Origin of the sequence: Campylobacter ureolyticus (genome assembly GCF_027277485.1) — a bacterium.
Taxonomy (GTDB): domain Bacteria; phylum Campylobacterota; class Campylobacteria; order Campylobacterales; family Campylobacteraceae; genus Campylobacter_B; species Campylobacter_B ureolyticus_B.
Genome location: NZ_JAPXGQ010000001.1, coordinates 115344 through 172225 on the forward strand (window position 1 = coordinate 115344; position 56882 = coordinate 172225).

Annotated in this window: 63 protein-coding genes and 1 pseudogene (1 of these 64 only partly in view); 21 read left to right on the top strand and 43 right to left on the bottom strand. The window is 30.7% G+C overall.

All coding sequences use genetic code 11. The annotated features are described in order from the left end of the window. The 21 genes from secY to rpsJ all read right to left on the bottom strand — a co-directional run. Window positions 1–708 carry the 5' portion of a preprotein translocase subunit SecY gene (secY, locus tag O6B72_RS00620; protein ID WP_244078117.1) on the bottom strand. The gene continues 543 nt to the left of window position 1, outside the view, so the window shows 708 of its 1251 coding nt (coding positions 1–708); its start codon is at window positions 706–708; the stop codon falls past the left edge of the window. Further along, the gene (rplO, locus tag O6B72_RS00625; protein ID WP_018713504.1) at window positions 708–1109 is read right to left on the bottom strand and encodes a 50S ribosomal protein L15; all 402 of its coding nucleotides are present in this window, start codon (window positions 1107–1109) and stop codon (window positions 708–710) included. The genes secY and rplO overlap by 1 nt, the downstream gene beginning before the upstream one ends. Before the next feature lie 3 nt (window positions 1110–1112). After that, window positions 1113–1556: a 30S ribosomal protein S5 gene (gene rpsE / locus O6B72_RS00630; protein WP_018713505.1), complete on the bottom strand. Its 444-nt coding sequence runs from the start codon at window positions 1554–1556 to the stop codon at window positions 1113–1115. Window positions 1557–1571: 15 nt separating this feature from the next. Continuing rightward, on the bottom strand, window positions 1572–1928 hold the full coding sequence (gene rplR / locus O6B72_RS00635) for a 50S ribosomal protein L18 (protein WP_018713506.1): 357 nt from the start codon (window positions 1926–1928) through the stop codon (window positions 1572–1574). A 9-nt stretch (window positions 1929–1937) separates the two neighbouring features. Next, the gene (gene rplF / locus O6B72_RS00640) at window positions 1938–2474 is read right to left on the bottom strand and encodes a 50S ribosomal protein L6 (protein WP_244078114.1); all 537 of its coding nucleotides are present in this window, start codon (window positions 2472–2474) and stop codon (window positions 1938–1940) included. A gap of 83 nt (window positions 2475–2557) precedes the next feature. Beyond that, on the bottom strand, window positions 2558–2953 hold the full coding sequence (rpsH, locus tag O6B72_RS00645) for a 30S ribosomal protein S8 (RefSeq protein ID WP_018713508.1): 396 nt from the start codon (window positions 2951–2953) through the stop codon (window positions 2558–2560). Window positions 2954–2962: 9 nt separating this feature from the next. Further along, the gene (locus O6B72_RS00650) at window positions 2963–3148 is read right to left on the bottom strand and encodes a type Z 30S ribosomal protein S14 (protein WP_016646186.1); all 186 of its coding nucleotides are present in this window, start codon (window positions 3146–3148) and stop codon (window positions 2963–2965) included. A gap of 1 nt (window position 3149) precedes the next feature. Continuing rightward, window positions 3150–3695 (bottom strand): 50S ribosomal protein L5, encoded by a 546-nt coding sequence (gene rplE, locus O6B72_RS00655; protein ID WP_018713509.1) that lies wholly within the window; start codon window positions 3693–3695, stop codon window positions 3150–3152. A gap of 3 nt (window positions 3696–3698) precedes the next feature. After that, window positions 3699–3932 carry a 50S ribosomal protein L24 gene (gene rplX, locus O6B72_RS00660; RefSeq protein ID WP_018713510.1) on the bottom strand — a complete coding sequence of 78 codons (234 nt, stop codon included), beginning with the start codon at window positions 3930–3932 and terminating at the stop codon, window positions 3699–3701. Then, window positions 3932–4300 carry a 50S ribosomal protein L14 gene (gene rplN, locus O6B72_RS00665; protein ID WP_024962100.1) on the bottom strand — a complete coding sequence of 123 codons (369 nt, stop codon included), beginning with the start codon at window positions 4298–4300 and terminating at the stop codon, window positions 3932–3934. Before rplN ends, rplX begins: the two co-directional genes overlap by 1 nt. Beyond that, window positions 4300–4554: a 30S ribosomal protein S17 gene (rpsQ, locus tag O6B72_RS00670; protein WP_018713512.1), complete on the bottom strand. Its 255-nt coding sequence runs from the start codon at window positions 4552–4554 to the stop codon at window positions 4300–4302. Before rpsQ ends, rplN begins: the two co-directional genes overlap by 1 nt. Then, window positions 4555–4749, bottom strand: coding sequence for a 50S ribosomal protein L29 (gene rpmC / locus O6B72_RS00675; RefSeq protein WP_016646191.1), 195 nt, complete (start codon window positions 4747–4749; stop codon window positions 4555–4557). It abuts the gene before it with no gap. After that, window positions 4736–5161 carry a 50S ribosomal protein L16 gene (gene rplP, locus O6B72_RS00680; RefSeq protein WP_018713513.1) on the bottom strand — a complete coding sequence of 142 codons (426 nt, stop codon included), beginning with the start codon at window positions 5159–5161 and terminating at the stop codon, window positions 4736–4738. The genes rpmC and rplP overlap by 14 nt, the downstream gene beginning before the upstream one ends. Window positions 5162–5163: 2 nt before the next feature. Next, entirely contained in the window at window positions 5164–5862 is a 699-nt protein-coding gene (gene rpsC, locus O6B72_RS00685; protein WP_018713514.1) for a 30S ribosomal protein S3, read from the bottom strand. Window position 5863: 1 nt separating this feature from the next. Next, a complete protein-coding gene (rplV, locus tag O6B72_RS00690; protein WP_016646194.1) occupies window positions 5864–6196 on the bottom strand; it encodes a 50S ribosomal protein L22 in 333 nt (110 codons plus the stop codon). A gap of 9 nt (window positions 6197–6205) precedes the next feature. Then, the gene (gene rpsS, locus O6B72_RS00695; protein WP_016646195.1) at window positions 6206–6487 is read right to left on the bottom strand and encodes a 30S ribosomal protein S19; all 282 of its coding nucleotides are present in this window, start codon (window positions 6485–6487) and stop codon (window positions 6206–6208) included. 2 nt (window positions 6488–6489) lie between these two features. After that, window positions 6490–7320 carry a 50S ribosomal protein L2 gene (rplB, locus tag O6B72_RS00700; RefSeq protein ID WP_024962099.1) on the bottom strand — a complete coding sequence of 277 codons (831 nt, stop codon included), beginning with the start codon at window positions 7318–7320 and terminating at the stop codon, window positions 6490–6492. Between the two features lies 1 nt (window position 7321). Then, window positions 7322–7603 carry a 50S ribosomal protein L23 gene (locus O6B72_RS00705; protein WP_018713516.1) on the bottom strand — a complete coding sequence of 94 codons (282 nt, stop codon included), beginning with the start codon at window positions 7601–7603 and terminating at the stop codon, window positions 7322–7324. 1 nt (window position 7604) lies between these two features. Then, entirely contained in the window at window positions 7605–8249 is a 645-nt protein-coding gene (gene rplD / locus O6B72_RS00710) for a 50S ribosomal protein L4 (protein WP_018713517.1), read from the bottom strand. Next, window positions 8246–8824, bottom strand: a complete 579-nt coding sequence (rplC, locus tag O6B72_RS00715) for a 50S ribosomal protein L3 (RefSeq protein WP_018713518.1) — start codon at window positions 8822–8824, stop codon at window positions 8246–8248. The genes rplD and rplC overlap by 4 nt, the downstream gene beginning before the upstream one ends. A 4-nt stretch (window positions 8825–8828) precedes the next feature. Then, window positions 8829–9146, bottom strand: a complete 318-nt coding sequence (gene rpsJ / locus O6B72_RS00720; protein ID WP_016646200.1) for a 30S ribosomal protein S10 — start codon at window positions 9144–9146, stop codon at window positions 8829–8831. Between the two features lie 215 nt (window positions 9147–9361). Between rpsJ and O6B72_RS00725 the strand changes: the two genes are divergently transcribed. Genes O6B72_RS00725 through O6B72_RS00735 form a run of 3 tightly spaced genes read left to right on the top strand, consistent with a single transcriptional unit; the run spans window position 9362 to window position 11593 of the window. Beyond that, window positions 9362–10450, top strand: a complete 1089-nt coding sequence (locus O6B72_RS00725) for an ATP-binding protein (protein WP_269491937.1) — start codon at window positions 9362–9364, stop codon at window positions 10448–10450. A 7-nt stretch (window positions 10451–10457) separates the two neighbouring features. After that, the gene (locus O6B72_RS00730) at window positions 10458–11018 is read left to right on the top strand and encodes a ribonuclease HII (RefSeq protein WP_156847131.1); all 561 of its coding nucleotides are present in this window, start codon (window positions 10458–10460) and stop codon (window positions 11016–11018) included. A gap of 35 nt (window positions 11019–11053) precedes the next feature. Further along, window positions 11054–11593 carry a GNAT family N-acetyltransferase gene (locus O6B72_RS00735; RefSeq protein WP_156847132.1) on the top strand — a complete coding sequence of 180 codons (540 nt, stop codon included), beginning with the start codon at window positions 11054–11056 and terminating at the stop codon, window positions 11591–11593. Between the two features lie 4 nt (window positions 11594–11597). Here O6B72_RS00735 and O6B72_RS00740 read toward each other — a convergent pair whose 3' ends face one another. Next, window positions 11598–12590 (bottom strand): DUF475 domain-containing protein, encoded by a 993-nt coding sequence (locus O6B72_RS00740; protein ID WP_156847133.1) that lies wholly within the window; start codon window positions 12588–12590, stop codon window positions 11598–11600. A gap of 563 nt (window positions 12591–13153) precedes the next feature. On the opposite strand from O6B72_RS00740, the gene msrB reads away from it, so the two are divergent. Together msrB and O6B72_RS00750 are read left to right on the top strand one after the other, a co-directional pair. Next, window positions 13154–14137, top strand: a complete 984-nt coding sequence (msrB, locus tag O6B72_RS00745) for a peptide-methionine (R)-S-oxide reductase MsrB (protein WP_269491938.1) — start codon at window positions 13154–13156, stop codon at window positions 14135–14137. Window positions 14138–14293: 156 nt separating this feature from the next. Further along, window positions 14294–14860 carry a PAS domain-containing protein gene (locus O6B72_RS00750; RefSeq protein ID WP_269491939.1) on the top strand — a complete coding sequence of 189 codons (567 nt, stop codon included), beginning with the start codon at window positions 14294–14296 and terminating at the stop codon, window positions 14858–14860. A gap of 69 nt (window positions 14861–14929) precedes the next feature. On the opposite strand, the gene O6B72_RS00755 is transcribed toward O6B72_RS00750, so the two are convergent. Genes O6B72_RS00755 through O6B72_RS00770 form a run of 4 tightly spaced genes read right to left on the bottom strand, consistent with a single transcriptional unit; the run spans window position 14930 to window position 17847 of the window. Then, window positions 14930–15295: an HD-GYP domain-containing protein gene (locus O6B72_RS00755; RefSeq protein WP_269491940.1), complete on the bottom strand. Its 366-nt coding sequence runs from the start codon at window positions 15293–15295 to the stop codon at window positions 14930–14932. Continuing rightward, window positions 15295–16836, bottom strand: coding sequence for a CHASE2 domain-containing protein (locus O6B72_RS00760; RefSeq protein WP_269491941.1), 1542 nt, complete (start codon window positions 16834–16836; stop codon window positions 15295–15297). Before O6B72_RS00760 ends, O6B72_RS00755 begins: the two co-directional genes overlap by 1 nt. Further along, the gene (locus O6B72_RS00765; protein ID WP_156847137.1) at window positions 16837–17415 is read right to left on the bottom strand and encodes an OmpA family protein; all 579 of its coding nucleotides are present in this window, start codon (window positions 17413–17415) and stop codon (window positions 16837–16839) included. Between the two features lie 9 nt (window positions 17416–17424). Further along, window positions 17425–17847: a FecR family protein gene (locus tag O6B72_RS00770; protein WP_269491942.1), complete on the bottom strand. Its 423-nt coding sequence runs from the start codon at window positions 17845–17847 to the stop codon at window positions 17425–17427. Window positions 17848–18143: 296 nt separating this feature from the next. On the opposite strand from O6B72_RS00770, the gene O6B72_RS00775 reads away from it, so the two are divergent. The 3 genes and pseudogenes from O6B72_RS00775 to O6B72_RS00785 all read left to right on the top strand — a co-directional run bounded on the left by O6B72_RS00775 (window position 18144) and on the right by O6B72_RS00785 (window position 23892). Beyond that, window positions 18144–19991: an aryl-sulfate sulfotransferase gene (locus O6B72_RS00775; protein WP_269487673.1), complete on the top strand. Its 1848-nt coding sequence runs from the start codon at window positions 18144–18146 to the stop codon at window positions 19989–19991. A gap of 104 nt (window positions 19992–20095) precedes the next feature. Beyond that, window positions 20096–21940, top strand: a complete 1845-nt coding sequence (locus tag O6B72_RS00780; RefSeq protein WP_269491943.1) for an aryl-sulfate sulfotransferase — start codon at window positions 20096–20098, stop codon at window positions 21938–21940. A gap of 93 nt (window positions 21941–22033) precedes the next feature. After that, a pseudogene (locus O6B72_RS00785) lies at window positions 22034–23892 on the top strand (aryl-sulfate sulfotransferase). 41 nt (window positions 23893–23933) lie between these two features. Here O6B72_RS00785 and O6B72_RS00790 read toward each other — a convergent pair. Continuing rightward, window positions 23934–24344, bottom strand: coding sequence for a tetratricopeptide repeat protein (locus O6B72_RS00790; protein ID WP_269487000.1), 411 nt, complete (start codon window positions 24342–24344; stop codon window positions 23934–23936). Window positions 24345–24487: 143 nt separating this feature from the next. Here O6B72_RS00790 and O6B72_RS00795 point away from each other — a divergent pair, with 143 nt between their 5' ends. After that, on the top strand, window positions 24488–31516 hold the full coding sequence (locus O6B72_RS00795) for an autotransporter outer membrane beta-barrel domain-containing protein (protein ID WP_269491944.1): 7029 nt from the start codon (window positions 24488–24490) through the stop codon (window positions 31514–31516). A gap of 109 nt (window positions 31517–31625) precedes the next feature. Here the strand turns inward: O6B72_RS00795 and carB are convergent, their stop codons facing one another. Genes carB through bcp form a run of 8 tightly spaced genes read right to left on the bottom strand, consistent with a single transcriptional unit; the run spans window position 31626 to window position 40747 of the window. Beyond that, window positions 31626–34856, bottom strand: coding sequence for a carbamoyl-phosphate synthase large subunit (carB, locus tag O6B72_RS00800; protein WP_269491945.1), 3231 nt, complete (start codon window positions 34854–34856; stop codon window positions 31626–31628). Then, entirely contained in the window at window positions 34857–35606 is a 750-nt protein-coding gene (gene mreC / locus O6B72_RS00805; protein WP_114675076.1) for a rod shape-determining protein MreC, read from the bottom strand. 4 nt (window positions 35607–35610) lie between these two features. Then, entirely contained in the window at window positions 35611–36645 is a 1035-nt protein-coding gene (locus O6B72_RS00810) for a rod shape-determining protein (RefSeq protein WP_016646221.1), read from the bottom strand. A gap of 28 nt (window positions 36646–36673) precedes the next feature. Then, window positions 36674–37897 (bottom strand): ATP-dependent Clp protease ATP-binding subunit ClpX, encoded by a 1224-nt coding sequence (gene clpX / locus O6B72_RS00815; protein WP_016646222.1) that lies wholly within the window; start codon window positions 37895–37897, stop codon window positions 36674–36676. Beyond that, complete coding sequence (gene lpxA / locus O6B72_RS00820) at window positions 37890–38678, bottom strand: acyl-ACP--UDP-N-acetylglucosamine O-acyltransferase (protein ID WP_101637226.1); 789 nt, start codon at window positions 38676–38678, stop codon at window positions 37890–37892. Before lpxA ends, clpX begins: the two co-directional genes overlap by 8 nt. Window positions 38679–38691: 13 nt before the next feature. Further along, window positions 38692–39138 (bottom strand): 3-hydroxyacyl-ACP dehydratase FabZ, encoded by a 447-nt coding sequence (fabZ, locus tag O6B72_RS00825; protein ID WP_018713543.1) that lies wholly within the window; start codon window positions 39136–39138, stop codon window positions 38692–38694. Between the two features lie 38 nt (window positions 39139–39176). Further along, window positions 39177–40238, bottom strand: coding sequence for an epoxyqueuosine reductase QueH (locus O6B72_RS00830; RefSeq protein WP_269491946.1), 1062 nt, complete (start codon window positions 40236–40238; stop codon window positions 39177–39179). 2 nt (window positions 40239–40240) lie between these two features. Then, window positions 40241–40747 carry a thioredoxin-dependent thiol peroxidase gene (gene bcp, locus O6B72_RS00835; protein ID WP_018713545.1) on the bottom strand — a complete coding sequence of 169 codons (507 nt, stop codon included), beginning with the start codon at window positions 40745–40747 and terminating at the stop codon, window positions 40241–40243. A 118-nt stretch (window positions 40748–40865) separates the two neighbouring features. Here bcp and O6B72_RS00840 point away from each other — a divergent pair, with 118 nt between their 5' ends. The 5 genes from O6B72_RS00840 to rplT all read left to right on the top strand — a co-directional run bounded on the left by O6B72_RS00840 (window position 40866) and on the right by rplT (window position 44367). Further along, a complete protein-coding gene (locus O6B72_RS00840; RefSeq protein ID WP_269491947.1) occupies window positions 40866–41792 on the top strand; it encodes a branched-chain amino acid transaminase in 927 nt (308 codons plus the stop codon). A gap of 8 nt (window positions 41793–41800) precedes the next feature. Continuing rightward, window positions 41801–42883 (top strand): prohibitin family protein, encoded by a 1083-nt coding sequence (locus O6B72_RS00845; protein ID WP_018713547.1) that lies wholly within the window; start codon window positions 41801–41803, stop codon window positions 42881–42883. A gap of 3 nt (window positions 42884–42886) precedes the next feature. After that, window positions 42887–43639 carry a bifunctional phosphoribosyl-AMP cyclohydrolase/phosphoribosyl-ATP diphosphatase HisIE gene (gene hisIE / locus O6B72_RS00850; protein WP_269491949.1) on the top strand — a complete coding sequence of 251 codons (753 nt, stop codon included), beginning with the start codon at window positions 42887–42889 and terminating at the stop codon, window positions 43637–43639. A gap of 69 nt (window positions 43640–43708) precedes the next feature. Further along, window positions 43709–43900 carry a 50S ribosomal protein L35 gene (rpmI, locus tag O6B72_RS00855; RefSeq protein WP_018713549.1) on the top strand — a complete coding sequence of 64 codons (192 nt, stop codon included), beginning with the start codon at window positions 43709–43711 and terminating at the stop codon, window positions 43898–43900. A gap of 113 nt (window positions 43901–44013) precedes the next feature. Further along, entirely contained in the window at window positions 44014–44367 is a 354-nt protein-coding gene (gene rplT, locus O6B72_RS00860) for a 50S ribosomal protein L20 (protein ID WP_016646231.1), read from the top strand. Between the two features lie 41 nt (window positions 44368–44408). Here rplT and purM read toward each other — a convergent pair whose 3' ends face one another. Beyond that, window positions 44409–45398 (bottom strand): phosphoribosylformylglycinamidine cyclo-ligase, encoded by a 990-nt coding sequence (gene purM / locus O6B72_RS00865; RefSeq protein WP_269479336.1) that lies wholly within the window; start codon window positions 45396–45398, stop codon window positions 44409–44411. A 77-nt stretch (window positions 45399–45475) separates the two neighbouring features. Between purM and coaE the strand changes: the two genes are divergently transcribed. Together coaE and dapF are read left to right on the top strand one after the other, a co-directional pair. Beyond that, window positions 45476–46063 carry a dephospho-CoA kinase gene (gene coaE / locus O6B72_RS00870; RefSeq protein ID WP_156847155.1) on the top strand — a complete coding sequence of 196 codons (588 nt, stop codon included), beginning with the start codon at window positions 45476–45478 and terminating at the stop codon, window positions 46061–46063. Window position 46064: 1 nt separating this feature from the next. After that, the gene (dapF, locus tag O6B72_RS00875) at window positions 46065–46823 is read left to right on the top strand and encodes a diaminopimelate epimerase (protein WP_018713553.1); all 759 of its coding nucleotides are present in this window, start codon (window positions 46065–46067) and stop codon (window positions 46821–46823) included. Here dapF and lspA read toward each other — a convergent pair. Then, entirely contained in the window at window positions 46807–47247 is a 441-nt protein-coding gene (gene lspA, locus O6B72_RS00880) for a signal peptidase II (RefSeq protein ID WP_018713554.1), read from the bottom strand. The two genes, dapF and lspA, sit on opposite strands and share 17 nt — an antisense overlap. Further along, window positions 47240–48580 carry a phosphoglucosamine mutase gene (glmM, locus tag O6B72_RS00885; RefSeq protein ID WP_018713555.1) on the bottom strand — a complete coding sequence of 447 codons (1341 nt, stop codon included), beginning with the start codon at window positions 48578–48580 and terminating at the stop codon, window positions 47240–47242. The genes lspA and glmM overlap by 8 nt, the downstream gene beginning before the upstream one ends. 155 nt (window positions 48581–48735) lie before the next feature. Between glmM and rpsT the strand changes: the two genes are divergently transcribed. The 4 genes from rpsT (at window position 48736) to O6B72_RS00905 (ending at window position 51228) form a co-directional block, all read left to right on the top strand. Beyond that, complete coding sequence (gene rpsT / locus O6B72_RS00890; protein ID WP_016646237.1) at window positions 48736–49008, top strand: 30S ribosomal protein S20; 273 nt, start codon at window positions 48736–48738, stop codon at window positions 49006–49008. Window positions 49009–49011: 3 nt separating this feature from the next. Continuing rightward, entirely contained in the window at window positions 49012–50079 is a 1068-nt protein-coding gene (gene prfA / locus O6B72_RS00895; RefSeq protein ID WP_018713556.1) for a peptide chain release factor 1, read from the top strand. A gap of 88 nt (window positions 50080–50167) precedes the next feature. After that, window positions 50168–50995, top strand: a complete 828-nt coding sequence (locus O6B72_RS00900; protein WP_101637216.1) for a universal stress protein — start codon at window positions 50168–50170, stop codon at window positions 50993–50995. After that, window positions 50992–51228, top strand: a complete 237-nt coding sequence (locus O6B72_RS00905; protein ID WP_018713558.1) for a replication/maintenance protein RepL — start codon at window positions 50992–50994, stop codon at window positions 51226–51228. Before O6B72_RS00900 ends, O6B72_RS00905 begins: the two co-directional genes overlap by 4 nt. Here the strand turns inward: O6B72_RS00905 and O6B72_RS00910 are convergent. Continuing rightward, window positions 51223–51762, bottom strand: a complete 540-nt coding sequence (locus tag O6B72_RS00910) for a manganese efflux pump MntP (protein ID WP_101637215.1) — start codon at window positions 51760–51762, stop codon at window positions 51223–51225. The two genes, O6B72_RS00905 and O6B72_RS00910, sit on opposite strands and share 6 nt — an antisense overlap. Before the next feature lie 70 nt (window positions 51763–51832). Between O6B72_RS00910 and O6B72_RS00915 the strand changes: the two genes are divergently transcribed. Continuing rightward, window positions 51833–52750, top strand: coding sequence for a DMT family transporter (locus tag O6B72_RS00915; RefSeq protein WP_018713560.1), 918 nt, complete (start codon window positions 51833–51835; stop codon window positions 52748–52750). Here O6B72_RS00915 and O6B72_RS00920 read toward each other — a convergent pair. From O6B72_RS00920 to O6B72_RS00935, 4 genes are read right to left on the bottom strand one after another with little or no spacing between them, the layout of a single operon-like run. After that, window positions 52747–53556 (bottom strand): metal ABC transporter permease, encoded by an 810-nt coding sequence (locus O6B72_RS00920; RefSeq protein WP_156847161.1) that lies wholly within the window; start codon window positions 53554–53556, stop codon window positions 52747–52749. The two genes, O6B72_RS00915 and O6B72_RS00920, sit on opposite strands and share 4 nt — an antisense overlap. Beyond that, on the bottom strand, window positions 53541–54290 hold the full coding sequence (locus tag O6B72_RS00925) for a metal ABC transporter ATP-binding protein (protein ID WP_018713562.1): 750 nt from the start codon (window positions 54288–54290) through the stop codon (window positions 53541–53543). Before O6B72_RS00925 ends, O6B72_RS00920 begins: the two co-directional genes overlap by 16 nt. Next, complete coding sequence (locus O6B72_RS00930; protein WP_269491950.1) at window positions 54287–55792, bottom strand: HoxN/HupN/NixA family nickel/cobalt transporter; 1506 nt, start codon at window positions 55790–55792, stop codon at window positions 54287–54289. Before O6B72_RS00930 ends, O6B72_RS00925 begins: the two co-directional genes overlap by 4 nt. 45 nt (window positions 55793–55837) lie before the next feature. Beyond that, window positions 55838–56818 (bottom strand): metal ABC transporter solute-binding protein, Zn/Mn family, encoded by a 981-nt coding sequence (locus O6B72_RS00935; protein WP_269491951.1) that lies wholly within the window; start codon window positions 56816–56818, stop codon window positions 55838–55840. Between the last annotated feature and the right edge of the window lie 64 nt (window positions 56819–56882).

Sequence of the window (56882 nt, forward strand, 5' to 3'; positions counted from 1 at the left end):
CATAACTTTTCTTGAATAAGAAATTGGAATTCTTCTTTCTCCAAGTTCCACAAAAATAACAAAGCCAATAGTAAGAAGGACTATTAATACTATTAGAATAAGTACTAAGAAATTCATCTCGCCTGTATTTACTAAATTTACAGCGCCAACTATTGCTGAAGGAAGCCCACTTACAATACCTGCAAAGATAATTAAACTTATTCCATTTCCTATACCTTTTTGAGTGATTTGTTCACCTATCCACATTAAAAGCATAGTTCCTGTTAGCATAGACACGCATGAAATTGCTATAAATAAATTTTGATCTATTAATACAGCCTCAGATCCCATGTGTTTAAGTCCTATACTTACTCCAATGGCTTGAACTACTGTTATTAAAACAGTTGCATATCGGATGATTTGCATATATTTTTGCATACCATCTCTTTCTTTTTTTAGTTGTCCAAGCTTTGGAAAAGTTGCTGCTAAAAGCTCCATAATAATAGAAGCTGTAATATAAGGCATAATACCAAGTGAAATTATACTAAGTCTTTCAGCGGCTTTACCACTAAACATATTAAACATACCGAATGCATTATCACTATTTGTTGTAAAAAAGTCTCTAATAACATCGGCATTTACACCAGGAACTGGCACATAGGCCAGTATTCTATAGACAAACAAAAATCCAAAAGTTATCAAGATTTTATTACGAAGTGACTTACTCATTAGTTTTGTCCGCTAGTTCTTATATTTTCATCTTTTATTTTTGAAATAAGATCTTTGGCACTTGCACCAATTAATTTTATTTTTGAAATTTTGTTTGAAAATTTATGTACTGATCTTATGCTTTCAAAAGTAATCTCATCTAAATTTTTGATAGCTGAAATTTTTTCCACATTGATAACATAAGGTTTTTCTACTCTAGAAGTAAAACCAACTTTTGGAAGTCTTCTTTGAAGTGGCTGTTGTCCACCTTCAAAACCTCTTTTTTCATTAAAGCCAGTTCTAGCTCTTTGACCTTTCATTCCTTTTCCAGCTGTTTTTCCCCAGCCTGTTCCTCTGCCTCTTCCAATTCTTTTTTTAGAAGAAGTTGAGCCAACTGCTTTTTGTAAATTTTCTAATCCCATATATTATCCTTTCATCATACTAAGAGCTTTAATAGTTGCTCTTACAACATTTGATGAGTTGTTAGAACCTAAAGACTTAGTTAAGATATCTTGAATTCCAGCAAGTTCTAAAACAGGACGAGTTGAACCACCAGCGATAACTCCAGTTCCTTCGCTAGCAGGTTTTAGTAAAATTTTACTAGCGTTAAATTTAGCTTCAACATCATGAGGAACTGTTGTTCCGCTTAATTTTACTTTAATGATATTTTTAAATGCATCATCAACTGCTTTTTTAATAGCATCAGGAACTTCTTTGCTCTTTCCAAAACCATATCCCACTAAGCCTTTTTTATTGCCTATAACAACTAAAGCTGTAAATCTAAATCTTCTACCACCTTTAACAACTTTAGCCACTCTACTGATATCAACGATTACTTCTTCAAATTCTTCTTTATTGTAATTTTCCATTTTCTATCCTTAGGGCTACAGCTTAATGCCATTTTCTCTTAATGCATCAGCAAATGACGCAATAACACCATGATATAAATATCCGTTTCTATCAAAAACCACCTGATCTATCCCTTTTTCTTTTAACTTATCTGCCATATCTTTTCCTAAAGCTATAGCACCATCTTTATTAGCTTTTAATTTTAAAACACTACCACTACTTGCACAAATTGTTTGTGAAGCTACATCATCAATTGCTTGTGCATAAACAGTTTTGTTTGATTTAAAAATAGAAATTCTAGGGCAAGCAGCTACACCTGAAATTTTAGCTCTAACTCTTTTTTTTCTTTTTATTCTTAGAGATAATTTTTTCTTTAAAATATTTGCTTTCATTTTTTACCCTTATTTCTTAGATGTTTTTCCGGCTTTGCGGATAATTCGCTCATCTACATATTTAATACCCTTACCTTTGTATGGCTCAGGTGGTCTAAACTCGCGAACTTCAGCTGCTACTTGACCAACATTTTGTTTATTATAGCCAGATATTGTTATTATATTTTTTTCAATACTAGCTTGAACACCTTCTGGTAGCTTATAGTTAATAGAGTGTGAAAAACCTAAATTTAATTCTAATACATTGCCTTTAACAGCAGCTCTATAACCAACACCATTTACTTCAAGTTTTTTTGAAAAACCATCAGTTAAACCAACTACAATGTTGTGTGCCAATGATCTATAAGTTCCCCAAAAAGCTCTACTTTGTCTATCTTCGCCTTTTGGTGAAAAAACTATTGAGCCATCTTTTAACTCAACATTTACAAAGCCTTTTGTATCTAGATCTTGAGTAATATTACCTTTTTTAAAACTCAAAACAGTTGAGTTTAGACTTACATCTATACCTTTTGGAATAGATATCGGTTGTTTGCCTATTCTTGACATTTTTTTCCTTTTTACTTGTCTAGGGTATGTCTACTTTTAAGAATGGATACCACAATACCATAAAAAGCAGATTTAAAAAGTTCTTACCAAACTGTGCAAAGAACTTCGCCGCCAATTCCTCTTTTGCTAGCTTCTATACCAGCCATAATACCTTGGCTTGTTGAAACTATAACTGTTCCATAACCATTTTTAAATCTTTTTATCTCATCTTTACCTTGGTAAAGTCTTCTACTTGGCTTTGAAACTCTAGTTAGCTCATTTATAACGCTTCTACCATTTTCATCATATTTTAAAACAACATTTATAAATTTTTTATTGTCTTCTTCTACAACATTATAACTTTCAAGATACTCTTTTTCTGTTAAAATTCTAGCTATTGCCTCAACTGATTTAGAGTGTAGAAGTTTTGTTGTATCAAGTCTTCTTAAGCTAGCGTTCCTAATTCTTGTTAAAGCATCTGATATTAAATCATTCAACATAACTCTTCCTTACCAACTTGATTTTTTAAGGCCTGGAATTAGACCTTCATTAGCCATTTTTCTAAGACAAACTCTACAAAGTCCAAAGTCTCTATAAACAGACTTTGATCTTCCGCAAATTTTACATCTTGTGTATTTTCTAGAGCTAAATTTAGCCTCTCTACTTGCCTTAGCTATCATTGATTTTTTTGCCATATTAATTTCCTTTTGAAAAAGGCATACCTAAAACTTCTAAAAGTCTGTAAGCCTCTTTATCGCTATTTGTTGTTGTAACTATAGTGATGTTCATACCGTGAGTTCTTAAAATTTTATCATACTCAACTTCTGGGAACATTAACTGCTCATCCAAACCAAAGTTATAGTTTCCTCTTCCATCAAAACCATTTTTTGGAAGACCTCTAAAATCTTTTACTCTTGGAAGTGCAACAGAGATAAGCTTATCTAAAAAGACAAACATATTATCTTTTCTTAAAGTTACTTTTATTCCTACAGGGTAACCCTCTCTTACTTTAAAGCTTGCAACTGATTTTTTAGCATTTACGCCAAGTGCTTTTTGTCCAGCTATTAAAGAGATTGTATCTATCATATTTTGAAATACTTTTTGATCTCTTGCAGCATCGCCAGCACCAACGCTAATAACTATTTTTTCAATAGCAGGAATTAACATAGGATTTTTTATATCAAATTCTTTTATAAGCTCAGGTCTTACTTGGTCATTATATTTAGTTCTAAGTCTATTCATAAATTACTCCTCAACCTTTGCAACATTTGAAATATCCATAGGCATTTCCTCACCTACAAAACCGCCATTAGGAAATTTTTCACTAGGTTTAACAGCCTTTTTAGCTACTTTGCAACCCTCGACAATAACTTTTCCTTCTTTTGCAAAAACACTTTTTACAACTCCGGTCTTGCCTTTGTCATCACCAGCAATTATCTTAACACTGTCGCCTTTTTTAATTTTATATTTTGTTATCATTATAAAACCTCCGGTGCAAGTGAAACTATTTTCATAAATCCACCATATCTTACTTCTCTACCAACTGGTCCAAAAATACGAGTTCCAACTGGCTCTTTTTTTGCATCAAGAATAACAGCCGCATTGTCATCAAATCTAATTAAAGACCCATCAAGCCTTTGAATTTCTTTTTTAGTTCTAACAACAACAGCTTTAACAACTTGACCTTTTTTCATTTTTCCGTTAGGTAGAGCTTTTTTAACTGAACAAACAATGATATCACCAACTGTTGCATATCTTCTTTTGCTTCCACCTAAAACTTTTATACACATTAATTCTTTAGCACCGCTATTATCAGCTACTGAAAGTCTTGTAAAGCTTTGAATCATTACTCAACTCCTTTTTTTACAACTTTATATAAGCGAAATGCTTTATTTTTGCTAAGCGGTCTGCACTCAATTGCTGAGATAACATCGCCTATTTGTGTTTGATTTGCTTCATCATGCACTAAATATTTTTTAAATCTTTTAACAAATTTTCTATATCTAGGATGCATAACTTTTCTCTCAACTAAAACAGTTGCAGTTTTATCTCCTGCTTTTTTAAGTACAACGCCTTGAATAACTCTTTTTGATGTTGTCATTTATGCTCCCTTATTAACTGCTGTAATGGCAGTTTTAACTCTAGCAATATCTTTTTTAACCTCACGAATTTCATTAGGGTTTGTAAGTTGCATAGTTTTTAGCTTTCTTTTTAATTCAAAAAGCAACTTTTTCTTCTCTATTAGCATAGTGTTTAACTCAGCTACACTTTTATCTTTTATCTCAGTATAGTTCATTTTCACTCTCTCTTGTTACTATTTTTGATTTAAATGGCAACTTATGCATTGATAGAGTAAGTGCTGATCTTGAAAGCTTCTCACTTGGCCCTGCCATTTCAAATATGATTCTACCAGGTTTTATATTCATAACCCACTCTTCAACACCGCCTTTACCTTTACCCATACGAGTTTCTAAAGGTTTTTTAGTTAAAGGTTTATCAGGGAAAACACAAATCCAAATTTTAGCTTGTCTTTGTACATGTCTTGTCATTGCAATACGAGCCGCTTCAATTTGGCGTGAGTTTATTCTACCTGCCTCAACAGCCTTTATACCAATGGTACCATAAGTAAGTTGAGTTCCTCTGGTAGCATAACCTCGGTTTCTGCCCTTCATCATTTTTCTATATTTAGTCTTTTTTGGCATTAACATAATTATCTACCTCTTCTTGTTCTTCTTGATCTTTTTGGTGCGTTTTCTTCTGTTTTTTCAGGCTCAAGTCCTTTATGTAAAACCTCACCTTTAAATATCCAAACTTTTACGCCGATATTTCCATAAGTAGTGTGAGCTTCTGCAAATCCATAATCTATCTTGGCTCTAAAAGTATGTAGTGGAACTCTACCTTCCAAATACCACTCTGTTCTTGCCATTTCAGCACCACCAAGTCTTCCAGATACTACAACTTTTATACCTTTTGCACCTGATTTTTGTGCATTTTGGATAACTTTTTTCATTGCTCTTCTAAAAGCAACTCTTCTTTCAAGCTGCATAGCAACATTTTCAGCAGCAAGTTGAGCAGATGAACCTGATTTTCTCTCTTCTTTTATGTTAATATTAACATCTTTACCAATAAGTTTTACAACATCTTGTTTTAAAACTTCAACTTCGCTACCTTTTTTACCGATAATAATTCCAGGTCTTGCAGCAACAATAGTTATTCTAATTTTTTTTGCTGTTCTTTCTATAATGATTTGAGCTATACCTGCATAATATAATTTTGATTTTAAAAATTTTCTAATTTTATAATCTTCAGAAATATTTACAGGCAAATTCTCCTTTGAAGGAAACCATCTAGACTCCCAGTTTTTATTAATTCCCAGTCTTAGTCCTATTGGATTGGCTTTTTGTCCCATTTTACGCTTCCTTCTTTTGTAATTTTGAAACTTCTACCATTATATGAGAAGTAGGTTTTCTAATCTTGCTAGCTGATCCTCTTGCTCTAGGTCTAAATCTTTTTAGAACAGGACCTGCATCTACTCTGCATGAACTAACTATAACTTCTTCTGGCTCATATCCACCATTTGCAACGGCACTTGATATAGCATTAGCAATATATTTTGCGCCACGATTTGGTGTAAATTCCAATGTTGCAAGAGCAAATTCCGCATTCATACCTTGAATTTGTTTTGCTATAAGTCTAGTCTTTGTCGGAGAAATACGAACAAATTTAATAATTGATTTACTCATACTCTACTCCTATTTACCGATTTTCTTTTGAACTGAGCCACGGTGGCCTTTAAAAGTTCTTGTTGGAGCAAACTCACCTAATTTATAACCTATATGATGCTCTGTAATATACACAGGTATAAAACTTTTACCGTTATGAACATTAAATGTAAGTCCAATCATTTCAGGTACAATCGTGCTTCTTCTTGACCAAGTTTTAATCGGCTTATTATCTTTTGCTTTTTTAGCAACTTCTACCTTTTTCATTACATGATCATCAACGAAAGGACCTTTTTTGAGTGATCTAGCCATCTCTATTTTCCTTTCCTTCTTGAAATTATAAGTTTATCACTAGCTTTTTTGCGTCTAGTCTTAAGACCCTTGGTTGGTTGTCCCCATGGAGTAACTGGATGACGACCTGAGTTCTTCTTACCTTCACCACCGCCGTGTGGGTGATCAACAGGGTTCATCGCACTACCTCTTGTTTGAGGGCGAATTCCTAAATGTCTATTTCTACCAGCTTTACCGATAACAACATTTGCCCATTCTTCATTTCCAACTTCACCAATAGTTGCCATACACTCAGCTAAAACTCTTCTCATTTCACCGCTTGGCAATCTTAATACAACATATTTTTCTTCTTTACCCATAAGTTGAGCATATCCACCAGCACTTCTTGCCATCTGTGCACCTTTGCCAGGTTTTAGCTCAATATTATGTAAAATTGTTCCAAGAGGGATACTTTTTAGTTTCATAGCATTGCCTGGTTTTATATCAAGACCACTTTCAGCAGAAGCGATAACATCGCCAACTTTTAAGCCATTTGGTTGAATAATATATCTTTTTTCACCATCTTTGTAGCTAATTAATGCAATTCTACAATTTCTATTTGGATCGTACTCAATAGCCTCTACTTTACCCTCAATGCCAAATTTACTTCTTTTAAAATCAATAATTCTATAAAGTTTTTTAGCTCCGGCTTGTTTATGTCTTGAAGTTATTCTTCCATTGTGGTTTCTTCCAGCAGTTGCAGGAACTTTTTTAAGAAGTGATCTTACACTTGCTTTTGCAGTTATATCATCACTGCTTAAACCACTCATAAATCTTCTACTTGGAGTATATGGTTTATAATGTTTTACTGACATCTTATGCTCCTATACTTTCTAGGCTTGCACCTTCAGGAAGTTTAACATAGAATTTTTTATAACTATTTCTTGTGCCAATTCTTCCTCTAAATCTTTTAACTTTACCATCCATTTTTAATGAATTTATCTTTAAAGGTGTGATTCCAAAATACTCTTTTAATATAGCTTTTAGTTTATTTTTAGTTACATCTGTTGATGTTTGAATAACAACCACACCACTTTCTTGAAGGTCTAAAGTTTTTTCTGTATAAAGAATCGTTTTTATATCTGTTATATCTGCCATTTTAACCCTCTTTTATTATCTTATCAAGTGCCGATTTTTCAATAATAACCGCACTATATACTTTTACTAAATAAGCATTTATTTCACTTACATCAATAGCATAGCAATTTGTTAAATTTCTATATGCTAAGAATGTATTTTGAATTCTTTTTGCACTTTCTAAACTATCAACAGATGATAAGTCTCCAACAATTAAAGCATCTCTAACTTTAAAGTTATTGATGAAACTATTAGCATCTTTTGTTTTGCCTGACTCTATGTCAATACTTTCAACAGCAAAAATTTTACCTTGCTCGGCTCTTTCAAAAAGTGCTCTTTCAAGTGCAAGTCTTTTTTGTTTTTTATTGATTTTTTGAGTGTAGTTTCTTTCATTGCTTGGCCCAAAAGATACTGCACCACCAACCCAAACATTTGTTCTAGTTGAGCCAGCTCTCGCACCGCCACGACCTTTTTGGCGCCATGGTTTTTTACCACCACCACTTACTTCAGATCTTGTTTTAGTATGAGCTGTATTTGATCTAACAGCTGCAAGGTATGATTTTACATATAAATATAAGTTGTGTGGATTTACTTCGCTATATTTTACAGGAAGTTCTATCTCGCCTGCATTTTCAAGCTTTTCATTAAATACTGCTACTTTACTCATTTTACTATCCTTATTCTACCCATTGCACCATTAAATCCAGGAACAGAACCTTTTACAACTAAAACACCATTGTCTTTATCAAAGCTAACAACTTCGTTTTTAACTGTAACTTTTACATTTCCTGTTTGTCCAGGCATTTTTCTACCAGGCTGAACGCGTCCTGGCCACTCACAGTTACCAATTGATCCCGATCTTCTGTGAAATCTACTTCCGTGAGATTTTGGACCACCTGCAAAACCATGTCTTTTCATAACACCTTGATAACCTTTACCTTTAGTATTAAAGCTTGCTTTTATAACTTTTGCCCCATCTAAAGGAGTCATATCTTGGTCGCCTATTTCGCTATTTGCTACTTCTAAGCTAGCAAATTTATTGAACTCTTTACTTAGACTATATTTTTTTTGTTGTCCTGCTATAGTTTTATTATTAGATTTACCACTTGCATAAGCAACAATGGCTTTATTATTTTCACCAACTTCACAAACTTTGGTGTTTATAACTCTTAGCAGACTAACTGGTAGGCTAACTCTATCAACGGTTCTGCTCATACCTATCTTTTCTACTATATATTCCATAAATTTACCCCTTATTACCCATTGCACGAACTTCAACATTAACTTCTGGTGCAAGATCCAATTTTGTAAGTGAATCTACAGTCTCAGGAGTTGCTGCAACGATATCAAGCATACGGGTGTGAATTCTTATCTCAAACTGCTCTCTTGAATCTTTATTTACGTGTGGAGATTTTAAGACTGTATAGCGTTTGATCTTTGTAGGCATAGGCACTGGACCTCTGACATCCGCACCTGTTCTTTTGACAGCTTCTACTATTGCTGTAACTGTTCTATCTAAAACTCTATGGTCGTAAGCTTTTAACTTTAACCTAATTCTTTCCATAGTTTTTTCCTTCATAAAGAACTTGTCGCAAAAAAATGCGACCTTTTTTGATTTAAAAAGATTGTGATTATATAAGAATTATTTTGCAAAGTCAATATTTTACGGCATTTTATCTAAAACTTATCTTTTTTATTTCCTTATTAAAAGGAAAGTTTTTATTTTATTGAAAATTCTTAAAAATTTAAAAATTAAGTTAAATTTGCTATAATTTTTTTATGGAAATTTTAAATTATATTTATGAAAACCCGCCAATTTTTCAAAATAATATTGCTAGAAAAATTAAAATTAATAGTAGCAAGGCTTTAATTTGCGGTCAACTAAACTCAGGCAAAAGTCAAATTTTATTAAATCTGCTTTTTAAAAATCAAAAAGATGAAATTTTATACATAAATCTTGATGATTTGCGTCTAAATTTTGATGAAACTGATTTTTTAAAATTTTTAAATTTAAATAAAAAAATCAAATTTATTGGAATTGACAATCTAAAAACCAATGATTCAAAACTCTTAAAAATAATTGAAAACCTAAGCTCTAGCAATACAAACATAGAAAATATTTATCTTACAACAAGACAAAAATCATTAAATTTAAATGGTTTTAAAACATACAACTTAAATATGCTTGATTTCGAAGAATTTATTGCACTTGAGGGAAAAACTAATGATCTTGGGGCAATATTTAGCGAATTTTTAACAAGAGGAAATAGCATAAATGATAAAATTTCAATTCAAAATAATCTTAAAGCAAATTATAATGAAAATGAACTTTTAGTACTTTTAGAATGTGCTAAATTTGTAAATCAAAATTTTAGTACAAACAAAATTTATACAAATCTAAAAGAATTTTATAAAATTTCAAAAGATAAAGTTTATGAGGCTGTTTTTAGGCTCGAGGATGAGGGGATTATCAAATTTGTACCAAAATTTAAATCCACCTCTAAAAGAATTTATTTTGGAGATTTTGCTTTTATGGATAATTTAAGCTATAAAAAACATTTTATTAAAAAACTTCAAAATGCCCTATTGTGTGAACTTTTAACGCTTAATAAAGAAATTTATTTTACGGATGATTTTGATTTTTACTTGCCAAATAAAAATTTGCAAAATCAAAATTTAGCTTTTTTAATCATCCCTTTTACAACAAGCGAGTTTATATATTTAAAATTTAAAAAACTTTTTGAAAAACTAAAAAAAATGAGAATCTCAAAACTTTATGCAATAACAATGGGAAATGAGGAAAGTTTTACAATAGAGGGCATAAAGTGTGAAATAACACCATTTTGGCAATATGCTTTAAGCATTTAGGAGATTTATGAAAATTTGTGGTATTGATGAAGCTGGGCGTGGATGCTTGGCAGGTGATTTATGTATAGCTGGAGTTGTTTTAGATAAAGAGATAGATGGTCTAAAAGATAGTAAAAAGATAAGTGAGAAAAAAAGAGTAGTTCTTTTTAATGAAATTTGTAAAAATGCAAAATTTAAAATTGTTACTTTTACAAGCCAAGATGTTGATAGAATAGGACTTTCAGAGTGTTTAAAAAATGGGCTTTTAGAAATTTTGAACTATTTTGGAGATGAGTTTGAATATATTTATGATGGAAATACAAATTTTAAAGTCCAAAAAATAAAAACTATGATAAAAGCTGATGCACTAATAAAAGAGGTAAGTGCAGCAAGTATTTTAGCTAAAGTTACAAGAGATGAAAATTTAAAAACAGCTGATAAAAAATACCCAGAATATGGTTTTTTAAAACATAAAGGATACGCTACAAAAGCACATATTGAAGCTGTTTTAAAATACGGATATACAAATTTTCACAGGCTTACTTATGAAGTAAAAGCATTAAAAAATGTAAGCAAAAATAAATTTTAATTTTGGTAAAATCACGCAAATTTTAAGGAGATCAAATGGTAAGAAAAGCAAAGCCAAGCGATGCAAAAAAATGCGCCAAAATACTTGATTTAGCGATGGATGACATTAGCGGAGTGATTTTAAATGAAACAGACTATGATAAAAAAATGGAAAAATTTGAAATTTTTTTTAGGGCTAAAAACAATCGCCTGTCATACGAAAATACAATAGTGTATGAAGATGAGAACGGAAATATCTGTGGGGCTATGATATTTTACAAAGGATATGAAAGTGACTTTTTAGACGCAGTTTTCAATGAAAGATTAAAACAACTTGGCTCTAAAAATTTGACAAAAAAAGAGTGTGAGGATGATGAGTTTTATATAGATAGTGTTGCAGTTGATCCAAAATTTAGAGGCAAAGGATATTTTAAAGCCTTAATGAATGAAGCTATAAAAATAGCTAAAAACTCTGATCTTAAAAAAATGAGTTTAGTTACTCACACTCCTGAACTTTATACGCAATTTGGTTTTAAATTTCATGATAATTTAGATATCTATGGAGAAGTTTATCAAAAAATGATTAAGGTGCTTTAAAGCCTTAATCAACTTTTGCTTGCAAATTATCACGCCTGTTTTTATAAACCGAACTTAAAAAAGCTAAAAAAATGAATAAAAATCCTATAGTTCCAGTTATAATTTCACTAACCTCGTAAAAAACTTGTATAAACATTATAATAGAAAGTGCAAATATCGCATAATGTGCACCGTGGTCTAAATATGCAAATTTTAAAAGCGTTTTTTTCTCAACCAAGTATATTGTTATGCTTCTTACAAACATCGCACCAATTCCAAGTCCTATCATAATAATAAAGATATTTTCACTTAATGCAAATGCTCCAATTACACCATCAAAACTAAAACTCGCATCTAAAACTTCCAAATATAAAAATCCAATAATTCCATTTCTAACACTTCCTGAGCTAAAAGTTTCATTTAAAGACGATATTAACAAATGTATAAAAATGGCAGAAAAAAAGCAAAGTCCATAAGTTAAATTTGAAGTTTTTTGCATAAAAATAAGTCCTAAAAAAATCGCTAAAATCAAATTTATATTTGCAAATTTCTTAAAAAATTCGATAATTTTATTATTTTCTATCAATTCTAACCAATGTGTTTTTCTCTGATTATCAAAGAAAAAATCAAAAAATACCATCATTAAAAATGCTCCACCAAAAATATAGATTTCATCTTTATTTTGACTTAAAGCCTCATGGTATAATTCAGGTGAGTTAATAGCAAAATTTAGAGTTTGAAGCATTGAATATCCTGAAAAAATAGAAACTATAAGAAGTGGAAATAAAAATCTCATTCCAAAAACAGCAATTGGAATACCAAAGATAATAAATCTCCTTCTCCACACTTTATTCATTTGATTTAAGATTTTTGCATTTACAACCGCATTATCAAAACTAAGACTAACTTCCAAAATGGCTAGTAAGAAACATATATAAACAGCCTTTAAATTTCCTATAAAAAAACTTATTAAAAGTCCAAAAATCATCACTATAAATGATGAATAAAATATTTTCATATTATCTCCTAAATCAAAATTATACTATTTTTTTAAAAAAAATTTATTGGGATAAAAACTCAATTTAGTTTATTTTTTTTAACATAATATTAAAATATTTACTATATAATAAACTAAATTATTACTATAATGCCTAATATGTCTATTAGTCTATTAGTCTATTAGTCTATTTTATAATAAAGATTTATTACACAAAAAACTATTTAATTTTAAAATTATTTTTTTATACCATCAATAATGTTTAAGATAATTTAAAAATATAAAACAATCTAGATATAAAAAATTTAATTTACATATCCTCGTAAAAACAAAGACAAAATGCAAACAAAAATACACTTATTCTTTAGTCTATCTATATAAATAAAACTTATACTAATTATATCAATTATGACTAACACTACTAACAAACAAGACTAAATAATTTCTCATTAAAGCATGCTAAATACAAACTAACATTAACTAACAAGTTATAACTATATTTTAAAAACTTATTTTTAATTTATGTTTTTTAAATATTAACTAAAAATTTGATACTATTTTTTCTAAAAACAAAAGGAAAAAAAATGAGAAAAATTTTAATCTTTATATTTTTAATAAATTTTTTATGGAGCGTGGATATGAATAAAAGTGAAATTTATTTAGCTGGAGGGTGTTTTTGGGGAATGCAAGGGTATTTTGACAAAATTAATGGAGTTATAAAAACCGATGTTGGTTATGCAAATGGAAAAAGCACAAACACAACCTATAAAGAACTTCACAAATCAATGCATGCTGAGACACTTCACCTAATTTATGATAAAAATAAAATTAGTTTAAATGAAATTTTAAGACATTTTATAAGAGTGATCGACCCAACTTCACTAAACAGACAAGGAAATGATGTTGGCACTCAGTATAGAAGTGGAATTTACTATGTTGATATAGAAAGTGGCAATGAGGCAATTTCATTTATAAAAGAGATCTCTAAATTTTATGAAAAACCAATTGTTGTTGAAGTAGAGCCACTTAGAAACTATACTTTAGCTGAGAATTATCATCAAAAATATTTAGAGAAAAACCCAAATGGATATTGTCATATTGATTTAAGTTTGGCAAAAACTCCACTAGAAAAAGTTTATAACAAACCAAATGATGATGAAATAAGAAAAAATTTAAGTGAAATTTCATATCAAGTAACGCAAGAAAATGCCACTGAAATGCCATTTTCAAGCAAATATGATGATTTTTATGAAAAAGGAATTTATGTTGATATCGTAAGCAAAGAGCCACTTTTTAGCTCATCTGATAAATTCAACGCAGGATGTGGATGGCCAAGCTTCTCAAAACCAATTGGCAAAATTAATGAAAAAAAAGACTTTTCACATGGCATGATAAGAACCGAAGTAAGATCCAAATTTGCAAACTCTCACTTAGGGCATGTTTTTAATGACGGACCAAAAAGCAAAGGTGGGCTAAGATACTGTATAAATGGTGCTGCTTTGGAGTTTATCCCACTTAAAGAGATGGAAGAAAAAGGGTATAAAGATTATATTAAATTTGTGAAGTAATTTAGGTTTTATAAACTATTGACTTTCTATTTAGCGTAAAATTTGAATTAAAATATTACTATTATATAATTTTTATTTATTAAAGATGTTTATTAAATAAAAATAATTTAAGCAAATTTATATTATAATTTTATTATTTCTAAAAAGGAAAAAACTATGCGAATAGAAAAACCAACTCCAATTGATGAGAAGATGGAACTTGACCCTGAAAGATATTTCATATCAAGTACTGATTTACAAGGAATTATAACTTCAGTAAATGTTTATTTTTCAAAAATTTCAGGCTATAGTGAAAAAGAACTTATAGGAAGCCCACATAACATCGTAAGGCACCCAGATATGCCAAGAATAATTTTTAAAATCATGTGGGATCGAATCCAAACAGGTAAAAATATGTGTGCTGTTATAAAAAATCTAGCAAAAAATGGTAAATACTACTGGGTTGTAACTGATTTTGAAATTTTAAAAGACAATAGTGGGGAATCAGTAGGATATAGAGCTTTTAGAAGAGCAGCAAAAGATGAAACTATAAAAACAGTTGAGCCGATTTACAGTAAACTTTTAGAGGTCGAAAAAGAAGGTGGAATTTTAGCAAGCAAAGATGAGCTTATTAAAATTTTAAAAGAAAAAAATATGAGTTATGATGATTTTATAAATAATGAAATTAAAAAAAGCGGTCTAAAAGGTGCATTTGGCGGATTATTGCGCAAATTTGGGTTTTAAAATTTTTATCTATAATATAATCTCCATGAATATAAAAATTCGTGGAGATTAAAATCTACCAAACAAATGCTAGTCTTCATATTTTTGAGCAATTTTTCTAAACTCCAATTTTAAATCTATAAAAGCCTTTATTAAAATTGGATCAAAATGTGTCCCACTTTCGCTTATTATCATATTTTCAGCTTTTTCATAATTAAATTTTTCCTTATAAGCTCTTTTTGAAGTTAGTGCATCATATACATCTGCTATAGCCATCAAGCGTCCTTCGATTGGTATTTCATCTCCTTTTAAGCCTTGTGGATAGCCGCTTCCATCCCACTTTTCATGGTGAGTATAGGCTATATTTGTGGCAGCATTTAAAAAAAGATTTTTTCCACTCGATCTCATTTTTGCCTTTTGAATTATCTCTTTTCCATAAATTACATGTTTTTTCATTATCTCCCACTTTTTTCATCAAGGCTTCCATTTTTGTTTAAAATATTATCAGGAATTGCAACTTTTCCGATATCATGAAGTGGAACAGCTTGGCATAAAACTTTTATAAAAGTTGGACTAAAATTATAAATTCCTTTTTTTCTTAAATACTGTGCTAGAACTCTAACATACTCTCTAGTTCTTAAAATGTGCCCGCCAGTTTCCCTATCCTTTCCTTCAACAACTGTTATCATGCTATCTATCGCTGAACTGTGTGCCTCTTCAAGTTCTTTTAAAAAACTCCTTTTTTCCCAAAAACTATAAAAAGTCATTGACAAAGTAAAAAATAGAAATATTATAAAAACTGGAATTACAATATATCCAATCGAAATATAGACCCCACTTTTTAACTTAATCTCTGCACTAACAAAAGCGATAACAGTTAGTAGAACAAAAACAAAAAAAGAAGGCAAATAGCCATATCTAACTATCATAAAAGCAAGTAATACTAACACTAACACACTTAAATAAAAATTTAAATCTTTATAAAAATTTGGCTGACTAACAAGTGAGTTAGTTAAAAAATTTTCTATTAAAGATGCGTGGTAAAAAATACCAGATCTTATCTTTCCTCCAGAGCTTACAAAGTGATCATTTAAGCCAAGCGCAGTAGCTCCAAATAAAACAAATTTTCCACTAAATTCACTCTTATCAACTCTATCTAAAAGCACATCGGAAGCCGAAAATGTTTTAAATTTATTTTTTGGATAAATTTCGTTTAAAGCCTTTGCTTCGTCATTTAGTTTAACTTCTTTTTCTAAAAATTTGACTTTTAAACCCCTATTTTTCTCATCTTTTAAAAGGGTTAAATTTGGATCAACTTGCATAAGCATAGCAACACTAAAAGATGGAATAAGGCTGTTTTTATAATAAAAAAATAGATTTGTATATCGCAATACTCCATCACTAAAGGCTCTTGCATTTATAAAGCCATTTGCCCTAGCAAGAGCATTTAAAGGCTCATAACTGCAGATTAAATCATCTATTTTATCTATATTTTCAAAGACCAGATTTGATTTTATCGTAGTTAGTTTATTGCAAGCTTTATTTCTTGGTATATTTGAGGCAAAAACGGCCAAAACACTGTTTCCGGCCTCTAAAGAAGTTGCCAAAATTTTATCATTATCTAATAATGGGGCTGGAATTTTGCTTGTATTTAAATCCAAATTTAGTGAATCTTTATAAAAATTTTTAATTTCATCTAAGGAAGTTCTATCTTTTTCTGAAAATATAACATCCATTCCAAAAGCTGCAGGTTTTGAAAGTAGTATCTCTTGTGCAAGTTTTGCAACTAAAATTCTACTCCAAGGCCACTGACCAAATATTTCTAAGCTTTTTTCATCAATTTCAACAACAACAACTGAGTTTGATCTGTCTAAATTTAATTTTGGCTTTATAAGATCATAAATTTGATAATCAAGCAAAGGTAAGAAACTACTATTTCTTATAAAAAATCCGCAAATTATAGAAAAAAATATAAAAAATATAAAAATTTTTTTCATCTATCTTATTTGAATTTCAACTCTTCTATTTTTTGGCTCAATAATGCCATCTTTTGTCTTAATCAAAAGGTTTTTTTCTCCAAAAGAAACTATTTCAAGCTTTGTGATATTTAAATCTTTAAAATTTTTAGCAATACTTTGTGCTCTATCAAGCGATACTTTTTCATTTATTTTATCACTTCCATAAGTATCTGCATGTCCGATGATTGAAACATTGCAAGGTATTCTATCTTTAATAGTTTGTCTTATTTCATCTATTTTTTTAGCTGAGCTTTCAGTTAAATTTGAGCCATCTGTAAAATACAAAAGATATGATTTTGGTGGTATAACGCCATCTTTTAGCAAAGTATAATATCTTTTTTTAACCTCATCTTCTTTAAGAGTTTTTTTCTTACTTTCAAAAGCTTTAACATTTGAAATTTCCATATACGAATTTACAGAATTCAAAGTCGTATTTTTATCTTTTGTTTGAATGATTATAGCTGATGGCTTACCATTATCCAAAAGTAAAATCTCACTTTTTTCAACTCCTATGGTAAGACCAAAAATAACCGCAATCACCCCTAGGAAAACTTCCATTTTGTTTCCTTATTTTAGTTCTATTATAAATTTTGTTCCTCTTATGCCGATAATTCCATCAGGAATTTTAAACTCAAAACTCTCAGGTGAAATTTCGCTTACTTTGCCTGATTCAAACATAGCTTTTCCCTTGTCAAGTTTCAAAGAAAATTTATAAATTTCTTCAATTGGTTTAAATTTAAACTCTTCAATATTTAAATAGCTAGATTCACCTAAAGTAAGGCTACTTCCATCATCAAAGATAACACCTACTTTTGAATTTGCATCCGTTATTAAAATATCATTATTTAACAATTCATCACCAACTTTTAAATTTATTGTCTTATTATCTCTTTTAACAATTGGATTACCTTTCGCCATTTTAACTATTGCAATGCCTTGAGCAAATAAAAAATTTGCAAAAATAAAGAAAGTAAAAAATATTTTTTTCAAAACAACTCCTTTATTATAAAAATTAAATATTATTATAACATATAAATTTATATTTCTAAAATTAAATTATAAATTAAATTTGATAAAAATAATTTACTATTTATAAATTTTATTTTATTTTAAAGTATAGAATTAAAATAAAATCTATTAAAATGCCTAATTTTAGGCTTATATACAAATTATGCATCATAATAAATTTTAATTTTAAGTAAATATAAAAAGTAAATTTAATTTGACTTTTATAAAATTTTATTGTAGAATTGCCAGGAATATTTCATTTTAAAAGGATTAAAGATATGAAAAAAATTCTTAGTTCGGTTTTAGTTGCTGGTATGCTTGTCTCAGTTGGAGTGACAACTTCATTTGCAATTGGTGGAGCAAGTGGTGCCAAGACTGATTATGTAGTTCAAGGAAAAATTGGTGAGTTAGTTGTAAATCCTTACGATATAGCTCCACTAACAGCTGTTATTAAAAATGGCGGATATACAATAAAAGATGTAACCGTTAGAATCGTGCCAAAAAAAGATGGCCAAGAGATCAAATACAAAGTAGCAGATGGTGAGCTTAAAACTCATGGTGGAATTCCTGTTTTTGGACTTTATCCTGATTATGTAAATACAGTTGAAGTTGAATACACAAGAACATATAAAGGTGCCGATGAGAAGATAAAAGAAGATTATAAAATTTATACTGCTCCTGTTTTTGGCGATGTTAGCGGTATGAGAGGTCAAAAAGGTGTATTTTTTGATGAGATCAAGGTTACAAAACCTGCAACTGAGAAATTCAAAGATAGACTTTATTTTGTGAATAACTTTCAACCAAAGACTGGAAAAGGCACAAAGGTTGTATGGAATAACCCAACAGGTGGAGCATTAGAGTGGAACTATACTCCTCAAATTTTTATCCTTGATACAAAAGGTGAAATTAGATGGTATATGGAGCCAAGTAAAATTTATAATCTAAAATCAGCATTCCACGCTGGCGTTATGATGGGCTTTAAACAAAATGATGATGGTGATATAACTTGGGGTTATGGTCAAAGATATGCAAAATATGACATTATGGGAAGAGAGATCTTTAACAGAGAACTTCCTGCTGGATATATTGATTTTTCACACTCAATGGATGATAGCCCAAATGGTCACTACTTCTTAAGAGTTGCTAATGCAAACCTAAAAAGAAATGATGGCAAAAATGTTCGAACTGTAAGAGATGTTATAGTTGAAGTTGATCAAAACGGTCAAGTTGTTGATGATTGGAAACTTTATGAAATTCTTGATCCATATAGAGACAATGTCCTAAAAGTGCTTGATCAAGGTGCAGTTTGTCTAAATATCGATGCAAAAGCTGGTGGTCATACACTAAGTGATGAAGAGCTAGCAAAGCTTGATGACAATGATAAATTTGGCGATATTGTAGGAAGCGGACCAGGAAGAAACTGGGCACACGTAAACTCAGTTGATCACGATGCCGAAGATGATAGTATCATCATCTCATCACGTCACCAAAATGCAATTATCAAGATAGGTAGAGACAAACAAGTTAAATGGATTTTAGGAAACCCAGTTGGCTGGAAAGATAAATTTAAAGATAAGCTTTTAACTCCAGTTGACAGCAAGGGTAATAAAATTTCTTGCGGTGATGATGGTGCAAAATGTCCTGGATATGAAAGCGATAAAGGTGGCTTTGACTACACTTGGACACAACATACTGCATTTAAAATTGATGAGAAAAGCAAAGGCGATATCATTTATGTAAGTGCGTTTGATAACGGAGATAGTCGTGGTATGGAACAACCTGCACTTCCAACTATGAAATACTCACGCTCAGTAATTTATAAAATAGATCAAAAGAAAAAGACAGTTGAGCAAGTTTGGGAATATGGAAAAGATAGAGGATTTGATTGGTATAGCTCAGTTACAAGCTTAACAGAGTACCAAGCTGACAAAAACTCAGTTATGGTTTATTCAGCAGTTGCTGGAATGCAGTTTGACATCGCAACAGGAAATCCAACAGGTCTTCCAAGCCCACATATTAACGAGTTTGAATGGGGTGCAAAAGAGCCTGGTATTGAAATCATTATGACAAATGCAATGGGTTATCAAGCATGGCCATTTAGCATTGAAAAGGCATTAAGCAAATAATTAAAATTTAGGGGGAATTTTTCTCCCTAAATTTATCTCTCTTTATAAATCTAGATAAAAGTTTCAAATTTGAGATTTCTATCTAAATTTAAAAAGGAGAGAAAATGAAAAAAATTCTTAGTTCAGCCTTAGTTGCTGGAATGCTTTTAGGCATTGGAGTCACGACCTCTATGGCAATGGGTGGTCCAAGTGGTCCAAAAACAGATTATCCAAATCCTGGAAAAATAGGTGAAGTTATAGTAAATCCTTATAAAATCGCCCCACTTACAGCAATTATTAGAAATGGTGGTTATGAATTAAAAGATATCAAAGTAACCATAGCCCCAAAAGAAAATGGACAAACACTTAGCTATCAAGTAAGTGATGCAAAAGCAAAGGGATATGGTGGAATTCCTATTTGGGGACTTTATCCTGATTATTACAACACGATAAATGTAGAATATACTAAAATTCACGGCTCTAAACAAGAAAAGATAAAAGAGACTTATCACATTTATGCAGCACCAATATACACAGAAGTATCTGGCACACCAGATCAAAAAGGCTCAATGTTTAGCAAAATCGAAGTTAAAAAAGTAGCCGATAAATACAAAGATAGACTTTATCTAATCAATCACGTAACAAACAAAAGTGGACAAGGCACTAGAGTTGTATGGAACAACCCAATGGGTGGAGCAATAGAGTGGAACTTTTATCCTCAAAATTTCATCATCGATACAGCAGGAGATGTAAGATGGTATATCTTTGCAAATCCAATATATGACTTTGATAAGGTTTATGGAGCAGGCGTTATGATGGGCTTTAAACAAAACCCTGATGGTCAGCTTACTTTTGGATACGGACAAAGATATGCTAAATATGATTTAATGGGAAAAGAGAGCTTTAACCGTCAACTTCCACTTGGATATAATGATTTTTCACACTCATTTGATGTATCACCAAAAGGAAACTACTTCTTAAGAGTTGGTAGCTCAAATACAAAAAGACTTGATGGCAAAAATGTCCGCACTGTTAGAGATGTTATTATCGAAGTAGATCCAACAACTGGTGATGTTGTTGATGATTGGAGATTGTATGAGATACTAGATCCTTATAGAGATGTTGTTTTTAAAACTCTTGATCAAGGTGCAGTTTGCCTAAACATAGATGCGAATTTAGCAGGTCAAACTCTAAGCGATGAGGATTTGGCAAAACTTGATGACAATGATAAATTTGGAGATATCATAGGAAGTGGAGCTGGTAGAAACTGGGCGCATGTAAACTCAGTAGATCACGACGCAGAAGATGATAGTATTATCCTTTCAAGCCGCCATCAAAGCGCTATTATTAAGATAGGAAGAGATAAACAGGTAAAGTGGATTTTAGGCTCACCTGAGGGGTGGAGTGATAAATTTAAAGATAAGCTTTTAACTCCAGTAGATAATAAAGGAAATAAAATAGTTTGTGAAGCTAACGGTTCAAAATGTCCAGGATATCTAAACGAAAAAGGTGGATTTGACTACACTTGGACACAACATACTGCATTTAAAATAGATGCAAAAAGCAAAGGCGATATCTTATATGTAACAGCTTTTGACAATGGCGATGGTAGAGGCATGGAACAACCAGCACTTCCATCAATGAAATATAGCCGTGGAGTAATTTACAAAGTAGATCAAAAGAAGATGACTGTTGAGCAAGTTTGGGAGTATGGTAAAAATAGAGGTCATGACTTCTACTCTCCGGTTACATCAATTACAGAATATCACGCTGATAAAGATTCTATTTTAATGTATTCGGCAACAGCTGGTGGAGCGTTTGATTTTAGCACAGGTGCTTTTGCCTCACTTCCAAATCCAACTCTTTTGGAATTTGATTATCTAGCAAAAGAACCATCAGTTGAAATCCAGATTTTTGATACAAATGGATATCAAGCTATTCCTATAAATTTACAAAAAGCTTTTAAGTAGTTTTTAGCCCTTAAATTTAAGGGCTTTTTCTAAATTTAGATAGAAGTCTCAAATTTGAGATTTCTATCTAAATTTTTTAAAAAAGGAGAGAATATGAAGAAAATTCTTAGTTCAGTCTTAGTTGCTGGCATGCTTGTATCAGTAGGAGTTACAACATCTTTGGCAATGGGTGGTCCAAGTGGTCCAAAGACCGATTGGCAAATACAGGGAAAATAGGAAGTGTTAAACTAAATCCTTATGACCTAACCCCATTAACTGCTGTTATTATGAACGGCGGGTATAATCTAAGCGATATTGAAGTTACAATTGTCCCAAAAGAAAACGGACAGACAATAAAGTATAAAGTTGATGAAAATAGAGCTAAAACATACGGCGGAATTCCAATTTTTGGGCTTTATCCAAGCTACTTAAATACCGTAAAAGTAAGCTATACAAAAGAAAGTTTTGGCAAAACTGAAAAAGTAAAAGATGAAGAGTATAAAATTTTAACCTCTGGCATAAGCTTGCAGCCTACTGGCTATACATCACAAAGAGGCGTTCCTTTTGAAAAAGTTAATGTTTTAAAAGTAGAAGATGGATTTAAAGATAGACTTTATTTGGTAAATAACGCTCCAGGAAAAAGCATTGGAAAAAGCTCAAATTCAGTATGGAACAACCCAATGGGCGGAGCTATGGAATGGGATGAAGAATCAAGTGCGTTTATCGTAGATACAAAAGGCGAGATTAGATGGTTTTTTGATAATGCCAAACTAATGGACTGGCATAATATCTACAATCGGGGGCTTATGATGGGCTTTCATCAAAACAATGATGGCTCACTTACTTGGGGATTTGGACAAAGATATGTAAAGTATGACTTAATGGGAAAAGAGAGCTTTAACCGCCAACTACCACTTGGCTACATCGACTTTTCACACGCCATGGATGATATGCAAAATGGAAACTATCTCTTAAGAGTAGCTTCAGCAAACACACTCCGCCCTGATGGCAAAAATGTTCGAACAGTAAGAGATGTTATAATTGAAGTAAATCAAGATGGTGATGTTGTTGATGAGTGGAAGTTATTTGAAATACTAGATCCATATAGAAGCGATGTTATAAAAGCTCTAGATCAAGGTGCGGTTTGTCTAAATATCGATGCAAGTATGGCAGGAAAAACACTAAGCGATGAAGATCTGGCAAAAATGGATGAAAGTAATAATTTTGGTGATATTGCCGGAACTGGAATTGGTAGAAACTGGGCGCATGTAAACTCAGTCGATTATGATCCAACAGATGATAGCATTATACTTTCAAGCCGCCACCAAAGTGCAATGATAAAGATTGGTCGCGATAAAAAAGTAAAATGGATAGCTGGAGCACACAAAGGCTGGAATGATAAATTTAAAGACAAGCTTTTACAACCAATTGACAGCAAAGGAAATAAAATTGTTTGTGAAGATGGATATTCAAAATGCCCTGGATATCTCAATGAAAATGGTGGATTTGACTGGACTTGGACACAACATACTGCTTGGAGAATAGATGAAAAGTCAGATAAAAGATATATTTATATGAGTGTTTTTGACAATGGAGACGCAAGAGGTATCGAGCAACCTGCACTTCCAACTATGAAATATAGCCGCGCGGTAGTTTATAAAATAGATCAAGAAAAAATGACAATCGAACAAATTTGGGAATATGGTAAAAATCGTGGTAACGAGTGGTTTAGCCCAGTTACTAGCCTAACAGAATATCACGCCGATAAAGACAGCATTGTTGTTTATAGTGCAACTGCTGGAATGAGTTTTGATTTAAATTCAGGAGTTAGCGTTGGAGAGCCAAAACCTGAAATTGATGAGTTTAAATGGGGTGCAAAAGAGCCTTCTGTTCAGATTCAATTTATTGGAACAGATGCTGGCTACCAAGCAATGCCAATTAGTCTCGAAAAGGCGTTTGGTAAAACAAAATAATATTAAAAAAATTTGAGTGCAAATTTGCACTCAAATTTAAACTACTCTTGTGGTAAATAAGTTAAAATTTGGCACGCTCTTTTACTGCCCAAATCACAAGCCTTTAAAAGCGTTACAGTTGATCCTTCAAAGCTATGCGAAGTGCCTTTACCTTCTAAATAATGAATTGAGGCTTCATAGCAACTCTCACTTACATTATTTTCACAACCTTTATTAAAAATCTCAAATGCTCTTACAACATCCTTTTCCACGCCAAGCCCTCTTTGAAGCATATCAGCAAATAAAAAGCATTTTGCTTCGCTTCCGTTCTCACACTCTTTTTCCAAATAAGATGATAAGTTTAAACACGATTTTTCATCACTTTTTACAATGCAGCCATCAAGTGCTTTGTCAAAATCCAAGCTAAATCCAACATTGAAAACCAAAATCAAACATAAAATAACTTTTCTCATAAGTTCTCCTAATAAAAAATTATATGATTTTAGCTTTTTATATTAAATAAAATTATAAATAATTTTAAAATGATAAAATAAAAAATTTTAAATTAATGTAATATACTGTATAATGTAAATTGAATTTTAACAAAGGAATAATTATGCAAAAAAATACTTTTTTAAAAGTTTTAGTGTTGCTTTTAGGCACTCAGATATGTTTGAGTGCAAAGAATATAATACCACACTTTACAACTAGCCTTGACGATAATCACAGTTATCAAATAGGCATAAATTGGCTATGGCTTAAACAAAAAAGTCTAAATTATTTTTCTAACAATGCAGATGATTCAAATCATGATAGCTTAACAACAAATATTAAAAACGGAGACTATATAGATAAAAATCTTTTAAAAAGACATATTTTAGAAATTGAAAATGAAAAGTCTTTACCTGGCGGTGGTTATGAAGTTCCACATTTTTTAGCCAAAAATATATCTGGCGAAGACGATTTAGAAATTACAAATTTTAATGTTAAAAATATAAAAAAAGATATAAGTATTAAACAGCCATATTCTAAAAATAGTGATTGGAATTTGAAAGATATGCTGCCAAATGCAAAAAGTACGAATCCACTTTTTGATATTCCAACAGACAATCTAATATCCATGCCCAATATAGACAAACCTGACTCTATAGAAAAGGTAAATATAAATATCAAAGGCTCAGGAGCCGTTTTAAGCAGTAATGCCTATTATTTAAATAAGGAAAGCGAACAAGGAAATTTTTCTCAAGTAACATTTGACAAAGGTATATTTTTAAAAATATCACCTGATCGCAACAATAAAGATGCCGGCTATTTGAAAATAAAAGGCTACAGAGCTATAAAACCTATGTTTTATAATAAATCAATTGGCAATTTTGAAGAACAAGATACTTTCTACACAAGAAACGATGAAAAACATTTTTTATACACACTAAGAACTGCTCCATATAACACATTTAAAAAAGATGTAAAAATTTATATGGATTCTAAAAGCTATAATACAAAAGAAGAATGCTGCAACTATGAATTCGGTTTTGCCGTTGTAGGAGAAACAAATGGGAACAATAATTTTGAGAGAAAAAATATTTCCGAAATAAATCAGGCAATAATAGACAACAATAATCAGACAGATAAACTTATAGATGTAAATTTACCATATTTCATGCCTAAAGCTTTAAAGATAAACGGTGAAACGGATAAATCAAAAGTTCCTTTAGTTTATTTTGAAAATGAAGGTATAGCTGAAATAGGAAAAACTGCTAAAGGTTTTTTGATGATGGTTGTTAACCATAGTACATCAGATAAGTTGCATATTTATAATAACAGTGGTGATATAGTTTTACTTCCAAGAGATGATGATGAAGATAAAAAAGCAGCAGTGTTTTTTCACTCACCTGATGTTTCAAATAAAAATACGAGCGCCATTTATACAAACACCGGAAATATTAATTTATTTGGTATTCATACCGTAGGTTATTTAGCTTCAGCACTTAAAACAAATCTAAATGACAACACATTAAGTTTTATAAATGATGGAAATTTTATTTTAAATGGAGCAAACTCCATAGGAATTGCAATTGCAGGAAATAAAGGAAATTTAAAAAGTGGATCAAATATTCATGCTTTTAAACCAATTATATTAAGAGGCGATAAAACAATCGGTTTTTATAATGAAAATAATGCTTTGAATAAAAACAATAAAAGTTTTAGCACAATAAAAATAGTAATTGGAGATAAGGAAAACGAAACTGATACCTATGAATCAAAAATAGTAAAAGATACCCAAGATGAACCAAAGATAGATGTTAAAGAAGATAATGAAGATGGTAAAAAATTTGATCCACAAAGTAATATAGCAGGCAACGATGAAAGATCGGTAGATAATGCTGTAGCAATGGTATATAATCCAAACTCTAAAAATTCAGTTATGGATAATTTCGTAAGAACAGATATACAAATAAATGCAAACTCTACAAACAGTATAGGAATTTATGCTAAAAGCGGAACAATAAAACTCTTAAATGAGATTACAGATGATGAAATAAAAGATAGTTTTGATAAAAAAATAGTTGATAAAATAAACGAGAATTTTAAAAATAGCGCTAACCACATCATTAATATAAACGGTGGAAAAAACAATGTCGCTCTTTACACAGAACAAGATAAAAATAATCCGAGTTCAATAATATATGATGGAGATATAAATATAAACTCAGGACAAGACTTCGAAGGAAAGGAGAGTGCTGACAATAAGGCTATTATGGCTTTAAAAAAGGGGAATATAGAATTTCAAGGAAATTTAAATGCTGGTAAAAACAGCTCTTCGATTATGAGCAATGCCATAGTTTATAGTGACAATGCAGAAGTTATCATAAAAAATGGTTCTGTTATAAATATGAATTTAAATGATAATTCAAATGGATTTTACGCTTCAAATTTTTCAAACCCAGCAAATCCAAATATTCAAAATTCACAACCGCAAATAAAAATAGAAAAAGATACAAAAATAAATTTAAATGGTGATGGGGTTGGCATAGTGACTGGAAACGGAGGATATATAGATTTAGAAGATGCTACCATTGATGCTAAGGGCTTAAAGTCAGCTCTTGCTTCTATAGCAAATGATAGCAATACCTCATACATAAATGCAAAAAATGCAACTATAACATATGATGGCAGCAGCTATGCAACATATTCAAGCCAAAAAGATGCTAAAATAAACTTGGATAATGCCACTATAAATCTTAAAGGAGCCTCATACGGCATAGCACTTGATTACGACAAAATAAACAATACTTATGATGTCAAAGGCCTAATAGGAAAAGTAAATATCAAACCTTTAAGCGATAAAGTAAATCTTTTTACAATTAAAGATTATAAAGATTTACGATCTTCACTTTTTAATGATGAAGGCGGTGCATTAAATCTCCAAGACCAAAATACTATCGGTGGATCTTTTAATTATAAAATAGACAGAAGTGATTCTAATGGCGCAAAAGCCACGCTTGCATTGATAGATGGGGTTAAAAATTTTACTATAGACAGCAACATTGATAAATCTAAGGCTGGACAAAGAGGTGATAAAATTTCAAATATGCAAACTGATGATGAAAAAATAGCTTTTAATTTTGCTAAAAATATAAAAATTCAAAGAGCAAATATAACTCTTGATAGTGGCAAAACAGTAAAAGCCATTATGGATGAAAACGAACTTAAAAATCTTTCAATGAGCAAACCATTTGCAATAGCAGTATCTGCAGGACCAAATGCAACAAACAAAAATGAAACTTCAATAACTCTAAAAGACAATAGCAAAGTTATAGTTGATAGCAAAGATCAAAAAGATGCAGGAGTTGGACTATATATAGACTTTGGTAGGGTAAATACAGATAAAAGCTCACTAATAAAAGTTGGAGGCAGTGATACAAAAAATGCAACTGGAATTTATGCGGTAAGCTCTGATGTAATAAATGATGGCACGATACAAACTAATTCTTCTCTATCAATTGGAGCAATGCTTTATGCACAAAATACAAGGCCTTATAGTAGGGCTTTTATAAATCAAATCGGTGGAGATAGTGAACTAAATGGCTTTATTACAAATAATGGAAATATAATGGTAAATGGCGAGAGGTCGGCTGGAATTTATGTAGATAACAATTTCAACAAAATCCAAAATGCCTACACAGGCACAAACAATAAAAACATAAATGTAAATGCTGCAAATTCTATGGCAATGGCAAGCTCAAATTCCACACTTATAAATAAAGGAAATATAAATTTAAATAAAAACTCAAGCTCAAGCATTGCAATGTATGGAAAAGAATTTCAAAATGAAGCACAAGCTATTAACTCAAGCTCAACTCTTAAAAATAGCGGACTTATATCTATAAACTCAAACCACTCAGCCGGAATGCTTAACAAATCGGTTAATAATGACAGTTCTACACAACTTTTAGATGGTGGTAAAATAATCTCATCTAAAGACGCATCAAAAGTTACAGCAATAAGCGGAAAAAATATAGATGTAAAAAATGGCTCAACAATAGACTTAAAAGGAAAAAATTCAGTTGGAATTTATGCCAATAACTCATCTACTGTAAACATAGAAGAAAATGCCAAAATAAATATAAGTGATGATTCTATAATTTTATACTCTAAAAGTAGTGACGATACAAACATAAAGTATAATATAAAAAACACAGAAATTTTAGGCAAAAATCAAACTGCTATATATCTTGAAAATAACAAAGAAAATGCAAATAAACTAATTTTAGTGCCAAATTCGGTATTTAATGCAAAAGGTGAAAACTCCAAAGCCTTGCATTTAAAATCTATAGGAAATCCTTCAAGTTATACTTTTGATAATCTAGAATTTAATCTAAAAGGAAAAAATAATGTCGCTGTCTTAGCAGAAGGTAGCACAAATGTAAGCTTAGGAGCAAATTCAAAAATAAATATGGATGAGTTAGCTTATGGAAGTATAGGATTGGCACTTCAAGATAGTGACAATGAAACACCTACCATAACAAATAAAGGCACTATAAACGTAGCAAAAAGCGATAAAGACAATAAAATTTATTCAGCTGCGATTGCACTTTTTTCACCAGGAATTGCAATTAATAATGGCACTATAAACACAGATGATGAATCTGTTGGAATGTATGGCGTAGATTATGAAAATGTAAATTTGCAAAACGAAGGTGAAATAAATACAAATATAAACGCAGTTGCCATGTATATTAAAAACGGAGCTGCCACAAATAGCGGAAAAATAAATATAAAAGGTGAAAACGGTGTTGGAATGTATGCTAAAAAAGGTTCTTTAACAAATAGTGGCGAAATTTTAGCTAACAGTCAGGGCGCTGGAATGTTTAGTGATGAAGATGCAAAAATTTCAAATTTAAATAAAATTTTACTTAATAAGGAAAACTCAATTGGAATTTATACAAAAAATGAAGCCACAAATAAAGGAAATATTTCATTACTTGGTGATGGCTCAGTTGGAATTTTTGCAAAAAATATCTTAAATGAAGGTGTTATAAACCTAAGCTCAAAAGGAGAAAATGATAAATTTTCAGCTGCGTTGATGGGGAAAAACATAAAAAATACAGGAACTATAAATTTAAATAAAGAATATGAAGTTGGAATGTATGGCATAGGCACATTTACAAATAAAGCAGTTTTAACAAACGATGGAGTAATAAACTTAAATGCAAACAACCAAATAGGAATATATGCCAAATTTGCCGATATTAAAAACAGCGGAGATATAAATGTAAACACTCAAGACTCAATTGGAGTTTATGCCGATAATTCCGTAATCGACAATACAGGTAAAATAACTTTAAACGCCGATAATTCAGTTGGTGTTTATATGGTAAATGGTTCATATTTTAAAAATAGAGGCGAAATTAAAATAATTGGAAATTCAAAAAGTGTGGTAAAAGATGGTAAAAAAATAGAAATTATGCCTGCAAGCACTCCTTCTTTCCTTCCAAATGAAGTTCATAAGGATAAATTTAAAGGTGTTGATATAGCGGTTAATAAAAATACTAAAGATTTTGAAGATTTTAATATAAAATATGACAATGAAACTTATAATACTCAAAACACTGTAAAATTATCAAAGCCACAAATTGCTAACAATTTAGATCTAAGCTTGTCAAACAAAACAACAAATATTGAAATTCCTGCAAATTTAGATAACAAAAGCAAGGAAAAAAGAGTTAAAAACAATATCGTGGCAATGTATGCGGATACTTCAGGCGTAAATTTGACAAAACCTATAAAAGGGCTTGATAACTTAAATAAAGATGATAAAATTATCCTTTATGTAGGTGCTGAAGCGGCAAACTATACAAACAAAAAAGTTATAAACTTAGATCAAAGTCTGATGAAGCCTTTCATAGATGAGCTTGATAAATCAACAGCTATAAAAGCTGTTTATTCAGGATCTTTAACTTGGCAGGCATTTGTAACTTTTGATAAAAATGCAAAAAATAATCACAAAATAAAAAGTTTGGCAATGTCAAAAATTCCTTATGTAAATTTCATAACAAAAGATAGTAAATATAAAGATTTATATATTGCACTTGATAAAAAGTATGAAAAGGCCGTAGTTGGAAGCAGTGATAAAAAGATATTTAATAAACTTAACCTACTTGGAAAAAATGAAGAATTTAAACTTCATAAAAATCTAAAAAGCTTAGGTGGTTTTGAATATGCATCAACTCAAACCAGAGCTTACTCATCTGCTGATACTTATGATAGAGAATTTAATGATTTGATGCGTTGGGATACAAACACTACAGACACAACCAAATTTAAAGTTTTTGGCTCAAATACTAAACGAGATCAAAGAGTAGATGGAGTTTTGGGATATGACAAGAATACTTATGGTCTGTTTGTGCTAAATAACTTCAACCTTCAAATGGATGGAACATCAAATGGAGTTTTTGGAGGAATCGCCAAAGAAAGATATGAGTTTAAAAATTATTACAAACCAAAAGAAGATGCTTTAACAGCACAAATCGGATATTATGTTGATAGAAAAATTTTGAATGAAGAAGTAAATCATCTTTTAAAAATATCTGCCACAGGAAGCGCAAGAGAGATGAAAAGATATACTTTAGATAAAGACTTTTGGGCAAAATCTAAATATTATACCTTAGGCTTCGATGTTAAAAATAGCTTTTACAAAGATTATAAATTCGACTCGGGTTTTAAAATTTCGCCATATGCAGGAGTTGATTTAGGATATGGCATTATAGACAACATAAAAGAAAAAAGCGGCAATACTCTTCTTTTAGATGTTGATTCAAAAGATTATTATAGCATCAGACCAAATCTTGGAGTTGAACTTGGATATACATATTTGCTTGATGATAATTCATACTTTAATGTGCTTCTTGATAGTAAAATTTATAAAGAATTTGGCAAGATAAACAGAGCGAACAATTTAGCAAGATTTAAAGATACAAACAGCTATTTTTCACTTCCAAAAGAGGACAAGGAAGATAAAGGTGCTGAATTTATACTTGTAGGCAAATACGAAAACGGAAATTTCGGCGCATCTTTAAAAGGTGGATATCAAACTCAATTTAAAGATAGATTTATAGGACTTGATTTAAGAATTAAGTTTTAAAAAATTAAAGGCTTGAAATAAAACTTTTAATGTTTATAAATTTCAATCTTATTTTAAACTTGATGATTTTTAAAAGGGGAAAAATCCCCTTTTTGTTTTGTTATAAGTTCTACTCTTTTAAATAATCTTGAATGCTTTTAACTTCTAAATATGAGCCATCTTTCATTGACGGTATTGAATTTGCTGCCATTAAAGCTGCTTTTGTAGTTGTAAAATATGGCACTTTAAACCTTAAAACAAGTTGGCGGATTTTGATACCATCATCATCATAGCTTTTATTATCGCTTGTATTTACAACTAAATTTATTTCATTGTTTTTTAACTTATCTGCAATATTTGGACGACCTTCGCTTATCTTATGAACAAACTCACTTTCTATACCATGCTCTTTTAAGGCATTGTGAGTTCCGCTTGTTGCAACTATCCTAAAGCCCTCTTTTATGAATTTTTTAGCTAGTTCTATACCACTTTTTTTATCATCATCGGCCAAACTTAAAAATAAAGTTCCACTTGATGAAAAGACATTACTTGCTGAAATTTGACTTTTTATAAAACTTTTTGCAAAACTATCACTTATACCCATAACTTCACCTGTTGATTTCATTTCAGGTCCAAGAATAAAATCAGCCCCAACTAATTTATTAAATGGAAATACACTTTCTTTAACACAAACATGATTTTTTGGAGTAGCTGTATAGATATCTCCTACTTTTATTAAGTTTTTATAACTATCATAGAAATTTAATGCCTCTTTTAAATCCCCTTGCCACATAACTCTAGTTGCGACTTTTGCCATAGGAATTCCTGTTGCTTTACTTACAAAAGGCACAGTTCTACTTGCTCTTGGATTTACTTCTATCATATAAATTTCATCTTCAAAAATGGCAAATTGTATGTTTAAAAGTCCTACAACGCCCAAATTTATAGCAATTTCTTTTGTGTTTTTATAAATTTTTTTAATTATTTCTTTGCTTAGGCTTTGTGGTGGCATTACACTTATACTATCGCCTGAGTGAATTCCAGCCTCTTCAATATGCTCTAAAATAGCTCCCACAAAAACATCTTTTCCATCACTTATAGCATCAACATCAAGCTCAGTAGCGTTTTTCAAAAATTTATCTATTAAAACCGGAGAGTGGTTACTAACGCTTACTGCTTCACCCATATACTCTAAAAGCTCACTTTCACAAGTAACTTTTTTCATCGCTCTTCCGCCTAAAACATAGCTTGGTCTAACAAGTACTGGATAGCCAATTTCTTTTGCTTTTAAAACCGCTTCTTCTACGCTTGTTGCAGTTGCATTGTTAGGCTGTTTAATACCTAATTTTGATATAAACTCGCTAAATTTCTTCCTGTCTTCTGCCATATCTATAACTCTTGGGCTTGTTCCTATTACATTAGCCCCAACAATTGCTAGTCTTTTTGCAAATTTAAGCGGAGTTTGACCACCAAAATGGATTATTACACCATCAGGATTTTCTCTTTCAATAACACTTCTTAAATGCTCAAAATCAATTGGTTCAAAATAAAGTGTATCACTTGTATCATAATCCGTGCTTACAGTTTCAGGATTGCAATTATACATTATACTTTTTATACCAAGATCTTTTAGCGCATAACTTGCATGAACACAACAATAATCAAACTCGATTCCTTGTCCTATTCTATTTGGTCCCCCACCTATTATTAAAACTTTTTTGCCTTTATTGTTGGATGAAACATTTTCGCATTTTTTAAATGTTGAATAAAGATAAGTAAAGTTATCGTTTCTGCCTTTTGTTCCAGCTTTTTGATAAATTTGAGCTATATTAAATTTATTTCTTGCAAAGTAAATATCATTTTGACTAAGCTCTAGGTTGTCTTTTAAATTTATAAGATAAGCTAATTTTTTATCAGAAAATCCCATAGTCTTAGCTTCTCGTAGTTTTTTTGGATCGTTTAAAATATCCATATCCACACTTTTTTCAAACTCTACTATTTCATAAATTTCATTTAAAAAATACTTATCTATTTTAGTTAGTTCATAAACTTTTTCTATATCATAACCCTCTCTAAAAGCTTGCGCAACATATAATATTCTCTTATCATCAGCATGTCTTAGCTTATAAACTAAGTCTTTGCTTGAAATTTCATCAAATCCTGATAGACCACTTTCCATAGAGCAAAGCGCTTTTTGCAAAGCTTCTTTTAGACTTTTACCAAGACTCATGACTTCTCCAACGCTCTTCATCGCAGTTCCAAGCAAAGTATTTGCTCCTTTAAATTTTTCAAAAGCAAATTTAGGAACTTTTACAACTATATAATCAATTTCTGGTTCATAAAAACCATCTTTTATCTCATCAAGCGTATATCCTACAGCTAAAAGAGTTGAAATTTTAGCTATAGGATATCCAGTTGCCTTACTTGCAAGTGCTGAACTTCTAGAAACTCGTGGATTCATCTCAATTACTACAGTTCTTCCATCTTTTGGATTCATGGCAAATTGAATATTACTACCACCTGCATCAACTCCAATAGCCTCAACTATTTCAAAACTTAGTTTTTTTATCTTTTCTATTTCATCATCACTTAGTGTAAGAGTTGGAGCTATTGTTATACTATCGCCTGTGTGAATTCCCATAGGATCTATATTTTCTATACCACACACTAAAACACACTGCCCTTTTTTGTCCCTTATAACCTCAGATTCTATCTCTTTCCAGCCAAGCAAACTTTCTTCTATTAAAATTTCATTTATTGGGCTTGCCTCAATTCCGTTTTGAGCTATTTCTTTAAACTCATCTATGTTATAAGCTACACCACTTCCTGCTCCACCAAGAGTGTAACTTGCTCTTATTATTAAAGGAAAACCAATTTGGCTAGCTGCCTGTAATGCCTCATCGAGCGTATAAGCATAGCAAGACTTTGGAAGATCCATATTTATACTTTGCATGGTTTCTTTAAATAAAAGCCTGTCTTCACCTTTTTTTATTGCATCAGGGTTTATGCCTATAAATTTAACATTTTTTAATTTTTTAAACTCATCACTTTCATAAACTTCCATTCCAGCATTTAAAGCAACCTGTCCACCAAGAGTTGGAAGTATTGCATCAACATTTTCTTTTTTTATAATTCTTAAAATACTCTCTTTTGTAATCGGCTCTAAATATGAAGCATCAGCGAAATCAGGATCTGTCATAATAGTAGCTGGATTTGAGTTAATCAAAACTACTCTATATCCAAGACTTTTTAATGTTTTTATGGCTTGTGTGCCACTATAGTCAAACTCACATGCTTGACCTATAACAATCGGACCACTTCCGATAACTAAAACTGTTTTGAAATCATCTCTTTTTGGCATTTATCTCTCCTTTGTGACGACATATAGAAATGCTGGTGTAATCTCATCAAAATAAGGTTTTATAACAGCACTTTTATATAAATCTTCATCTATAATTTCTTCTATAACCCCAACAGGAACTCCTGCAAAAAATACTTCATCAAGCCCACTTGTATAAACCTCATCGCCAATTTTTGGATTTAGCCATCTTGGAATAAATTTTGCTATAACTCTTATTCCATCTCCATTTATTATGGCTGGGATTTTTTCATCACCAATATAAACTGAAAATGAAGCAAGTTCATCATTTTGAAGTATTAACATAAAATTTGAATCTTTTGAGATTATAATTCCAGCTGTATGTGCATTAGAAATAGCTCCATAAATTTTATTCTTATTGCTACCATTAAAATCAATCCAAAATTTATTATAATCTCCAATTTTAATATAAGATAAAGTTCTTATAAGCTTAACGTTGGGAGCAAATTTAGTAGAATTTGTATCTTTTAAAATTTGGTTTAACTCATAAGCATAAGTATTTAATAAAACGGCTTTTTTTTTAAGCTCTTCATTTTCTAAATACAAAGTTTTAATCTGTGAAGACTGATTAAAATGAGCTCTTACTTTTTGAGTTAAATTTGTATTTATATTTTTAAAAAAACTAATAACATCGTTAGTTAAACTTATACTTTGACCCTTTATATAAGAGCCAAAATATATAGAAAGTAGTAAAAAAACAAGTATAAAAAAAATTTGTTTGATTTTACTCATTTATTTATTCGCTTGATAGTTGTCTTAAAATACTTATTTCTTCTAATGCTTTGCCTGTTCCTTTTGCAACCGCTAAAAGTGGCTCATCAGCAACATAAACAGGAAGTTTTACAATGTCGCTTAAATACTTATCAATTCCTCTAATCAATGCTCCACCACCTGATAAAACAATACCATTTTCAACTATATCAGAAGCAAGATCAGGTGGCATCATCTCTAAAACTGATTTTAGATTATCGGCAATTTGCTTTAATGTCTCTCTCATAGCCTCTCTAGCATCTTCACTAGTTAGTTCAATCCTGCTTAAAAGACCACTTATTTGATCTCTTCCTTTTACAGTAGCAACAAGTTCTTTTGGAAGCTGAACTGCAGTTCCTACTTTTATTTTTATCTCTTCGCCGGTTCTTTCACCTATTAAAAGATTATACTTTTCTTTGACATAACTAATTATTGCTTCGTTAAATTTATCCCCAGCTGCTCTAATTGATTTGCTTATTACAAGTCCTCCAAGAGAAATGACTCCTATCTCAGTAGTTCCTCCACCAATATCAACAACTAAGCTTCCTTTTGGTTCTTGTATAGGAAGTCCAGCTCCAATAGCTGCCGCCATAGGCTCTTCTATTAAAAAAACTTCTCTTGCTCCTGCCATTAAAGCACTATCTCTAACTGCTTTTCTTTCAACTTGAGTTAAGCCATAAGGAACTGAAATTATAACTCTCGGGCTTATAAAATTTCGTCTTTTGTGGGTTTTTTCTATGAAATATCTTATCATTCTTTCAGTCATATCAAAATCGGCTATAACACCATCTTTCATTGGTCTAATAGCTTGAATATCACCTGGAGTTTTTCCTACCATATCTTTTGCTTGGTGACCTACAGCTAAGATTTTTTGTTTTCCAAATTTTGTATTTTCAACAGCAACAACACTTGGTTCATTTATAACAATTCCTTTATCTTTTACTAAAACAAGGGTATTTGCTGTTCCTAGGTCTATTCCCATATCGCTTGAAAAAAATCCTAAAATTTTATCAATTATCATTTTTATCCTTTTTGCTTCTTAGTTGTTTTTAGGCACTTAAAATATCTTGTTTTACAAGAATTGGCTTTTCTTTGCCTAAAACCACATCTTTTGAAATTACTACTTCATATCCTTTTAACTCTGGCAAATTAAACATAATATCAAGCATAACTCCCTCCATTATGCTTCTTAAGCCTCTTGCACCAGTTTTTCTTTTTATAGCTAAATTTGCAACCTCCAAAAGCGCTTCATCATCAAATTTTAAACTCGCTCCATCTATTGCAAATATTTTTTTATATTGACTTAAAATCGCATTTTTAGGCTCTGTTAAAATTCTCACCATATCTTTTTCGTCAAGCTCATTTAAAGTTGCTACAATATGAAGTCTTCCTATTAGTTCGGGGATTATGCCATAATGAACCAAATCATCAGACTCAACTAAATGTATCAAATTTTCATTTTCTTTTTTTGTTCTTTTTTCTTGACCAAAGCCCAAAATATTTTCACCAATTCTTCTACTTATAATGTCGTTTAATCCATCAAAAGCTCCACCACAAATGAATAAAATATTTTTTGTATCTATTTGAATAAAGTCTTGGTTTGGATGTTTTCTACCACCTTTTGGTGGGATATTTACAACACTTCCTTCAATAATTTTAAGAAGAGCTTGCTGCACACCCTCACCGCTTACATCTCTTGTTATGGATCTATTCTCGCTCATTCTAGCAATTTTATCCATTTCATCAACAAAAACGATTCCTTGTTCTGCTTTTTTTATATCGCCATTTGCAGCTTGTAAAAGCCTTGTTAATATGTTTTCAACATCTTCTCCAACATATCCAGCCTCTGTTAAGCTTGTAGCATCACAAATTGCAATTGGTACATCAAGATGCTTTGCTAAGGTTTGAGCCATTAATGTTTTTCCACTTCCTGTTGGTCCAATAAGTAAAATATTTGATTTTGAAATTTCAGTATCATCATCTACCATATCTTGCTTAAAAAGCCTTTTATAGTGATTATAAACCCCAACACTAAAAGCCTTTTTGGCCATATCTTGTCCAATAACATAACTATCTAAAATTTCCTTTAGTTTCTTTGGTGTAATATCTTTTATGGTTTTATTTTCTTCTTTTTTTTCAACTTCGCCACCATGAATAACTTCATAAGCTGCATCTATACAAAACTCACATATAAAAGCATCACTATTTTCATTTGGAAAAATTCTTCTATCTTTATCTTCTAACCCACCACAAAAACTACACTTTCTAGCCATTCTTTTCCTTTTTTAGAGGAATTCCTCTTTTTGTATTTATGATAAATTCACACATTTTTTTAACATTTAAATTTTGTGATTTCTCAAGTAACCCTAAGGCTTGATCTTTTATACTAGTGCCTTTGTTAAAGATAAATTTATAAGCCTTATTTATCTCTTCTACCTCATCTTTTTCAAATCTTCTTCTAAGCCCTATTAAATTCAGACCCCTTATATAGGCTCTATTTCCCTCAGCTAAACAAAAATGAGGGACATCTTGACTTAATGCAGATGCTCCTGCTATCATACAGCTTTCTCCGATTTTAACAAATTGATGAACTGGAGTAAGACCACCAATAACAGCATGATCACCCATTTCAACATGTCCTGCTAAGGTTGCATTATTTGCCAAGATTACATTATTTCCAATAATACAATCATGTGCAATATGACAATAAGCCATTATAAAAGCATTATCTCCTATTCTTGTAAAGCCATCACCTTTATGTGAGCCTGAATTTATCGTACAAAACTCATGAATTGTAGCATTTTTGCCAATTATAAGACCTGTTTTTTCACCAACTTCAAAACTCATATCTTGCGGGATATCACCAACTACAGCATAACTAAAAATTTTGCTTTTATCGCCAATTGTTGTATTTCCAACTATCCTTGCACCCTGCTTTATGATAACTTCATTTCCAATTTTTGCATCTTTGCTAACAAAGGCATAGGCTTCTATTTTTACATCATCGCCTAAAATAGCACCATCTTCTATGATGGCAGTTTTATGAATATTCATATTAAATCCGTTACTATTTATCCACTATCATAGCCTGAAGTTCAGCCTCAGCAGCTAAACCATCATCAGTATGAGCTTCGCCTTTTAAAACCCAAATTTTGCCACGATGTTTTATAGTTGAAATTTTATAAATTATCCTATCTCCTGGTCTAATTGGTTTTCTAAATTTTGCCTTATCAATACTCATAAAATATACAACTTTATCTTTTAAATCATCTGGATTATCTTTTTCCATACTTCTAAAAGCCAAAACTCCGCCAGCTTGTGCCATTCCTTCAATTATCATAACTCCTGGATAAATAGGATGCCCAGGGAAATGCCCCTCAAAAATAGGTTCACCTATGGTTACATTTTTATATGCTTCAATACTTTCATTAAGTACCAAATTTGTAACCTTATCAATCAACAAAAAAGGATATCTATGTGGTAAAATTTGCATTATTTGATTTATATCTAACATGTTATTCAGCCTTAAATTTTATTTAACTTCACATTTTATCAAAAAGTTACTAAAATTTCCCTAACATCTAAATATATTTTTGAAAAAGCTTCGATTTTTACCTTTGCTGGGACTAATTTTTCAATTACGATAATTGGTGAAAAGCTACCTTTTTCACAAATTTTTTCTCTTAAATTTAGCTCTTCATTAACGCTTAGAGGATTTTTTAAAAACTCATCAAAACTCTTAAATTTCACCCCTAAAATCTCTTTAAATTTATCAAAGCTAAAAATTATTATATTGTTTTTTACAAACTCATCACATTCATAATTTATACTAAATTTAACTAAATTTCTCTCAAAATAAGAGTTAAATAAAAAATAACTTTTTATAACTTTTTCATCAAATTTAACTAACCCTCTTAAAAGCCTGTAATTTATAAAACTATCTTTCTGAAGTTTAAATTTGCCTTTTTGCTCTTCCAAAACTCTTAAATTCCTATAAAATAGAGCTCTATCTTCTGGTGAATTTGGCTGAATTTGGTGGTTTATAGAACTCATTAGTTCAAATTCCAAACTTGCTTTATTTTGCATTTTCATAGCAAACATACAGCCACAATAATTTTGATGATATAAGTTATCTTTTTTTGCTAAATCAAACTGAGCTTTGCTTCCACCATTTTTTCTAAAATCAGGTGCGATAAAATCAAGGTTAAATTTAGCACAAATTTCTGATAAAGACTTTTCAAGCTGGCTGTGAGATTTTTTAGGACTCATTAAAAGCGTTGTGGTTATTGAGCTTTCACCTAATTTTTTGGCTAAAATAGCTGTTTTTTTCATTCTAAAATCAAAGCATTTTTGACAACGCTCACCTTTTTCAGGCTCATCTTCAAGCCCTTTTACAAACCTAAACCACTCATCAAGTTCATAATCGCCCAAAATAACTTCAATTCCAAGAGTTTTTGCACTTTTTTTAACATCGTCATAGCGAAGCAAAAACTCGCTATATGGATGGATATTTGGATCATAAAAATAGCCAATTATTCTTTCATCAGGATAAATCTCTTTTAACTTTCTTAAAAAATAATGGCTATCAACACTACAGCAAATTTGAACTAACAAATTTAGCCTAAATTTGAAGTTAAATCAGCTAAAACTTTTGCTGCGTGATCTTTTGCTTTTACACTTTTATAAACCTTTAAAATATCACCTTTTTTATCAATTACAAAAGTTGTTCTAACTATACCTAAATACTCTCTACCATAGTTTTTTCTAACTTGCCAAACACCATAAAGCTTGCTAACATTTTTATCTTCATCGCTTAGTAAAATGTGTTTTAAGTCATGTTTTTTTATAAAGTTTTCGTGGCTTTTTACAGAATCTGGGCTAATGCCAATGATTACACTATCGTTTGCTATAAAATCATCATAATTTTGACTAAACTCGCAAGCTTCTGTTGTGCAACCTGGAGTGTTGTCTTTTGGATAAAAATATAAAATTACATTTTTACCTATAAAATCATTTAAATTTATCTCAACACCATCTTGATTTTTAAGGCTAAAATTTGGAGCTTTATCTCCTTTTTGTAAAGTTACTTTCCTCTCTCTATCTTCTTTTAAAAAATCACTCATTTTTTACCCTTTTTATTGAAATTTATACGGCGATTATACACAATTTTGTTAAACTAAATAAAAAGTTAAATAAATTTAGCTATAATCAAGCCTTATATTTTTATTAAAGGTAAAATTTATGGCAAAAGTAAAAGAGGCAAAAAATATCTGGCTAGATGGAAAATTAATCCCTTGGAGTGAAGCAAATGTTCATATCTTATCACACTCACTTCACTATGGAAATGCTGTTTTTGAAGGAGTTAGAGCCTATCAAACAAAAAAAGGCTTGGCAGTTTTTAGACTAGCTGAACACACAAAAAGATTACTTGATTCAGCAAAAGCTTGCCTTATAAATGTGCCTTATAGCTATGACGAGCTTTTTAAAGCTCAAGTTAAACTTTTAAAATCAAATGATTTTAAAGATACTGTTTATTTAAGACCGATTGTATTTTTAGGCTATGGCTCTATGGGTGTTTCACATCTTGGTTCACCTGTTCAAGTTGCACTTGCTGCTTGGGAATGGGGTGCTTATATGGGTGAAGATGCTATAGAAAAAGGCATAAAAGTTAAAATTTCATCTTGGGCTAAAAACTCACCAAATTCAATGATGAGCAAAGCAAAAGCAAGCGCAAACTACTTCAACTCACAAATGGCAAACCATGATGCTGTAACTTCAGGATATGATGAGGCTTTACTTTTAGATCAACAAGGTTTTATTGCCGAAGGTAGTGGAGAGTGCTTTTTTATAGTTAGAAATGGTGTTATTATAACCCCACCAAATGACACAAGCCTAGAAAGTATTACTCAAAATACAGTTATTGAAATAGCTAAAGACTTAGGATATGAGGTAAAAAGAGAGAGAATTACAAGAGATGAGGTCTATATAGCAGATGAAGCATTTTTTACAGGAACTGCAGCCGAAGTTACACCAATTACAAATGTAGATGGCAGGATTATAGGAAATGGTAAAATGGGAGCCATTACAAAAAAACTTCAAAAAACTTATTTTGCCGCAGTTAGAGGTGAAAATGAGAAATATGAAAAATATCTAACATACATTAATTAAGGAAAAATATGCCAGCAGATTTAAACGACTATTTTAACAAAAGAAAGAAAAATGACGACAACCAAGGCGGTGGAAATAAGCCAAATTTTGACTTTAAAATGCCTGATTTTAAAGGATTTGGAAAGTTTTCGCCATTTATTTATGTAGGCTTAGCCATTATATTTATTTTAGTTTTAGCAAGACCTTTTGTAGCTATAAGCTCTGGCCATGTTGGAATTCGCTCAACTCTTGGAAAATACGATTTAAAGCCGCTTGATCCAGGGTTTCATTTTTTTATGCCAGGACTTCAAAAGGTTTTTGTAGTTGATACAAGAGTTAGGATTATAAACTATACAAGCGGAGAAGATAGAGGCGAAGTTGCAAATGCTGCAAATTCTGGCATTATAAGAAAAAACTCAATCTCAGTTTTAGATGCTAGAAATTTACCAGTTAGTATTGATATTACAGTTCAATACAAACTAAACCAATCAACCGCTCCAACAACTATCGCAACTTATGGCTTTGCGTGGGAAAATAAAATAATTGACCCTGTTGTTAGGGATGTTGTAAGAAGTGTCACAGGTCAATATACAGCAGAAGAATTACCTATAAAAAGAAATGAGATAGCTTCATCAATTGCAAATCAAATAAGAGAAGATATAGAATCAATCAAAGGTCGCCCGGTTGATTTGCTAGCTGTGCAGCTTAGGGAAATAATCTTACCTGATAAAATAAAAGATCAAATAGAAAGAGTCCAAATTGCAAAGCAAGAGGCTGAAAGAACAAAATATGAAGTTGAAAGAGCAAATCAAGAAGCTCTTAAAAAAGCTGCTCTTGCAGAAGGAACAGCAAAAGCCATTATTATTGAAGCACAAGGTAGAGCAGATGCTGTAAAAGTTGAAGCTGATGCAGAAGCTTACGCAAATAAAGAAATTGCAAAAAGTCTTGATTCAAATGTATTGAGCCTAAAGCAAATTCAAACTCAAGCTAAATTTAATGAAGCACTTAAAGAAAATAAAGATGCTAAAATTTTCTTAACTCCTGGTGGAGCAGTACCGAACATTTGGGTTGATACAAAAGACAAAGCAAAGCAAAGTGCTATATCAGAGTAACAAATGGATATTAAAAATATAAACTGGCAAAAATGCGGGGGGCTTATCCCCGCAATCACACAAGACTTTGAGACAAGTGAAGTTTTAATGCTTGGATATATGAGTGAAGAATCTTTGGATTTAAGCCTTAAAACAGGTCTTGCACACTATTTTTCACGCTCAAGAAATAGAATTTGGCAAAAAGGTGAAACTAGTGGAAACACACAAGAAATAAAAGAAATTCTTCTTGATTGTGATGGCGATACAATTTTATTAAAAGTAAAACAAAACGGAGTAGCTTGTCATACAGGCGAAAAAAGCTGTTTTTTTACAAAATTTGAAGGATTAAATTTAGTAAAGCAACTTTCTAATAACACTCAAAAACCAAAATATGATATTCTAGATGAGCTTTATCACACAATTGAAGATAGAAAACTAAATGCAAATCCAGAAAACTCTCATGTTGCAAGACTTTTTGCAAAAGGTGAAAATGCCATACTAAAAAAAATATGTGAAGAAGCTGGCGAAGTTGTACTCGCCTGTAAAGATCAAAGCAAATTTGAAAAATATAAACATTTAAATTTAGAGGAATTTGGTGAACATAAACCAGGAGATCCTAAATTTGACATAATTTATGAGGCAAGTGATTTGGTGTTTCACCTGCTCGTTGCTTTAAATGCCCACAATATCCATCCTCAAGCTATTTTAGATGAGCTTGCAAGACGCAATGGAATAAGTGGGATCGATGAAAAAAAATCAAGAAAAGATAAATTTTAATAAAATTAAGCTAAATTCAAAGTTTTTATGATAAAATCAAAGCTTATCTTTAAATTTTAAAGGATTAGTATGCCAAAAATGAAATCAGTCAGAGGTGCATCTAAGCGTTTTAAAGTTGGAAAAAACAAGATAAAAAGAGGCTCTGCTTTTAGAAGCCACATCTTGACTAAAAAGTCTCCAAAACGCAAAAGAAGCGCAAGACAAGAACATTTTGTTCATAAAGCTGATGAAAAAGCTGTAAGAGGTATGCTTTGCAAATAAAATTTGTATAAAGCATTTTGTTTTTGATTTTAAATCATTTAAAAAACTCCCCTAAATTTATAGAGATTTAAGGGCAAGATCCATTTTGGACGCCAATTTGTGAAAGGATAAATATGGCAAGAGTAAAAACAGGCGTAATTAGAAGAAGACGCCATAAAAAAGTTTTAAAAGAAGCTCGTGGTTTTTATAGTGGAAGAAGAAAACACTTTAGAAAAGCAAAAGAGCAACTTGAAAGAAGTTTATGCTACGCATATAGAGATAGAAGAGCTAAAAAGAGAGATTTTAGACGTCTTTGGATAGTTAGAATAAATGCTGCTTGCAGACTAAACGATATAAGCTATTCACAATTTATTCACGGTCTTAAAAATGCAGGCATTGAGCTTGATAGAAAAATATTAGCAGATATGGCGATGAACGATGCACAAGCTTTCGCAAACATCGCAGCAAAAGCAAAACAAGCTTTATAATTATATAAAAAAGATACTCTTTTTGGAGTATCTTTTATCTTTTAAATAAATTCAACTTTTTTATCACCGCTTTTTATAACACCGATCTCATAAGCATCACTGTTAGAAACTATATTCTTAGCATTTTCCTTGCTGGCTATTATTATCATTCCAACACCGATATTAAATGTCCTTAACATCTCATTTTTGCTTACATATTTTGAAATAAATTTAAATATTTCAGGTGTTTTTATTTTTTCTAAATTTATGCAAGCTTTTAAGTTTTCAGGCAATACCCTTGGTAAGTTTTCAACTATTCCTCCGCCTGTTATATGTGCTAAAGCATTTATATCATTTTTAAATTTTAAAAACTCGCTAACATAAATTCTTGTTGGCTCAAGTAAAATATCTATTAAATTTTTATCACCAACCTTATCATCAAATTTCATATTCAATTCTTCGAAAAATAGTTTTCTAACCAAAGAGTACCCATTTGAATGAATTCCGCTACTTGGAAGTGCCAAAACTAAATCGCCATCTTTTACAAACTTAGTTCTATCTATTTCATCTTCTTCTGCCATGCCAACAGCAAATCCAGCTAAATCGAAATCATTTTTTTGATAAATTCCAGGCATTTCAGCTGTTTCGCCACCAATTAGAGCTGAATGTGAAATTTCGCAACCCTTAGCAATTCCCTCAACCACTCTAACAGCAACTTCTCTTTTAAGTTTTGATGAGGCGTAATAATCAAGAAAAAATAGAGGTTTTGCAAAATTACAAATAAGATCATTTACACACATTGCAACTAAATCAATGCCAATAGTGTCATATTTTTTGGCATCGATTGCAAGCCTTAATTTTGTACCAACACCATCTGTTGCACCTAAAAGCACAGGTTTTTTATATCCTGTTGGAAGTCTAAAAGCTCCTGAAAACGAACCTATTCCGCCAAGCACAAATTCATTGTGAGTTTTTTTTACAAATGGTTTTATATCGTCAACGAATTTATTTCCGGCCTCTATATCAACGCCTGAGTCTTTGTAGCTTATCATATTTATCCCTTAAACAATTGAAATAAGTTACTATTTTAACCAAATTTAGCTAAAATAACACTCAATATGGGGAAAAAATGAAATTTAAAAATGCTATTGTAATAACTGGCGGCATTGCAACTGGAAAAAGTTTGGTTTGTGATATTTTAAAATCTAAAAATTTTAAAATAATTGATGCTGATGAGATAAGTCATCAAATTTTAGATACCCTAACAGATGAAATTTCAAAAATTTTTGGAAACGAGTTTATAAAAGATGGCAAAGTTGATAGAAAAGAACTCGGGGATTTAGTATTTAATGACAAATCAAAACTTAAAACTCTTGAGAGCCTACTTCATCCAAAAATTAAAAATAAAATTTTAGAAAAAGCTGAAATTTTAGAAAAAGAAAAAAAACTTTATTTTGTGGATATTCCGCTCTATTTTGAAAGTAAAAACTACTTTGAATTTGATAAAGTTTTACTAATTTATGCACCAAAAAATATGACATTAAAAAGACTTATGAAAAGGAATAGCCTAACAGAAAATGAAGCGTTAGTTAGAATAAACTCTCAGATGCAAATTGAAAAAAAGAGAGATTTAGCAAATTTCATAATTGACAATAGCTCAAATTTAGATATTTTAAATAGCCAAATTGATGAATTTTTAAAAACTTTAAAGGAGTAAAATGAAAATTTCAAAATATTGCGCAAGTGGAAATGATTTTGTGATAATAACTGCTTTTTCTAACAAAAATAGAAGCTTGTTAGCTAAAAAACTTTGCGATAGATTTAATGGTGTTGGAGCAGATGGGCTGATTATAATTTTACCGGATACTAATAATGACTTTAAATGGGAATTTTACAATAGTGATGGAAGTGTTGCAAAAATGTGTGGAAATGGTGCAAGAGCTGCTTTTATGTATGCTTATGAAAACAATCTAATTTCTAAAAAGGCTAAATTTTTAAGTGGTGCTGGAGTTATAGATGGCGAGATATGCAGTTTTAAAAACAAAAATGCTGAAGTAAAAATCAAACTAACAAAACCTAAAGTTTGTTTGCCAAAATTTAATGAACTTGACCTAGAGTGGTGCTTTTATGATACAGGAGTTCCACATCTTGTTAGTTTTGTTAGCGATGTTTCAAAATTTAATTTAGATATTTGTAAAGTTATGCGAAAAAAATACAATGCAAATGTAAATTTTGCACAAATTTTAGATGATAAGATTTTAGTAAGAACCTTTGAAAGAGGTGTTGAAGCTGAAACTTTAGCTTGTGGAACAGGTATGGCAGCTTCATTTTATGCAGCCTTCAAAGAGGGTAAAATTCCTCCACAAATAAGCGTTTACCCAACAAGTGGTGAAAGATTAGAACTTAGTTTAAAAGATGGAGAAATTTACTTTAAAGGCATTGTAAAACATAGTTTTGATGCTATTTTTTATGAATAAAAATTTGAATTAACATTATAAAAACAGCTAAGTTTATCATAACATCAGCAAAGTTAAATACAGCAAATTCAAAGTATTTATGCCAAAATACATAATCTACTACACCACCATGAATAAACCTGTCGATTAAATTTGAAACCCCACCGCCAAAAAGCAAAGCAAAAGGCAAAGTGTGGGCTTTCAAAAGTTTTTTTTCATATAGCAAATATCCAAACAATGCAATTAATAAAATAGCCTGCAACGCTTTTAAATGCTCGCCTAAAAAAGCAAACATAGAAAAAGCAACACCCTTATTAAAGGTTAAAATGAGTGAGAAAAACTCTCCATCCCATCTAAAGCCACTCAAAAAAACTTGTTTAATAGCCTGATCTATAATAACTATAGCTAAAAATATAGCTATAAATTTTACCCACAACCTACTCATTTAAAGCTTTTATAAAGAAATTTTCAACCTCATCCATTTTTTCTTTTAATATCTTTTTATCTTTACCTTCTATTAAAAGCCTTATGACTTTTTCAGTTCCTGAATATCTAAAAAGTGTTCTAATGCCACTATCCTCAAGGCTTTTTTTAAGTTCATTTAATCCTACAATTTCATTTAAAGGCTTTTTTTCTTTTATTTTTAAATTTTTTAAAATTTGCGGACATGGAATAAAAGTTTTATTAAGCTCATTTGAAGTTTTATTTAAACTTAGCATGCAAGCACTAAACTGCAATGCACTTGTTATGCCATCACCTGTTTTTGTATAATCACTAAAAATTATATGCCCACTTTGCTCACCGCCAAAATTAGAGCCACTTTCTTTCATCATTTCTAGAACAAATTTATCTCCAACATTACTTCTTAACAGCTTAATATTATTAGCTTTTAAAAGCTCATCAAGACCTTGATTACTCATAGAAGTTGCCACTATTTTATTATTTGCAAGTTTTTTTTGATTTTTTAGAAAAATTGCTAAAATTCCTATTAATGCATCGCCATGAACTACATTTCCCTCATTATCTACAACTACAACCCTATCAGCATCGCCATCAAAAGCAAATCCAACATCTGCTCTAAGTCTTACAACTTCACTTGCAAGTTTTGCAGGATACAAGGCACCACAATTTTCGTTTATGTTTTGACCATTTGGTTCGTTATTTATAACAAAAATTTCAGCTCCAAGTTCTGAAAAAATTGTAGGAGCAACTTTATAGCTTGCACCATTTGCAGTGTCTAAAACTATTCTTAAAGAGCGTAAATTTAAACCTTTTGGAAAAGAGTTTTTTATGTGAACTATATATCTTCCTATAACATCGTCTACTCTTTTTGCAGCCCCTATTTCCATGCACTGTTTTCTAGCCGCATGTATAAGCTCATCACTGTTTAAAATTTCTTCTATTTTTCTTTCTTCGCTCTCATCAAGTTTAAAACCTTGTGCATCAAAAAATTTAATTCCATTATCATAATAAGGATTATGTGAGGCACTTATCATAATTCCAGCATCACATCTCATATCTTCTGTTAAAAAAGCAATAGCAGGTGTTGGCATAGGACCAACTTGTCTAACATTATAACCAATAGACGTAAGTCCTGCTACAATTGCTGTTTCTATCATATAGCCACTTCTTCTTGTATCTTTTCCAAGAAGTATCATATTTGTTTGGGAATTTTTTCTAAAGTAAATTCCTGCAGCCATTGCTATTTTCATAGCAAGCTCTGCTGTCAATTCCTCTCCAGCCTTTCCCCTAACTCCATCAGTTCCAAAATATTTCATAAAATAGCCTTAAATTCTTAAATTTTAAAAGCTCATTTTAGCATATATTTGTTATAAATTATCTTAGAATTAAAAAGTGCTTAAATTAAGTCTAAATTAAAGATTTTTTTGTATAATGCAACACTTAATTATATTGAATTTAAAAGGTATATAAAATGGCAAATCATAAATCTGCTGAAAAAAGAGCAAGACAAACTGTTAAAAAAACAGAGAGAAATAGATTTTACCGCACAAGACTTAAAAACATTTCAAGAGCGGTAAGACAGGCTGTTGAAGCAAACGACAAAGAAGCTGCAAGTGCTGCTTTTAAAGTTGCAAATCAAGACATTCATAGTTTTGTAAGTAGAGGTTTTCTTAAAAAACAAACTGCTTCAAGAAGAGTTAGTCGCCTTGCAAAACTTGTAAATTCTATGGATAAAGCTGAATAACTTATGCTTGCTGATAAGCTTGAAAATTTTATAAAAAGATATGACGAGATCTCAAATTTGCTCGTCAGTCAAGATATTATCAGCAATGTAGATGAAATGACTAAGCTTGCTAAAGAGCAAAGCAGTATTGAAGAAATTTACAAAGCATCGAAAGAATACTTTAGCACAATCCAAGGCATCGAAGATAACAAAAATTTATTAGAAGATCCGGAACTTGGTGAGCTCGCAAAAGAGGAATTAAAACTTTTAGAAGACAAAAAATTATCTCTTGAAAACGAGATAAAGATACTTCTCATCCCAAAAGATCCAAACGATGATAGAAACATATTTCTAGAGCTTCGTGCTGGAACAGGTGGAGATGAGGCTGCACTTTTTGTTGGTGATTTAGTAAACGCATACTTAAGATATGCTGAGATTAAAGGCTATAAAACTGAAATCGTTTCTCAAAGCGAAGGAAGTGCTGGAGGCTTTAAAGAAATTATTCTACTTGTAAAAGGAAAAGGTGCCTACTCAAGACTTAAATTCGAAGGTGGAACTCACAGAGTTCAAAGAGTTCCTGAAACTGAAAGCCAAGGAAGAGTTCACACTAGTGCAATAACTGTTGCTATTATGCCAGAAGTTGATGATAATGATATAATCATTAATCCAAATGATCTTAAAATAGATGTTATGAGAAGCTCAGGACATGGTGGACAAAGTGTAAATACAACTGATAGTGCCGTTAGAGTTACTCATATACCAACTGGACTTGTTGTAGTAAATCAAGATGGAAAAAGCCAACATAAAAATAAAGATGCTGCTTTAAAGGTTTTAAAAGCAAGACTTTATGAGATGCAAGAAGCTAAACGCCTTGAAGAAGAGAGAGAAAAAAGAAAAGAACAAGTTGGAACTGGCGATAGAAGTGGCAGGATAAGAACCTACAACTATCCACAAAACAGAATCTCTGATCATCGTATAAATTTAACTCTTTATAGACTAGAAGCAATTATGTCAGCTGGACTTTTTGATGAGATAATAGATCCATTAATTGCCTATTATCAAGCAAAAGCAGTCTCAGGCGAAGAAGAGTAATTTACATTTCTAAAATAAAACCACATTAAGATTAAAAATTAAACTTACTTTTGCTATAATTAGCAAAATATAGCAAAAGGAGTAGGCTGTGAAAAAAATATTAGTTTGTGTTGATAATAATCCTTTAAATGAAGCTGTATGTAGTTATGGCTTAGAGATGGCAAAAAAGCTAAACTTAGAAGTTATTTTTTTACATGTTATAAAAACCCCACTTTTTACACCGAATTTTTTAGGCTTAGCAGCTGGCGGACTTGTAGTAACTCAAGGAAGCGATATGGTTTATGACCCTGAAGAGCTTAAACCTACAAAAGAGCAAATCGATGAAGCTGAAGAAATGCTAAAAAAAGCTAAAAAAATGGCTGATGAGGCAGACATTAAATCAAGTAGCGATTTACAATGTGGTGATATAATAGAAATTTTAATAAACTATAATGATATTGCCGCAATAGTTGTATCAATAAAAGATGAAACTGAAGATATTCAAAACAACATAATTGCACTTACAAGAGAGTCAAAAACACCAATTTTATTTGTAAATAAGGAGTTTTCTGAGATTAAATCAGCTCTTGTTGCATTTGATGGTGGCGATGCGGCTATAAAAACTCTACATAGCATAAAAGATAGTAAAATTTTTGGTCAAGACTTAGAATATCATGTGCTAAACATAAATAAAGATGAAAAAAAATCAAAAGAAATTTTAGATATAGCAAGAGATATTTTAAAAAATGAAAATGCAAAATTTGTAAGTTTAAGTGGCGAAGTTGCAGATGAGCTAATATCATATAGAAGAGCAAATAACTTAGATCTTTTTGTAATGGGAAGCTTTAGCAAAGGTATTTTTGCTACACTATTTTTTGGAAGCACATCTAAAAATGTTGTTGAAAAAGCATTAGTTCCTGTTTTTGTTGCACAGTGAGTAATATAAACTCGCTTGAAATCTATAAAAAAATTTTAGGCGATAAAAAGGTTAGCGTTATAGAGTTTTTGGCTAAAAACCATGATAAAAATGGCTTTATAACGCTAAGCATTAATGAGATTTGCACTCTTACAAACACAAGTAAGCCAACGGTTATCCAAACCTTAAAACTACTTGATGAAAAATTTGTTTTAAAAAAAATTAAAAATGGGGTTTATAAACTAAATTTATAAAACTCCTAAATGAGTAAGCAAAATTCTAGTACCTATAAAAATAAGTATTACTCCACCTAAAATCATAGCTTTACTTTCTAAATACTCCCCTACTTTTTTTCCGATAAAACAGGCTAACAAACAAAGAATAAAACAAAGCGTAAAAATAACAAAAGTTGAATAACTCAAACTAACATAACTTAAACCAAATGTTACACCAATAGCCATAGCATCAATACTCGTAGCAACTCCACCAAACACTAACTCTTTGTTAGTTAAACTAACTACCTTTTCATCATTTGCCTCTTTTATCATTTTTCCTCCTAAAAAAAGAAGTATGAAAAACGCTATAAAATGATCAATTTCACTTATAAATTTAGCAAAGCCAATGCCTAAAATATAACCCAAAACACACATTAATCCTTGAAAAAATGCATAAACAAAAGCTATTTTTAAGGCTATTAAAAACTTTAAATTTGGATATTTCGCACCATTTGCTATGCTTAAAGCCACACTATCCATACTAAGACCAAAAGCTATTAAAAAAACTTCCATTAAAATCCTTTTATTTTGAAGCACAATTATAACTAATTATGATAAAATACTAAAATTTTAAAGGCAGATTATGACAAACACTCAAATAGCAAAAATTTCACTCATTACCATAGCAATTGCCTGGGGGGCGACATTTTTACCAATACAATATATGCTTAAAAATATAAATGTCCCAAGCTTTTTATTTTTTAGGTTTTTAATTTCTGCTATTTTACTTTGGATAATCTCGTTTAAAATAGGTATAAAATTTGACAAAACCTCAACTAAATTTGGTGTTATTTTAGGTATTTTTATGTTTTTAGACTTTATGTTTCAAACTTATGCTCTAAACTATACTTTTAGCTCAACTGTTGCTTTTATAATAGGATTAAATGTTGTAATAGTGCCATTTTTAATGTATTTTATCTTTAAAATACACCTTAGCTTTAATGCAATTTTAGGAGCTGTAATGGCAGTTTTGGGACTGTTTTTGCTAAGTGGAACAAGTGGTTTAAGGCTTGGATTTGGCGAAGTATTAAGCCTTATTTCAGCTTTTGCTTATGCTCTTCATGTTGTTTACACAGGTAGGTTTGCTAGAGCTTGTAACATTTATATACTCCTAATAACTCAATTTTTTACAATGAGCTTTTTAACACTTATTTATGCTCTATTTTTTGCAACTCCTAGCAAAAACTCTTTAAATATATTTGGAGGGTTTGAAATTTGGTTAAGTATAAATTTTGTGTACATGATAATATTTACTGCTGTTTTTGCTACAGTAATTGCCTTTTTTGTACAAACAAAAGCTCAAATTTATCTAACCCCAGAACAAACTTCACTAATTTTAATTTTGGAGCCAGTAAGCGCAGGATTTATTGGATACTTTATAGGAAATGAGCTTTTAAGCAAAGCTCAAATTTTTGGAGCAATTCTCATAATAACTGCAATTTTAATAAATGAGCTTAATCTAACCAAATTCATAAGAAAGTTCACTAGACGAATTTTTTAAGATATTTTAGCTATTTTTTTATAAATTGCTACACAAAAAAACACTAAAGATGCAATTATTATAATACTTGCACCACTTGTTAAATTAAATTTATAACTAATTATTAGACCCATTGTGCATAGTAAGGATGAAATAATACTTGAAAATAGCATCATCTCACCTAATCTTTTTGAAAAATTTTCAGCAATATATGGAGGAATTGTAAGAAGTGCAATAACCAAGATAAGTCCCACAACCTGAATAGTAGAAACAACACAAAGCGTCATTAAAACAACTAAAAGATAATAAATTAATTTTGTTTTAACGCCTCTAAGTCCTGCAAATTCCATATCAAAACTTATCGCACAAAATTGTCTATAAAAAAGCACTATGAAAAATAGAATTGCTAAATTTACAAATCCTATAAAAATTAAAGTATTTTTATCAATTGCCAAAATAGAACCAAACAAATAACCCATTAAATCAACATTGTATCCTGGAGTTAAATCAATCAATATAATACCTACAGCCATTCCAAATGCCCAAATAGCACCAATTATTGAATCAAATCTCTCTTTATCTTTTAAGCTCATAAAAGCAACTATTAAAGCTAAAACAATGCTAAATAATGTTGCCCCAAGAAGTGGTGAAAAGCCTAGAAAAAAAGCTAGTCCAATGCCACCGTATGCACCATGAGAAATTCCACCCGCTATAAAAGTCATTTTATTTATAACAACAAGTGAGCCAATTATTCCACATGCTATACTTACTAAAATTCCTCCTAAAAATGCGTTTTGCATAAAAGTTAAACTTAACATTTCTTGCATGAACACTCCTTTAAAATCAGCTCAACATCACAAAAATGACTATGATTTTGCTCTAAATGTTCTAAAAAGTTATTTCGTTTATCTGTACTTATATCATGCATTATGAGTTTTTTATTTACATAGGCTACCCTGTTTGCGTAATTTATAGAAGTATTTAAATCATGGCTTATCATCAAAACTCCAACTCCATTTTCATGTATTTTTTTTAGAATTTCATAAATTTCGATTTGCCCTCTTATATCAATACTTGCAGTTGGCTCATCTAAAAATAACATTTTAGCACCACTTACCAAAGCTCTTGCGATATAAACTCTTTGTCTTTGCCCACCGCTTAGTGCAAAAATTTTCTTTTTATAAAAATCTTGCATACCAACTATTTCAAGTGCTTTCAAGGCTTTTTCTTTATCGTCTTTTGAATAGAAGAAAAATTTTTTCTTATCTATTCTTCCCATTAAAACTACTTCTAAAACGCTTATTGGAAAAGATTTATTAAGTGGGATTAGTTGAGGAACATAGCCAATTTGTTTTGAAACCTCATTTGGATTTTTATCAAAAATTTTTATCTCACCAGAGTTTGGTTTTAAAAGCCCCAAAAGAAGCTTTAATAATGTGCTTTTCCCACCGCCATTTGGACCAATTATACATAAAAAATCTTTCTCATTATATGTAAAATTAATATTTTCTAAAACTAAATTTTCATCATAGCCAAAATTTAAATTTTCAACCTTTATCATAAAGACTCCAAGCTTCCAGCTATTAAAAACATAAAAACACCAATAATTAACATAAAAGCTAAACCTAAAAACTCGATATAAATTTTCAAATTTTCAAATTTTGAACTTGTAAATTTGTTTATTCCAGCTCCGAAAATAGCTGCTAAAAAAATAATAAAACTCATGCCAAATCCCATAAAAAAAGCACTTAAAAAAGCCACCCCGTAACTTCCAACATTAAAGGCTAATAAAAAAACTAAAATTGTGCCAGGACATGGAATAATAGCTGAACTAAGTGCGATTAACCACTCTTCTTTTTTTGATTTTTTATTTTTTTTAAAATCTATTGGGTGAAATTTTAGAGTTGATATGTTTGAGTTGTTCAAATTTAAAGTGTTTAGATTAGAATTAAAAATTTCACTTTTTTTTGTGTTTGCGCTTTTACAACTTATACATCCACATTCTTTTGGGTGATTATTGTTTGCAAGAAATTTTATTTTTTGTATAAACATATAAATTGCAATTAAAATTATCATTAAAGATGAAATTTGTGTTGTTAGCTTAATAGTATTTGACGATATGCTTCCTGCAACTATGTCTATTACAAACACAGTTATTAAAACGATTAAAAAAGCTCCAATTACATGAAAAAAACCTATTTTTAGAGCAAATTTAAAGCTTTTTAAATAATTTCCTCCATTTGCTAAAAAATAGCTAGTTGTTAAAACCTTTGCATGTCCTGGACCTGCTGCGTGAAAAAAGCCATACAAAAACGATATAAAAATCACACTAATTATGAGCTTTAAGCTTAAATCATTTGTACTTTTTGTAAAAATAGCCTTTAATTTTTCAAGTGAATTTATAGCAGTTTTATCTATAAAATTTAATTTTTTTGTATTGTTATCTATTCCACTATTATTAACAAGATCTTTTAAATTTTTTTGAATTTTTACAGGGACTTTTCCACTTTCAAAAAGAGCAAAATTTGCCCCTAAATTTGAGTTAAATTCAATATGCAAATCATCATTTACTCTAACTGCATCGCTATTTAAAAAAGTAAAGTTAAAATAACCATTTTCATCATAAGCTGTTGTTTTAAAAACTCTATTTTTTTGAATTTTAACACCTATATTTTGCTTAAATTTAAAAACAATTCTTCCATCCTCCATTACAGTTTCTGCATCACTAAAATTACCTTCTATTAAATTTGATTCACCGTTTGGCATATCATACCACTGAAAATTCATCAAAAAGTTTTTATCGCCTATATAGTTAAGCATTGCAAAATTTACTTCATCGAGTTCATTTTTTTCAAGTTTTGAATTTGCGTTAAAGTCATATCCCTGAAGTGTAAGATCTGTAAAATTTTGAGAAAATATCCATGAAATTTCAATATTTTTAAGAGTGTCTTCTTTGGTATTAAAATTTAAAAAAACATGTGCAGTTGGTGTCATTAAAGCACACAACGCACAAGCTAGAATTTGCGTCTTAACAAAAATTAAAAGTATTACAAATATCCTCATTTTAAACCTTTTGTTTTACGCATATTTTAGGTTTTTATTTTAAATTTATTTTAAAAATTTGGCAAAAATATCTACTGTTTTTTGCATTTCGCTAAGCCAATTTTCAGGCAATTGGTCTATTTCAACAACTTTTGCTCCGGTTTGTTTTGCTACCATATTTGCTGCTTTTTTAGAAAACTGAGGAGCAACAAAAATAACTTTTATTTTCTCATCTTTTGCTTTATTTATAAGCTCTTTTAAATCAGCTGGCTTTGGCTCTTTTCCCTCTATTTCTATAGGAATTTGAACTAGACCATAACGAGCTGCAAAATACCCCCAAGATGGGTGATAAACCATAAACTTATTTGATTTTAAATTTTTTAATTTCTCAGCTGTATTTTTATCAAAACTATCTAAATCTTTGTTAAATTTATTTAAATTTGATTCAAAAAGCTCTTTGTTTTCAGGATATTTTTTAATTAATGCATTTGCAATATTTTGAGCTTGTTTTTTTACAAGTGATGGATCTAGCCAAATATGTGGATCAACTCCACCGTGATCGCAATGATGATGTTCGTGATTTGCATCTTCATGGTGATGCTCATCGCTGTGTTTTAATTCGTGATTTTCGTGCTCATGAATTGCATCGTGATTATCATCATGGTGATTATGATCAGCATGACTTTCATGCTCGTGTGAATCATGATCATGATGATGATGAGCCATCATAGGAATTTTTTTTATATTTTCATCTGTATTTATAACAACCAAATTTGGAAATTGTTTTTGTAGTCTTGGAAGCCAAATTTCATCAAATTCCATTCCTACAGCAAAATGAAGTTCGCTCTTTTCAACACTTTTCATTTGATTTGGTTTTGGCTCGTAAGTATGTGGGTCAGCACCTTTTTCTACCAAACTTACAACTTCTAAACTATCTCCTGCGATACGCTCAACAAAATATTTTGTAGGCAAAATCGTAGTTGTAACTAAAGGCTTTGCAAAAGCTCCTAAGCAACTGATTAAAGTGAAAAAAAATAGTTTTTTCATACTTTATTCTCTCCTTGTTAAAAAAATTTGAAAAAGTATATCAAACACAACTTAGTTGCAACTT

Excerpts from the sequence above, each read along its gene's own strand:
- O6B72_RS00775 (WP_269487673.1), top strand. The coding sequence starts at position 18,144 with ATGAAAAAAATTCTTAGTTCGGTTTTAGTTGCTGGTATGCTTGTCTCA.
- rplP (WP_018713513.1), bottom strand. The coding sequence starts at position 5,161 with ATGTTAATGCCAAAAAAGACTAAATATAGAAAAATGATGAAGGGCAGA.
- rpmI (WP_018713549.1), top strand. The coding sequence starts at position 43,709 with ATGCCAAAAATGAAATCAGTCAGAGGTGCATCTAAGCGTTTTAAAGTT.
- O6B72_RS00735 (WP_156847132.1), top strand. The coding sequence starts at position 11,054 with ATGGTAAGAAAAGCAAAGCCAAGCGATGCAAAAAAATGCGCCAAAATA.
- O6B72_RS00920 (WP_156847161.1), bottom strand. The coding sequence starts at position 53,556 with ATGCAAGAAATGTTAAGTTTAACTTTTATGCAAAACGCATTTTTAGGA.
- O6B72_RS00755 (WP_269491940.1), bottom strand. The coding sequence starts at position 15,295 with ATGAAAAAACATGTAATTTATGGAAAAGAGATAATTCAAAAGGCAAAA.
- O6B72_RS00780 (WP_269491943.1), top strand. The coding sequence starts at position 20,096 with ATGAAAAAAATTCTTAGTTCAGCCTTAGTTGCTGGAATGCTTTTAGGC.
- O6B72_RS00705 (WP_018713516.1), bottom strand. The coding sequence starts at position 7,603 with ATGGCAGATATAACAGATATAAAAACGATTCTTTATACAGAAAAAACT.
- dapF (WP_018713553.1), top strand. The coding sequence starts at position 46,065 with ATGAAAATTTCAAAATATTGCGCAAGTGGAAATGATTTTGTGATAATA.
- rplC (WP_018713518.1), bottom strand. The coding sequence starts at position 8,824 with ATGGAATATATAGTAGAAAAGATAGGTATGAGCAGAACCGTTGATAGA.
- rpsH (WP_018713508.1), bottom strand. The coding sequence starts at position 2,953 with ATGTTGAATGATTTAATATCAGATGCTTTAACAAGAATTAGGAACGCT.
- rpmC (WP_016646191.1), bottom strand. The coding sequence starts at position 4,749 with ATGAACTATACTGAGATAAAAGATAAAAGTGTAGCTGAGTTAAACACT.
- msrB (WP_269491938.1), top strand. The coding sequence starts at position 13,154 with ATGAGAAAAATTTTAATCTTTATATTTTTAATAAATTTTTTATGGAGC.
- O6B72_RS00790 (WP_269487000.1), bottom strand. The coding sequence starts at position 24,344 with ATGAGAAAAGTTATTTTATGTTTGATTTTGGTTTTCAATGTTGGATTT.
- O6B72_RS00795 (WP_269491944.1), top strand. The coding sequence starts at position 24,488 with ATGCAAAAAAATACTTTTTTAAAAGTTTTAGTGTTGCTTTTAGGCACT.
- O6B72_RS00730 (WP_156847131.1), top strand. The coding sequence starts at position 10,458 with ATGAAAATTTGTGGTATTGATGAAGCTGGGCGTGGATGCTTGGCAGGT.
- glmM (WP_018713555.1), bottom strand. The coding sequence starts at position 48,580 with ATGAAATATTTTGGAACTGATGGAGTTAGGGGAAAGGCTGGAGAGGAA.
- rplE (WP_018713509.1), bottom strand. The coding sequence starts at position 3,695 with ATGAATAGACTTAGAACTAAATATAATGACCAAGTAAGACCTGAGCTT.
- O6B72_RS00910 (WP_101637215.1), bottom strand. The coding sequence starts at position 51,762 with ATGGAAGTTTTTTTAATAGCTTTTGGTCTTAGTATGGATAGTGTGGCT.
- coaE (WP_156847155.1), top strand. The coding sequence starts at position 45,476 with ATGAAATTTAAAAATGCTATTGTAATAACTGGCGGCATTGCAACTGGA.
- lspA (WP_018713554.1), bottom strand. The coding sequence starts at position 47,247 with ATGAGTAGGTTGTGGGTAAAATTTATAGCTATATTTTTAGCTATAGTT.
- rpsE (WP_018713505.1), bottom strand. The coding sequence starts at position 1,556 with ATGGAAAATTACAATAAAGAAGAATTTGAAGAAGTAATCGTTGATATC.
- O6B72_RS00760 (WP_269491941.1), bottom strand. The coding sequence starts at position 16,836 with ATGAAAAAAATTTTTATATTTTTTATATTTTTTTCTATAATTTGCGGA.
- O6B72_RS00765 (WP_156847137.1), bottom strand. The coding sequence starts at position 17,415 with ATGGAAGTTTTCCTAGGGGTGATTGCGGTTATTTTTGGTCTTACCATA.
- lpxA (WP_101637226.1), bottom strand. The coding sequence starts at position 38,678 with ATGAATATTCATAAAACTGCCATCATAGAAGATGGTGCTATTTTAGGC.
- bcp (WP_018713545.1), bottom strand. The coding sequence starts at position 40,747 with ATGAGTGATTTTTTAAAAGAAGATAGAGAGAGGAAAGTAACTTTACAA.
- O6B72_RS00915 (WP_018713560.1), top strand. The coding sequence starts at position 51,833 with ATGACAAACACTCAAATAGCAAAAATTTCACTCATTACCATAGCAATT.
- clpX (WP_016646222.1), bottom strand. The coding sequence starts at position 37,897 with ATGGCTAGAAAGTGTAGTTTTTGTGGTGGGTTAGAAGATAAAGATAGA.
- rplF (WP_244078114.1), bottom strand. The coding sequence starts at position 2,474 with ATGTCAAGAATAGGCAAACAACCGATATCTATTCCAAAAGGTATAGAT.
- O6B72_RS00845 (WP_018713547.1), top strand. The coding sequence starts at position 41,801 with ATGCCAGCAGATTTAAACGACTATTTTAACAAAAGAAAGAAAAATGAC.
- O6B72_RS00750 (WP_269491939.1), top strand. The coding sequence starts at position 14,294 with ATGCGAATAGAAAAACCAACTCCAATTGATGAGAAGATGGAACTTGAC.
- rplX (WP_018713510.1), bottom strand. The coding sequence starts at position 3,932 with ATGATAACAAAATATAAAATTAAAAAAGGCGACAGTGTTAAGATAATT.
- rpsC (WP_018713514.1), bottom strand. The coding sequence starts at position 5,862 with ATGGGACAAAAAGCCAATCCAATAGGACTAAGACTGGGAATTAATAAA.
- rplV (WP_016646194.1), bottom strand. The coding sequence starts at position 6,196 with ATGAGTAAATCAATTATTAAATTTGTTCGTATTTCTCCGACAAAGACT.
- O6B72_RS00740 (WP_156847133.1), bottom strand. The coding sequence starts at position 12,590 with ATGAAAATATTTTATTCATCATTTATAGTGATGATTTTTGGACTTTTA.
- purM (WP_269479336.1), bottom strand. The coding sequence starts at position 45,398 with ATGATAAGCTACAAAGACTCAGGCGTTGATATAGAGGCCGGAAATAAA.
- mreC (WP_114675076.1), bottom strand. The coding sequence starts at position 35,606 with ATGAGTAAAATCAAACAAATTTTTTTTATACTTGTTTTTTTACTACTT.
- O6B72_RS00935 (WP_269491951.1), bottom strand. The coding sequence starts at position 56,818 with ATGAAAAAACTATTTTTTTTCACTTTAATCAGTTGCTTAGGAGCTTTT.
- carB (WP_269491945.1), bottom strand. The coding sequence starts at position 34,856 with ATGCCAAAAAGAGATGATTTCAAAACAGTTTTAGTTATCGGAAGTGGT.
- rpsQ (WP_018713512.1), bottom strand. The coding sequence starts at position 4,554 with ATGACAACATCAAAAAGAGTTATTCAAGGCGTTGTACTTAAAAAAGCA.
- rplR (WP_018713506.1), bottom strand. The coding sequence starts at position 1,928 with ATGAAAGCAAATATTTTAAAGAAAAAATTATCTCTAAGAATAAAAAGA.
- rplB (WP_024962099.1), bottom strand. The coding sequence starts at position 7,320 with ATGTCAGTAAAACATTATAAACCATATACTCCAAGTAGAAGATTTATG.
- rpsT (WP_016646237.1), top strand. The coding sequence starts at position 48,736 with ATGGCAAATCATAAATCTGCTGAAAAAAGAGCAAGACAAACTGTTAAA.
- O6B72_RS00925 (WP_018713562.1), bottom strand. The coding sequence starts at position 54,290 with ATGATAAAGGTTGAAAATTTAAATTTTGGCTATGATGAAAATTTAGTT.
- hisIE (WP_269491949.1), top strand. The coding sequence starts at position 42,887 with ATGGATATTAAAAATATAAACTGGCAAAAATGCGGGGGGCTTATCCCC.
- rplT (WP_016646231.1), top strand. The coding sequence starts at position 44,014 with ATGGCAAGAGTAAAAACAGGCGTAATTAGAAGAAGACGCCATAAAAAA.
- O6B72_RS00840 (WP_269491947.1), top strand. The coding sequence starts at position 40,866 with ATGGCAAAAGTAAAAGAGGCAAAAAATATCTGGCTAGATGGAAAATTA.
- rpsJ (WP_016646200.1), bottom strand. The coding sequence starts at position 9,146 with ATGGAAAGAATTAGGTTAAAGTTAAAAGCTTACGACCATAGAGTTTTA.
- O6B72_RS00725 (WP_269491937.1), top strand. The coding sequence starts at position 9,362 with ATGGAAATTTTAAATTATATTTATGAAAACCCGCCAATTTTTCAAAAT.
- fabZ (WP_018713543.1), bottom strand. The coding sequence starts at position 39,138 with ATGTTAGATATAAATCAAATAATGCAAATTTTACCACATAGATATCCT.
- prfA (WP_018713556.1), top strand. The coding sequence starts at position 49,012 with ATGCTTGCTGATAAGCTTGAAAATTTTATAAAAAGATATGACGAGATC.
- O6B72_RS00810 (WP_016646221.1), bottom strand. The coding sequence starts at position 36,645 with ATGATAATTGATAAAATTTTAGGATTTTTTTCAAGCGATATGGGAATA.
- rplD (WP_018713517.1), bottom strand. The coding sequence starts at position 8,249 with ATGAGTAAAGTAGCAGTATTTAATGAAAAGCTTGAAAATGCAGGCGAG.
- O6B72_RS00930 (WP_269491950.1), bottom strand. The coding sequence starts at position 55,792 with ATGAGGATATTTGTAATACTTTTAATTTTTGTTAAGACGCAAATTCTA.
- rpsS (WP_016646195.1), bottom strand. The coding sequence starts at position 6,487 with ATGGCTAGATCACTCAAAAAAGGTCCTTTCGTTGATGATCATGTAATG.
- rplN (WP_024962100.1), bottom strand. The coding sequence starts at position 4,300 with ATGATTCAAAGCTTTACAAGACTTTCAGTAGCTGATAATAGCGGTGCT.
- O6B72_RS00650 (WP_016646186.1), bottom strand. The coding sequence starts at position 3,148 with ATGGCAAAAAAATCAATGATAGCTAAGGCAAGTAGAGAGGCTAAATTT.
- rplO (WP_018713504.1), bottom strand. The coding sequence starts at position 1,109 with ATGGGATTAGAAAATTTACAAAAAGCAGTTGGCTCAACTTCTTCTAAA.